The 56688-nt window shown below is 65.5% G+C and carries 53 protein-coding genes, 2 tRNA genes and 9 pseudogenes (2 of these 64 only partly in view); 32 read left to right on the top strand and 32 right to left on the bottom strand.

Annotation, left to right across the window (positions count from 1 at the left end; translation table 11 throughout):
• The 3 genes from G6N13_RS21100 to G6N13_RS21090 form a co-directional block, all read right to left on the bottom strand.
• Positions 1–681, bottom strand: partial view of a cytochrome ubiquinol oxidase subunit I gene (locus G6N13_RS21100; protein ID WP_163700092.1) — the beginning only. Its footprint begins 768 nt before the window's first position; 681 of the gene's 1449 nt are visible here — the first part of the coding sequence; its start codon is at positions 679–681; its stop codon lies off the left edge, out of view.
• A gap of 98 nt (positions 682–779) precedes the next feature.
• Entirely contained in the window at positions 780–1334 is a 555-nt protein-coding gene (locus tag G6N13_RS21095; RefSeq protein WP_163700090.1) for an HdeD family acid-resistance protein, read from the bottom strand.
• Between the two features lie 72 nt (positions 1335–1406).
• Positions 1407–1730 (bottom strand): hypothetical protein, encoded by a 324-nt coding sequence (locus tag G6N13_RS21090; protein WP_163700089.1) that lies wholly within the window; start codon positions 1728–1730, stop codon positions 1407–1409.
• Between the two features lie 149 nt (positions 1731–1879).
• Here G6N13_RS21090 and G6N13_RS21085 point away from each other — a divergent pair, with 149 nt between their 5' ends.
• From G6N13_RS21085 to G6N13_RS21070, 4 genes and pseudogenes are all read left to right on the top strand, one after another.
• Positions 1880–2806 carry an ABC transporter substrate-binding protein gene (locus tag G6N13_RS21085; RefSeq protein ID WP_163700087.1) on the top strand — a complete coding sequence of 309 codons (927 nt, stop codon included), beginning with the start codon at positions 1880–1882 and terminating at the stop codon, positions 2804–2806.
• Between the two features lie 5 nt (positions 2807–2811).
• The gene (locus tag G6N13_RS21080; protein WP_163700085.1) at positions 2812–3732 is read left to right on the top strand and encodes an amino acid ABC transporter permease; all 921 of its coding nucleotides are present in this window, start codon (positions 2812–2814) and stop codon (positions 3730–3732) included.
• A gap of 11 nt (positions 3733–3743) precedes the next feature.
• Positions 3744–4497, top strand: a pseudogene (locus G6N13_RS21075) (amino acid ABC transporter ATP-binding protein).
• Positions 4498–4548: 51 nt separating this feature from the next.
• A pseudogene (locus G6N13_RS21070) lies at positions 4549–4722 on the top strand (response regulator transcription factor); the annotation flags it as partial.
• A gap of 247 nt (positions 4723–4969) precedes the next feature.
• On the opposite strand, the gene G6N13_RS21065 reads toward G6N13_RS21070, so the two are convergent.
• Together G6N13_RS21065 and speB are read right to left on the bottom strand one after the other, a co-directional pair.
• A complete protein-coding gene (locus G6N13_RS21065) occupies positions 4970–6241 on the bottom strand; it encodes an adenylate/guanylate cyclase domain-containing protein (RefSeq protein WP_170310462.1) in 1272 nt (423 codons plus the stop codon).
• 81 nt (positions 6242–6322) lie between these two features.
• Positions 6323–7270: an agmatinase gene (gene speB, locus G6N13_RS21060; RefSeq protein ID WP_163700081.1), complete on the bottom strand. Its 948-nt coding sequence runs from the start codon at positions 7268–7270 to the stop codon at positions 6323–6325.
• A gap of 44 nt (positions 7271–7314) precedes the next feature.
• Here speB and G6N13_RS21055 point away from each other — a divergent pair, with 44 nt between their 5' ends.
• A complete protein-coding gene (locus G6N13_RS21055) occupies positions 7315–8112 on the top strand; it encodes a nitrilase-related carbon-nitrogen hydrolase (protein ID WP_163700079.1) in 798 nt (265 codons plus the stop codon).
• A gap of 229 nt (positions 8113–8341) precedes the next feature.
• The gene (locus G6N13_RS21050) at positions 8342–8605 is read left to right on the top strand and encodes a hypothetical protein (protein ID WP_163700077.1); all 264 of its coding nucleotides are present in this window, start codon (positions 8342–8344) and stop codon (positions 8603–8605) included.
• A 55-nt stretch (positions 8606–8660) separates the two neighbouring features.
• On the opposite strand, the gene G6N13_RS25960 is transcribed toward G6N13_RS21050, so the two are convergent.
• Entirely contained in the window at positions 8661–8876 is a 216-nt protein-coding gene (locus G6N13_RS25960; RefSeq protein ID WP_322789284.1) for a heme-binding protein, read from the bottom strand.
• Positions 8877–9389: 513 nt separating this feature from the next.
• Between G6N13_RS25960 and G6N13_RS21040 the strand changes: the two genes are divergently transcribed.
• On the top strand, positions 9390–10337 hold the full coding sequence (locus G6N13_RS21040) for a tyrosine-type recombinase/integrase (protein WP_163700074.1): 948 nt from the start codon (positions 9390–9392) through the stop codon (positions 10335–10337).
• A gap of 57 nt (positions 10338–10394) precedes the next feature.
• On the opposite strand, the gene G6N13_RS21035 is transcribed toward G6N13_RS21040, so the two are convergent.
• The 10 genes from G6N13_RS21035 to G6N13_RS20990 all read right to left on the bottom strand — a co-directional run bounded on the left by G6N13_RS21035 (position 10395) and on the right by G6N13_RS20990 (position 17326).
• Positions 10395–10700 carry a hypothetical protein gene (locus G6N13_RS21035; RefSeq protein ID WP_163700072.1) on the bottom strand — a complete coding sequence of 102 codons (306 nt, stop codon included), beginning with the start codon at positions 10698–10700 and terminating at the stop codon, positions 10395–10397.
• 3 nt (positions 10701–10703) lie between these two features.
• Complete coding sequence (locus G6N13_RS21030; protein ID WP_163700070.1) at positions 10704–11579, bottom strand: phage major capsid protein; 876 nt, start codon at positions 11577–11579, stop codon at positions 10704–10706.
• A gap of 90 nt (positions 11580–11669) precedes the next feature.
• Positions 11670–12143 carry a hypothetical protein gene (locus tag G6N13_RS21025; RefSeq protein WP_235677852.1) on the bottom strand — a complete coding sequence of 158 codons (474 nt, stop codon included), beginning with the start codon at positions 12141–12143 and terminating at the stop codon, positions 11670–11672.
• Positions 12144–12173: 30 nt separating this feature from the next.
• Complete coding sequence (locus G6N13_RS21020) at positions 12174–13520, bottom strand: phage portal protein (RefSeq protein WP_235677851.1); 1347 nt, start codon at positions 13518–13520, stop codon at positions 12174–12176.
• A complete protein-coding gene (locus tag G6N13_RS21015; protein ID WP_163700068.1) occupies positions 13517–14992 on the bottom strand; it encodes a terminase large subunit domain-containing protein in 1476 nt (491 codons plus the stop codon). Before G6N13_RS21015 ends, G6N13_RS21020 begins: the two co-directional genes overlap by 4 nt.
• Before the next feature lie 391 nt (positions 14993–15383).
• Positions 15384–15626, bottom strand: a complete 243-nt coding sequence (locus tag G6N13_RS21010) for a hypothetical protein (RefSeq protein ID WP_163700066.1) — start codon at positions 15624–15626, stop codon at positions 15384–15386.
• Entirely contained in the window at positions 15619–16095 is a 477-nt protein-coding gene (locus G6N13_RS21005) for a hypothetical protein (protein WP_163700064.1), read from the bottom strand. The genes G6N13_RS21010 and G6N13_RS21005 overlap by 8 nt, the downstream gene beginning before the upstream one ends.
• Positions 16092–16901 carry a hypothetical protein gene (locus G6N13_RS21000; RefSeq protein ID WP_163700063.1) on the bottom strand — a complete coding sequence of 270 codons (810 nt, stop codon included), beginning with the start codon at positions 16899–16901 and terminating at the stop codon, positions 16092–16094. Before G6N13_RS21000 ends, G6N13_RS21005 begins: the two co-directional genes overlap by 4 nt.
• A 6-nt stretch (positions 16902–16907) precedes the next feature.
• The gene (locus tag G6N13_RS20995; RefSeq protein WP_163700061.1) at positions 16908–17114 is read right to left on the bottom strand and encodes a hypothetical protein; all 207 of its coding nucleotides are present in this window, start codon (positions 17112–17114) and stop codon (positions 16908–16910) included.
• Positions 17111–17326: a helix-turn-helix transcriptional regulator gene (locus G6N13_RS20990; protein WP_163700059.1), complete on the bottom strand. Its 216-nt coding sequence runs from the start codon at positions 17324–17326 to the stop codon at positions 17111–17113. The genes G6N13_RS20995 and G6N13_RS20990 overlap by 4 nt, the downstream gene beginning before the upstream one ends.
• Before the next feature lie 103 nt (positions 17327–17429).
• On the opposite strand from G6N13_RS20990, the gene G6N13_RS20985 reads away from it, so the two are divergent.
• Both G6N13_RS20985 and G6N13_RS20980 read left to right on the top strand, forming a co-directional pair.
• Positions 17430–18107 (top strand): helix-turn-helix transcriptional regulator, encoded by a 678-nt coding sequence (locus G6N13_RS20985; RefSeq protein ID WP_163700057.1) that lies wholly within the window; start codon positions 17430–17432, stop codon positions 18105–18107.
• Positions 18094–19221 carry a site-specific integrase gene (locus tag G6N13_RS20980; protein WP_163700055.1) on the top strand — a complete coding sequence of 376 codons (1128 nt, stop codon included), beginning with the start codon at positions 18094–18096 and terminating at the stop codon, positions 19219–19221. The genes G6N13_RS20985 and G6N13_RS20980 overlap by 14 nt, the downstream gene beginning before the upstream one ends.
• A 40-nt stretch (positions 19222–19261) precedes the next feature.
• Here the strand turns inward: G6N13_RS20980 and G6N13_RS20975 are convergent.
• Positions 19262–19335 (bottom strand) — tRNA-Leu (locus tag G6N13_RS20975).
• 114 nt (positions 19336–19449) lie between these two features.
• Here G6N13_RS20975 and G6N13_RS20970 point away from each other — a divergent pair.
• The 7 genes and pseudogenes from G6N13_RS20970 to G6N13_RS25465 form a co-directional block, all read left to right on the top strand.
• The gene (locus G6N13_RS20970) at positions 19450–20067 is read left to right on the top strand and encodes a two-component system response regulator PdtaR (protein ID WP_163700053.1); all 618 of its coding nucleotides are present in this window, start codon (positions 19450–19452) and stop codon (positions 20065–20067) included.
• 188 nt (positions 20068–20255) lie between these two features.
• Positions 20256–21473 carry a branched-chain amino acid ABC transporter substrate-binding protein gene (locus tag G6N13_RS20965; protein WP_163700051.1) on the top strand — a complete coding sequence of 406 codons (1218 nt, stop codon included), beginning with the start codon at positions 20256–20258 and terminating at the stop codon, positions 21471–21473.
• 76 nt (positions 21474–21549) lie between these two features.
• Positions 21550–22587 carry a branched-chain amino acid ABC transporter permease gene (locus G6N13_RS20960; protein ID WP_163700049.1) on the top strand — a complete coding sequence of 346 codons (1038 nt, stop codon included), beginning with the start codon at positions 21550–21552 and terminating at the stop codon, positions 22585–22587.
• Complete coding sequence (locus tag G6N13_RS20955; protein WP_163700047.1) at positions 22584–23777, top strand: branched-chain amino acid ABC transporter permease; 1194 nt, start codon at positions 22584–22586, stop codon at positions 23775–23777. Before G6N13_RS20960 ends, G6N13_RS20955 begins: the two co-directional genes overlap by 4 nt.
• Positions 23774–24643 (top strand): ABC transporter ATP-binding protein, encoded by an 870-nt coding sequence (locus G6N13_RS20950; protein WP_235677850.1) that lies wholly within the window; start codon positions 23774–23776, stop codon positions 24641–24643. Before G6N13_RS20955 ends, G6N13_RS20950 begins: the two co-directional genes overlap by 4 nt.
• Positions 24630–25367 (top strand): ABC transporter ATP-binding protein, encoded by a 738-nt coding sequence (locus G6N13_RS20945; RefSeq protein ID WP_163700045.1) that lies wholly within the window; start codon positions 24630–24632, stop codon positions 25365–25367. The genes G6N13_RS20950 and G6N13_RS20945 overlap by 14 nt, the downstream gene beginning before the upstream one ends.
• Before the next feature lie 244 nt (positions 25368–25611).
• Positions 25612–25722 (top strand): annotated as a pseudogene (locus G6N13_RS25465) (transcriptional regulator); the annotation flags it as partial.
• 42 nt (positions 25723–25764) lie between these two features.
• On the opposite strand, the pseudogene G6N13_RS20935 reads toward G6N13_RS25465, so the two are convergent.
• The 3 genes and pseudogenes from G6N13_RS20935 to G6N13_RS20925 form a co-directional block, all read right to left on the bottom strand.
• Positions 25765–25878, bottom strand: a pseudogene (locus tag G6N13_RS20935) (DUF167 domain-containing protein); the annotation flags it as partial.
• Entirely contained in the window at positions 25879–27087 is a 1209-nt protein-coding gene (locus G6N13_RS20930) for a lipid-transfer protein (RefSeq protein WP_163700043.1), read from the bottom strand.
• Positions 27084–27536, bottom strand: coding sequence for a Zn-ribbon domain-containing OB-fold protein (locus G6N13_RS20925; protein WP_235677849.1), 453 nt, complete (start codon positions 27534–27536; stop codon positions 27084–27086). The genes G6N13_RS20930 and G6N13_RS20925 overlap by 4 nt, the downstream gene beginning before the upstream one ends.
• A gap of 342 nt (positions 27537–27878) precedes the next feature.
• On the opposite strand from G6N13_RS20925, the gene polA reads away from it, so the two are divergent.
• Positions 27879–30578: a DNA polymerase I gene (polA, locus tag G6N13_RS20920; protein ID WP_163700039.1), complete on the top strand. Its 2700-nt coding sequence runs from the start codon at positions 27879–27881 to the stop codon at positions 30576–30578.
• Here the strand turns inward: polA and G6N13_RS20915 are convergent.
• On the bottom strand, positions 30575–30742 hold the full coding sequence (locus G6N13_RS20915; protein ID WP_163694298.1) for a hypothetical protein: 168 nt from the start codon (positions 30740–30742) through the stop codon (positions 30575–30577). The genes polA and G6N13_RS20915 overlap by 4 nt on opposite strands.
• A gap of 200 nt (positions 30743–30942) precedes the next feature.
• Here G6N13_RS20915 and rpsA point away from each other — a divergent pair, with 200 nt between their 5' ends.
• Positions 30943–32394, top strand: a complete 1452-nt coding sequence (gene rpsA / locus G6N13_RS20910) for a 30S ribosomal protein S1 (protein WP_163700037.1) — start codon at positions 30943–30945, stop codon at positions 32392–32394.
• 94 nt (positions 32395–32488) lie between these two features.
• The gene (gene coaE, locus G6N13_RS20905) at positions 32489–33679 is read left to right on the top strand and encodes a dephospho-CoA kinase (RefSeq protein ID WP_163700035.1); all 1191 of its coding nucleotides are present in this window, start codon (positions 32489–32491) and stop codon (positions 33677–33679) included.
• On the opposite strand, the gene G6N13_RS20900 is transcribed toward coaE, so the two are convergent.
• Genes G6N13_RS20900 through G6N13_RS20890 form a run of 3 tightly spaced genes read right to left on the bottom strand, consistent with a single transcriptional unit; the run spans position 33656 to position 35204 of the window.
• Complete coding sequence (locus G6N13_RS20900; RefSeq protein ID WP_163700033.1) at positions 33656–34096, bottom strand: nitroreductase/quinone reductase family protein; 441 nt, start codon at positions 34094–34096, stop codon at positions 33656–33658. The genes coaE and G6N13_RS20900 overlap by 24 nt on opposite strands.
• Before the next feature lies 1 nt (position 34097).
• On the bottom strand, positions 34098–34637 hold the full coding sequence (locus G6N13_RS20895; protein WP_163700031.1) for a hypothetical protein: 540 nt from the start codon (positions 34635–34637) through the stop codon (positions 34098–34100).
• A gap of 60 nt (positions 34638–34697) precedes the next feature.
• Positions 34698–35204 (bottom strand): ribonuclease FAU-1 family protein, encoded by a 507-nt coding sequence (locus G6N13_RS20890; protein WP_235677848.1) that lies wholly within the window; start codon positions 35202–35204, stop codon positions 34698–34700.
• A 56-nt stretch (positions 35205–35260) separates the two neighbouring features.
• Here G6N13_RS20890 and uvrB point away from each other — a divergent pair, with 56 nt between their 5' ends.
• Positions 35261–37432 carry an excinuclease ABC subunit UvrB gene (gene uvrB, locus G6N13_RS20885; RefSeq protein WP_163700029.1) on the top strand — a complete coding sequence of 724 codons (2172 nt, stop codon included), beginning with the start codon at positions 35261–35263 and terminating at the stop codon, positions 37430–37432.
• 52 nt (positions 37433–37484) lie between these two features.
• Entirely contained in the window at positions 37485–38888 is a 1404-nt protein-coding gene (locus G6N13_RS20880; protein ID WP_163700027.1) for an MFS transporter, read from the top strand.
• Here G6N13_RS20880 and G6N13_RS20875 read toward each other — a convergent pair.
• Positions 38885–39591 (bottom strand): annotated as a pseudogene (locus G6N13_RS20875) (MgtC/SapB family protein). The gene G6N13_RS20880 and the pseudogene G6N13_RS20875 overlap by 4 nt on opposite strands.
• Before the next feature lie 98 nt (positions 39592–39689).
• On the opposite strand from G6N13_RS20875, the gene G6N13_RS20870 reads away from it, so the two are divergent.
• A tRNA-Cys gene (locus tag G6N13_RS20870) sits at positions 39690–39760 on the top strand.
• Positions 39761–40372: 612 nt separating this feature from the next.
• Here G6N13_RS20870 and G6N13_RS20865 read toward each other — a convergent pair.
• The gene (locus tag G6N13_RS20865; RefSeq protein WP_163700024.1) at positions 40373–40561 is read right to left on the bottom strand and encodes a hypothetical protein; all 189 of its coding nucleotides are present in this window, start codon (positions 40559–40561) and stop codon (positions 40373–40375) included.
• A gap of 68 nt (positions 40562–40629) precedes the next feature.
• On the opposite strand from G6N13_RS20865, the gene G6N13_RS20860 reads away from it, so the two are divergent.
• From G6N13_RS20860 to G6N13_RS20850, 3 genes and pseudogenes are all read left to right on the top strand, one after another.
• Complete coding sequence (locus G6N13_RS20860) at positions 40630–41067, top strand: hypothetical protein (RefSeq protein ID WP_163700022.1); 438 nt, start codon at positions 40630–40632, stop codon at positions 41065–41067.
• A gap of 128 nt (positions 41068–41195) precedes the next feature.
• Entirely contained in the window at positions 41196–43433 is a 2238-nt protein-coding gene (locus tag G6N13_RS20855; RefSeq protein ID WP_163700020.1) for a hypothetical protein, read from the top strand.
• 414 nt (positions 43434–43847) lie between these two features.
• Positions 43848–44252: pseudogene (locus tag G6N13_RS20850) on the top strand (HNH endonuclease signature motif containing protein); the annotation flags it as partial.
• Here the strand turns inward: G6N13_RS20850 and G6N13_RS20845 are convergent.
• The gene (locus G6N13_RS20845) at positions 44249–45139 is read right to left on the bottom strand and encodes a PAC2 family protein (RefSeq protein ID WP_163700018.1); all 891 of its coding nucleotides are present in this window, start codon (positions 45137–45139) and stop codon (positions 44249–44251) included. The pseudogene G6N13_RS20850 and the gene G6N13_RS20845 sit on opposite strands and share 4 nt — an antisense overlap.
• A 318-nt stretch (positions 45140–45457) precedes the next feature.
• On the opposite strand from G6N13_RS20845, the gene metH reads away from it, so the two are divergent.
• Entirely contained in the window at positions 45458–49204 is a 3747-nt protein-coding gene (gene metH / locus G6N13_RS20840) for a methionine synthase (RefSeq protein ID WP_163700017.1), read from the top strand.
• Between the two features lie 2 nt (positions 49205–49206).
• Here the strand turns inward: metH and G6N13_RS25460 are convergent, their stop codons facing one another.
• The 3 genes and pseudogenes from G6N13_RS25460 to gnd form a co-directional block, all read right to left on the bottom strand.
• Positions 49207–50019: a hypothetical protein gene (locus G6N13_RS25460; RefSeq protein ID WP_235677847.1), complete on the bottom strand. Its 813-nt coding sequence runs from the start codon at positions 50017–50019 to the stop codon at positions 49207–49209.
• Positions 50020–50418 (bottom strand): annotated as a pseudogene (locus G6N13_RS25455) (hypothetical protein). It lies immediately after the preceding gene.
• A 77-nt stretch (positions 50419–50495) separates the two neighbouring features.
• A pseudogene (gene gnd, locus G6N13_RS20830) lies at positions 50496–51436 on the bottom strand (phosphogluconate dehydrogenase (NAD(+)-dependent, decarboxylating)).
• A 130-nt stretch (positions 51437–51566) separates the two neighbouring features.
• On the opposite strand from gnd, the gene G6N13_RS20825 reads away from it, so the two are divergent.
• Positions 51567–52229: an HAD family hydrolase gene (locus G6N13_RS20825; protein WP_407663946.1), complete on the top strand. Its 663-nt coding sequence runs from the start codon at positions 51567–51569 to the stop codon at positions 52227–52229.
• 89 nt (positions 52230–52318) lie between these two features.
• A complete protein-coding gene (locus G6N13_RS20820; protein WP_163700013.1) occupies positions 52319–53779 on the top strand; it encodes a sugar porter family MFS transporter in 1461 nt (486 codons plus the stop codon).
• Here the strand turns inward: G6N13_RS20820 and G6N13_RS20815 are convergent, their stop codons facing one another.
• Positions 53780–54367, bottom strand: coding sequence for a hypothetical protein (locus G6N13_RS20815; protein WP_163700011.1), 588 nt, complete (start codon positions 54365–54367; stop codon positions 53780–53782).
• Positions 54368–54421: 54 nt separating this feature from the next.
• Between G6N13_RS20815 and G6N13_RS20810 the strand changes: the two genes are divergently transcribed.
• From G6N13_RS20810 to G6N13_RS20800, 3 genes and pseudogenes are all read left to right on the top strand, one after another.
• Positions 54422–54703, top strand: coding sequence for a phosphoribosyl-ATP diphosphatase (locus tag G6N13_RS20810; protein ID WP_163700009.1), 282 nt, complete (start codon positions 54422–54424; stop codon positions 54701–54703).
• A gap of 9 nt (positions 54704–54712) precedes the next feature.
• The gene (gene hisG, locus G6N13_RS20805) at positions 54713–55567 is read left to right on the top strand and encodes an ATP phosphoribosyltransferase (protein WP_163700007.1); all 855 of its coding nucleotides are present in this window, start codon (positions 54713–54715) and stop codon (positions 55565–55567) included.
• A 69-nt stretch (positions 55568–55636) separates the two neighbouring features.
• A pseudogene (locus tag G6N13_RS20800) lies at positions 55637–56013 on the top strand (DUF4126 family protein); the annotation flags it as partial.
• A gap of 89 nt (positions 56014–56102) precedes the next feature.
• Here G6N13_RS20800 and G6N13_RS25750 read toward each other — a convergent pair.
• Positions 56103–56234, bottom strand: a complete 132-nt coding sequence (locus G6N13_RS25750; protein WP_268949065.1) for a hypothetical protein — start codon at positions 56232–56234, stop codon at positions 56103–56105.
• A gap of 221 nt (positions 56235–56455) precedes the next feature.
• Here G6N13_RS25750 and G6N13_RS20795 point away from each other — a divergent pair, with 221 nt between their 5' ends.
• A protein-coding gene (locus G6N13_RS20795; protein ID WP_235677846.1) for a response regulator crosses the window boundary here: on the top strand, positions 56456–56688 show its 5' portion. The gene runs 403 nt beyond the window's last position; the window shows 233 of its 636 coding nt (coding positions 1–233); the start codon lies at positions 56456–56458; the stop codon falls past the right edge of the window.

Below are 56688 nucleotides of genomic sequence, written 5' to 3'. Positions count from 1 at the left end.
CGAACCCAGGATGGCGCCGGGCCGATACAGGGCCGCGGCGTCCGGCGTGCCTTTGGCGCGCACCATCCACCACGCGCAGACTGCCGCCACGAACGTGGCCGCCACGAGGAAGGCCGATGTCACGGCGTGCCAGAAGGCCGCCACGCCGGTGTTATTGGTGAACAACTCGACGATGCTCTCCAGCTCGGCGCGGCGTGTCTCCGGGTTGTACCGGGTGCCGACTGGGTGCTGCATGAACGAGTTGGCGGTGATGATGAAGAACGCGGACAGGTTGACAGCGATCGCCACCAGCCAGATCGACGTCAGGTGCAGCCAGCGGGGCAGTCGGGTCCAGCCGAAGATCCACAGACCGATGAACGTCGACTCCAGGAAGAAGGCGACCAGGCCCTCTAAGGCGAGTGGTGCACCGAACACGTCACCGACGAACCGGGAGTACTCACTCCAGTTCATCCCGAACTGGAACTCCTGCACGATGCCGGTCGCGACGCCGATCGCGAAGTTGATCAGGAAGACCTTCCCGAAGAACTTCGTCATCCGGTACCAGGCCAGGTTGTCGGTGACCACCCAGATCGTCTGCATGACGGCGATCAGCGGGGCCAGCCCGATCGTCAGCGGAACGAAGATGAAGTGGTAGACGGTCGTGATTCCGAATTGCCAGCGGGACACGTCAAGAGCACTCATGTCGGAACTCTCCAAGCACGCGAAAGGCGCGGATCGCCAATCTACGACAGAGTGTAGTAGGAATCCGCGCCCGTCGCGCAAGGGCCTTTAGGCCCCAGCTAGAGGCGCTGGGAGGCCTTACGAACGCCGAACGACGCCACGATCTCGAAAACGCCGATCACGATGAGCCAGATGCCCACCACGACGGTCAGCGTGGCCAGCGACTCGAACGGCGAGCCCAGGACCACCAGGCCCGCGATGAGGCTGATCACACCGATGAAAATCTCCCAGCCGCGCCCCGGGGTATCCGGATCGCTGATCGCTGAGACCGCGGTCGCGACGCCCCGGAAGATGAAGCCGATACCGATCCAGATAGCGAGCAGCAGAATGGAGTTCGAAAGACTGCGAAAGCACAGCACGGCCAGAACCACCGCGGCGGCGCCGCTGATGAACAGCAGCACTCGCCCGCCCGCCGACACGGGCAACGTGAAGGCGTGAAACACCTGTGAGAGACCGGTCACCAGAAGGTAAGCGCCGAAGAAGATCGCCGCGACGACGATTGTCTTTGTCGGCCAGACGAGTACCAACACGCCGAGGGCGAGTGCCAGAACCCCCGACAGCAGGACGGACTTCCACAAATGCGGCAGCAATGACGGGGTAGAAGAAGTTGTCATGGCAGGAAGTCTTGCACAGGGCATCGGCCGGTTGCGGTATTTGGGCAGTTGACCGCGTGCGCCCCGGGGTCGCTACAGAGCGCCGCTGTCCTCGCTGCGGTCGAGCAGCGATAACCGGTAGAGCACGGTGATCAATCCGAAAATGAGCAGGGCGGCGATCAGATCGGACCACTGGAACGGATACACAGCCCCGTCAATGGAGAGCACCATGACGGTCTCTGCCAGAGCGAAGAACAGGAAAAAGATCCCGAGGACCGCGCGGGCCGTCGAAAGGTGCAGTCGGGTGCGGCGCACCTCCACCATGAGGCTCAGCAGCAGGACGGGCAATATTTGTGCCAGTGTTGCGGCCGTAGGGCCGTCCATCACGGCGAAATGAACGCGACTCAAATCAGGCATGCTGGGCCACGCTAGCTGGCGGTACCTGCGGATCTGCTGCCGGATGGTCACACCTCTACTACTGTTCCGTTACCGGCAACACAGAACTTGGACCATGCCACTAGTTTCGGGCAGGACAGCCCGGATGCAGTCGAGAGAAAGAGGCAACCGTGCTCACTGGATGTCAAGATCGTCGGGCAACGCAGAACTGGTGGCGTATCGCTGGCGTCGTCGCCGTGGCTGGTGCGCTGGCACTGTCAGGCTGCAGCAGTAAGAACGACACCAGCGCAGGGCCGTCGACCTCGACCACCGCCGCCAAGGCGCAGAAGGTCGATGAGATCGCGGCGGGTGTCCCCGATGACATCAAAAAGTCGGGCAAGCTGGTCGTCGGGGTCAATATCCCCTACGCGCCAAACGAATTCAAGGATGCCAGCGGCAAGATTGTCGGCTTCGACGTGGACCTGATGAACGCGATCGCCTCCACGCTCGGATTGACCGCCGACTACCGGGAGGCTGACTTCGCCAAGATCATCCCCTCCATCCAGCAGGGCACCTTCAACGTCGGCATGTCGTCCTTCACCGACACCAAGGAACGCCAGGACTCGGTCGACTTCGTCGACTACTTTTCTGCGGGCATTCTGTGGGCGCAGAGGCCTGGCTCGCCGATCGACCCCAGCAACGCGTGCGGCAAGAAGGTGGCCGTGCAGGCGACCACCGCCGAGGAAACTAACGAGCTGCCCAAGAAGAGCAAGGCGTGCACCGACGCCGGCAAACCAGCCATCGAGATCCTGAAGTTCGACGGCCAGGATGCCGCGACCAACGCCGTGGTACTCGGCCAGGCTGACGCGATGTCGGCAGACTCGCCGGTGACCGCCTACGCCATCAAGCAGAGCAACGGCAGGCTCGAGGCTGCCGGCGAGATCTCCGAAGCCGCCCCGTACGGCTGGCCGGTCGCCAAGGGATCGCCGCTGGCGGCGTCGCTGCAGAAAGCCTTGCAGCACCTCATCGACACCGGCGACTACAAGACCATAGCCAGCAACTGGGGCGTCGAGGCGGGCATGGTCACCAAGCCGGTCATCAACGGAGCGACCAGCTAAGCGCTATGACTGTCGACGAATCGGCCCCACCTGCCATCGACGCGGTACCACTTCGTCATCCCTGGCGGTGGGTGGGGGCGGTCGTCATCGTCGTCCTCGTCGGGCTGTTCCTGTATGGCGCGGCGACCAACCCGGCGTACGGCTGGTCGACCTATGGCGACTATCTGTTCAACGATCGGATCATGCTCGGTGTGTTCAACACGCTGCAGCTGACGATCTACGCGATGGTGATCGGCGTCGTGCTCGGGGTGTTGCTCTCGGTGATGCGACTGTCGCCAAACCCGGTATTCGGTTCAGTGGCATGGGTTTTCCTGTGGATCTTCCGAGGGACGCCGGTGTACGTGCAGCTGGTGTTCTGGGGGCTGATCCCGACGATCTACCAGAAGATCCAGCTCGGCATTCCGTTCGGCCCGTCGTTCTTTCACCTTGATCTGCGGGATCTGTCGATCCCGTTCCTGCTCGCGGTCATCGGTCTCGGCCTGAACGAGGCCGCGTATATGGCCGAGATCATCCGGGCCGGAATCACCTCCGTACCCGAGGGCCAGTCGGAGGCGTCGACCGCACTGGGCATGTCGTGGGGAATGACGATGCGCCGCACCGTTCTTCCGCAGGCGATGCGGGTCATCATTCCGCCGACCGGTAACGAGGTCATCAGCATGCTGAAGACCACGTCGCTGGTAACCGCCGTGCCGTACTCCTACGACCTCTACAGCATCGCCTCCCGGGAGATCGCCGCCAGGACATTCGAACCGGTCCCCATGCTGCTGGTCGCAGCTACCTGGTACCTGGTGATCACCAGCATCCTGATGGTGGGGCAGTACTACCTCGAGAAATACTTCTCCCGCGGCATTTCCAGGAAGCTGACCACCAAACAGCTTGAGGCCTTGGCGAAGGCGCAGACCACCACGGAGGCCGGACACGTATGACAGGTGAACCCATGGTCCGCGCCGAACGGGTGTGCAAGGACTTCGGTGCGCTGTCGGTGCTGAAGGGGGTCACGCTTTCGGTGGACCCCGGCAAAGTACTGGTGCTTGTCGGTCCGTCGGGGTCCGGCAAATCGACGTTCCTGCGGTGCATCAACCATCTCGAGACTGTCACTGCCGGACGGCTTTACGTGGACGGCGATCTCGTCGGATACCGTGAGCGCGGCGGCAAGCTGCTGGAGATGCCGCCGCGGGAGGCGGCCAAGCAACGTCGTGACATCGGAATGGTGTTCCAGCACTTCAACCTGTTCCCACACCGCACCGCACTGGCCAACGTCATTGAATCACCGGTCCACGTCAAGCGGATCAAGAAGGCTGCCGCCACCGAGCGGGCGCGTGAGCTACTCGCCCAAGTTGGCTTGTCGGACAAGGCCGATGCCTACCCGGCACAGCTGTCCGGCGGTCAGCAACAGCGGGTGGCGATTGCCCGTGCGCTGGCGATGGACCCGAAGCTGATGCTGTTCGACGAGCCGACCTCGGCCCTGGACCCCGAACTCGTCGGCGAAGTTCTGGGCGTGATGAAAACGCTGGCTAGCCAGGGCATGACGATGATCGTGGTGACCCACGAGATGGGTTTCGCCCGCGAGGTCGCCGACGAGCTGGTGTTCATGGACGGGGGGGGTGATCGTCGAAAGCGGCCTGCCCCGGGAGGTCCTGAGCAATCCGCAGCACGACCGCACCAAAGCCTTTCTGTCGAAAGTCATGTAGCCGAGCGTGCAGGCCAGCGCGGACCCCAGGATGGCGAATGGCCCCGGCGGGCCTGCCGCGAGCCTGACCGACCGGGAGACCGAAACTCGGCGTGACGTGGCAAAAGGATTGACCGCCAAGCAGGTTGCGGCCAAGCTCTCGCTAAGTCACCGCACGGTGGAGAACCACGTGCAGGCGACCTTCGGGAAACTTCAGGTCGCCAACCGGGTCGAACTGGCCCGCTAACGATCCGCAGCGCGCTGTGCTGGCGCAGCTGGTCCAGGAATTCGCTGCGATGTCGGCGCAGGTGGCCCGCATGTCGGCGGACTGACTCTGGCCCGGCGCTGGGACTCCGAACGGCTGTCCGCACTGGTTCTGGTGCCACTGGTGGTGCGGGCCCCGGTCATCACCGGTGGGGACGGTGGAAGCCCGGCTGCCCGGCGGCAGCGGTGACGACGCTGATCGGGAGCATTGTGCTGGCCACGCGTGAGGCCTAGCGGGTTGGACTTTCGACCCGCCCAGCTTCTTCCTGGGCGGGGCGATCGGGATCGGGCGCCCGCGCGGGCCGGCGGCTCACCAGATACCAGGTGCGCATGATGCCCTTGCCCTTGACCTCGATATCGCCGCGTTTCTCGAGGACGAAGCGGTCACGGAGACGTTCGTAAAGATCTTGGGGCACTTGGATGTGTCCCGCGAGGTCGGTGGTCTCCATGCGGGAAGCGACGTTGACGGCGTCGCCCCACACGTCGTAGAAGAACCGGCGCGCTCCGACCACCCCGGCCACCACCGGGCCGGCGGCCATCCCCATCCGCAGCGGAACCGGCTGCCCGTTGGGGTCACGCAGGTCGCGGACCGCCTTGGCCATGTCCAGGGCCAGGTTCGCCAGCCCCTCGGCGTGGTCATCCCTGGGCTCGGGAACGCCGCTGACGACCATGTATGAGTCGCCGGTGGTCTTGATCTTCTCCAAGCCGTGCTTGTCGACCAGGCGGTCGAAGGTGGTGTACAGCCGATCGAGGAATCGCACGAGTTCCGCCGGCGGGATCTGGCTGGCCCGCTCGGTGAACCCAGCGATATCGGCAAACAGAATCGAGGCGTCGTCGAACCTATCGACGATCACACCGCGGTCCGGATCCTTGAGTCGGGCCGCGATGCTGGCGGGCAGGATGTTGGCCAGCAGCGCCTCGGAGCGCAGATATTCGAATTCCATTGCCGCCTCGGCCCGGGACACCTCCCGCATCGCGTACCAGACCGTCGCGAAGATCATCACGCATGCCGACACTGTGGTGATCACGAAGCCGGTATTGACCAGCCAGCGCGGCTGGACACCGGTGTCGCCGGGTACCAGGAACTGCGACGCGATCGTCAGCCCGGCGCCGATCGCGACGACCACCGACGCCAACACCCAGTGCTCCACGCCGAGCACCAGCACCGCCAGCGACGCCGACACCAGGTAGTAGAACTGGATGCCGGAATCCGTCCCGATCTGCCAGCCGACGACCGTCAGCGACACGAAGGCGAAGAAGACGAACGCCAGAGCCGCGAGAATCTCGCCGAAACGGTGCAGGACGGGGATGATCCCGAAGATCGCAGCGGTGCCGAGGTTGATCAAACCGATGACGACCAGGTGCTCGCCGGTGACGAACTGCAGGATCCCCACCAGGGAGGTGACGACCGCAGCCAGGGCTGCCGCGATGTTGAGTACCCGCTGCCGCCGCGAGATGGACTCAGCCCAGTGCTGGTTGCGGGCCGGGGCCCGGCGCTGCATGCGCTCACAGTCAGCGCGCTGGTTCGGCCCGTCCGATGGCACCGAACAAGCGCGTTTCCGCAGGCTGCCCACATTCCCAGCCTATCGGTTGGCCGCCAGCACCGAGAGAAGTTCGAATCCGACGTGGGCAGCGGCGATGCCGGTGATCTCCGCGTGGTCGTAGGCCGGTGCCACCTCCACGATGTCGGCGCCGACGATGTCTAGGCCCACCAGCCCGCGCAGGGTGTTCAGTAGTTCGCGGGAGGTGAGCCCGCCGGCCTCCGGGGTTCCGGTGCCGGGTGCGTGGGCTGGGTCGAGTACGTCGATATCGATGGAGACGTACACCGGGCCGCCCTCGAGGCGCCTGCGCATTCGCTCGACAATGCTTGTGACACCGTCGAATTCGTAGTCATCGGAGCGGATGACCTGAAAGCCCAACACGGAATCCTGCTCCAGGTCGGTTTTGCTGTACAGCGGGCCGCGGATGCCCATGTGCAGCGAGCGCTCCATATCGATGAGCCCCTCTTCGCTGGCCCGCCGGAACGGGGTGCCGTGCGTGTATGGAGCGCCGAAGTAGGTGTCCCAGGTGTCCAGGTGGGCATCGAAATGCAGGACGGCCAGCGGGCCGTGGTCGCGGGCCAGCGAGCGCAGGATCGGCAGCGCGATCGTGTGATCGCCCCCGATCGTCAGCACCGTCGACCCGTCTTTGCGCAGGCCGGTCATCGCGGTGTCGATCGTCGCGATCGCCTCCTCGATGTTGAACGGGTTGACCGCGATATCGCCGCAATCGGCCACCTGCTGGACGGCGAACGGTTCGACACCGAGTGCGGGGTTGAACGGTCGCAACAGTTTGGAGGCCGCGCGCACATGCGAGGGACCGAACCGCGCGCCAGGCCGGTAGGACACCCCGCTGTCGAAGGGCACGCCGACGATCCGGACGTCGGCGGCCGGGGCCTCAGCGATCCGCGGCAGCCGGGCAAATGTTGACGGTTCGGTGTAGCGCGGGTATGCGGTCGCATCGATCGGGCCCACGATCTTCTCGGATGCCATGTTTCTCCTCTGCCGAGCCGTTGCGGCGAGGCTAGCCTGCAGGGGTGACCCGCATCGCCTGCGCACAAATTGCGCCCACCCTCGGGGCGGTGGCCGCGAACGTCGAGCTATCCGCGAGCGCCATTGCCGACGCTGTCGCGCAGGGTGCCGATGTCGTGGTGCTGCCCGAACTGGCGACCTCCGGCTACATGTTCGCCGATGCGGACGAAGCCCGCTCGGCGGCGCTGCGCCCCACCGATCCCGCATTCGACGCCTGGCGGTCGGCGGCCGTTGAGGCGGTCGTCGTCGGCGGCTTCTGCGAGCTCGGGGATGACGGGCTGCTCTACAACAGTGCGGTGGCGCTGGACGGTGACGGGGTGATCGCCACCTACCGCAAGACACATCTGTGGGACCGGGAGAAGCTGATCTTCACCCGGGGTTCAGAACTGCCGTCAGTACTACGGACCCGCCATGGCGCGATCGCGGTGATGATCTGTTACGACCTCGAATTCGGTGAGGTGACCAGGCGAGTCGCGGTCGAGGGCGCGGAGCTGATCGCCGCGCCGGTCAACTGGCCGGCGTTCCCGCGGCCCGAGGGCGAACACGCCGGTGAGGTGATCACCGCGATGTCAACAGCCCGGCTCAACCGCATCGCCGTCGCGGTGTGTGACCGCGCCGGAGAGGAGCGTGGGCAGCTGTGGACCGAGGGCACCGCGATCATTGATCCCGACGGCTGGGTGATCGCCGACGCCGGCCCGGGGCCTGGGCTGGTGATCGCCGATGTCGACCTGTCGCGCACGCACGACAAGATGTTGACTGAGTATGTCGACCTGTTGTCCGATCGCCGTGTCGATTTGTACTGAGCGGGTTTGCCTGGGTGGTCGGATGGGTGGCCTGCGGTGTGGATCTCCTCCGGGCTGGATGAGGATTGGACGGCTAACGTCCCTCCCGAGCCCTTTTGTCGTATGATCTGGGCAAAATACCAGCTAAGTACTAACAGCGATCGTCCAGCCTCTCGGGGCCGTTGGTAAATCAGCCGAACCAGCAAACTAGGATGATCCGAGCATTCGGCCCACACAGATAGGAAACGCCATGAGCTATGGTCGCCTGACTCGCCAGATCGCACTCTTTGCTGGCGGTGCCGCGATCGTCGGGACGGGGGCGCTGACCGCCTGTAGTTCCAGTGCCAAGGACAGCCCGTCGACCACCACCACCACTCCCTCGTCGGCCGTGGCACCGTCGCCGACCGAGAAGGCAGTGACGCCGGGTGGCGCGAACTCGTTTTCGCCGTCGGTCAACCCCGCACCTCCCGGAGCGGTGTGCAAGGAAATCGTCGGTGACAACTGCATTCGTTGACCTACGGAGCTGAGCCGCTCAGCCATGGGCTGGGCGGCCCAGCTGACGGTCAGGACTACGGCGCGACGGGCAGGCCCGCGGGCTTACCCGAGAAGCCGCGCCGGTCGCGAAAATCGTTGTTGGGCTGGCGAATTGCCGTGATGTCGTCGCGCACCTGCGGGTTGGCGGCCAGGTAGGCCTGGACCTTGGTGCGGATCTGCTCCCTGGGCAGGCCCTGCAGGCTGGTGAAGAACGCGTTGACGTCGGGGTGGGTGAAGAGATAGCCCGACATCGAGAAGCCGACGCCTGCGCTGATCCCGGCCAGATCGGCCTGTGTTCAATTCGGTGCCGGATCGGCCGCGGCCGGACCGGCCGCGCCGATAGCAAGGGCCCCGGCGGCCAAAGTGATTGCTACTGCGTGACATACAGAATGTGAAATGGTCATGACCTTTCAGATCCTGGTGACCTCGGTGAGATTCGCAGAATCACTGTACGCAGTCGGGCTTAATTCTTGTGGGCACCGACCGAGGCGATCGCGGTTCGGATGTCGGGGGCGAGCACGCTTCACCCCCGATTCGCGGCAACGCTAGCAGAGCACGCTGGGTGCTGCGTCAGGGTGTTTTCTGGTGCCCTCGGTGAGATTCGAACTGTTTTCGAGGTGCTGGCCAGAGGGCTGGACCAGCCCTCAGCTGCGAAAACACATAACGGTGATTCTCTACATTTATCTGTAACTGTGGGCAAAGTGTGGGCACGGTGTGGGCGGCTGGTCAAACAGAAACTCGACCGAGAGGACCAAATCACCACCATGCCCACCACAACCACCTGCGCCTCGTCCTACAAGCCCGCGTCTGACGCGCTGGCGGACCACACTGACACCTCTGTGAGCCCGATCGCTGTCGTCGGCCTTGACGAATGGGAGCTGTGGCAGCACGCCCAACGGTTGTCACCGAAGACCATCTCCGAGCGTGTCCGGGTGTTGCGTCAGTTCTACATCGAAACGCACGTGCAGCCGATGCACGCGGACTCTCTCGGCATCGTCCGCTGGACGGCCAGCCACGACGATTGGTCGGACTCGACGGCCGCGGCGTACAACTCGTATCTGGTCGCGTGGTTCAAGTGGCTCCAGATCACTGATCGCCGGCTTGATAACCCGATGGTGAAGGTCGGGACGGTGAAGGTGCCCGATCGGGCTCCGCGGCCGATCGCCGACACCGATGTGCCGAAGCTGCTGCAGACCCGCATGTGGACGTCGACGCGGCGGATGATCCTGCTCGCGCTGCTCGCCGGGCTGCGGGTGCATGAGATCGCCAAGATCCGCGGCCAGGACGTCGATATGGCCAGCCAACTGTTGTGGGTGAAGGGCAAAGGGAAGCGCCTGCGGTCGATACCGTTGCATCCGATCCTGATCGAGATGGCCTCCGAGATGCCCGAGCGCGGGTGGTGGTTCCCGATGCGCGGCTACGAAGCCGAGCACATGCTGTCGAAGTCGGTGTCCGACGTGATCGGTCGCACCATGCGCCGCGCCGGGGTGTTGGGTACTCCGCACAGTCTGCGCCACTGGTATGCGACCAGCTTGCTCGACGACGGCCACGATATCCGTCTTGTCCAGGAGTTGATGCGGCACAAATCGATCCAGTCGACGCAGATCTACACCAAAGTGTCGGACCGGCGCCAACGGGAAGCGATCGCCAGCTTGAGCTTGGCCCGCCACCAACGTCCAAGCGTGAACCCGCGCCGAGCCGTGCTCGACTGAACGCGCGAGAGAGCGGGCCACCGAGCGAGGAGGTCTCGGTGGCCCGCTCTCGGCTTTTCACATGGCGCGCTTGCGGTACCGGTTGAGCACGGCTTGCTCGGCGAGGGTCCATCCGGTGAACGATCCTCGGATGCTCTTGGTGAACGGGCCGGTGGTCTCGTCGGTGGGCAGCTGGGCTCCGTTGGCGGCCAGGCGGGCGGCGGCGGTGGTGATGACCGCGGCGATCTCGTCGTTGGGTTCGCCGCCCTCGAATCCGTTGCCGCGGGTGTAGGCCTTGGCCATGACGGTGACTTGGGCGATGGCGGCCGGGATGGCGGCGCTGCCGTTGTCGAGCAGCGCCGCCACGTCCTCGCTGATGGTCACCGGTTACGCCTCGGTGAGCAGGGTGACGGCCTTGGCCTGCAAAAGCGCGGTGTCCCAGCGGGATACGACGCGGATGCCGACGCTGTCGTAGTCGCCCCACGTCTGGTCGAGGATCTTCACCTCGGCGTTGACGTCACGTGCGACGACCACCTTGGAGAAGTCGACCAGGGCGACGCGGGCCTTGGTGGACACCTTCGGGATGTTGTCGGTGATGATCACCGGCAGACCGAACAGATGGAAAGCGGTGCCCCCCGAGATGCCGGTGGGGTCGAACAGGTACTGGCGGAAGTCCTGATCCGACGTCTCGCCGGGGTTGGCGATCTTGAGCTTGCGTAGTGCGGCGAAGCTATCCGAGGTCATCGCCCAGTGAGTCGGGTTGACCTTGTTGCCCTGGGCGGCCGCGATGCCGTCGATGAGGCTGTCGGCGTCGGTCAGGTCCAGCGTGCCGGTCTGGATGCCGGTCTGGCGGAGGATGCCCTTGATCGTGTTGCTGGTGCCCGCGCCGTCCCACAGGGCGGCGTCGAGGGCGTTGGCGACGTCGGTGACCAGGCGGGTCCGCAGGACGGCGTCCAGGCCGATGACCGCGGTACGGATCAGCTCGTTGGAGAGCTTCACGAGCACCTTGAGGCTCTTGAGGGTGGACGGCAGCAGCGTGACTTCGTCGAACGCAACGTCGCCATCGGAGATCTGCGCGCCTTCGGCGACGAATCCCGCGGTGACGCCGTTGACGATGCGCGGCACCCGGACCGGCTGGGATGAGTCCAGCACGACCGGGCCGGCAGCCAGGAACGTCGAGGCTTGTTCGAGCGGCTGAACGAGCAGGTTCGCGACCTGCGACTGAATGAGGGTGGAGTTACCCGAGGTGACTTCAATGGCCACGATTGAGTCCTAACGTGAGTGTCTGATTGGTGGTCGACACGTCGCCAGGACGTCAATCGTGTTGGGCGCCAGGCCCGCTACCACGTGAGTCTACGTCCGCTCCTTGAGTAATCCCAGTAGCGAGAACGGTTCGGACGCGCCGCCGCGGTTCCCTTGCCCGATATCGCCGGTCGGTCGACGCGACGCCAGGTGCGGTTTGGCGGCGAGCAGATCGTCCACCGCGGCGGCCATCGCGTCGGGGTCGTCGAGGTGGTCCTCGTCGAACTCGAGGTCGCTGGGATCGGCCAGTCGGCCGGTGGCGCGGACCAGCTCGGCGTGCAGCCGTTGGGCGTAGGTGTCAGCGACCTTGGCGCGATCGCGGTACTTCGCGTTCTGCCCGCGCAGCTTCTCGACGTAGGCCCGAGGGAACGTCTCGGCGGTGTCGTCGTCCTGGTGCCCATCGGCGTTGGCGTCGCTGTCGGTGGTGTCCTCTGTCGCACCTTCGGAGGCCACCTCGTCGGCGGTAGTCTCGGTGCCGGCCGTGGTGTCCTCGGCCGTGATGTCGGCGGTGCCGGTGTCGGTCATTGTGGTTGTGTCCCTTCGCTGTTGGTGTGATTAGGCCCCGACCCCGACGCCGGTCGTCGAGGTAGGGGAGTCTTGGGTGCGGGCGGTGCGGATCTCGGCGATCTGGTCGTCGGAGTAGCCGAGCTTGCCTAGTGCGTAGGAGGCGGGCAGCAGGCCGGCGCTATAGAGCTTGACCACGGCGTCGGCCTCCTGGGCGACCGAGCGGGTGGCGGCGTCAGCCCATTGCACCCGAATGTCGTCGATCAGGTTGGGGTCGCGGCCATCCCGCACCGCGACGATGAGGCGGGCGACCTGTTCCCATGCCCGCCCGAACGTCGCTTGCCGTGCCTCCGCGCGGGCGGTCAGGCTGGCCTCAGCGGCCCGCAGCGCGTCGGCCGAGGCCGGATTATCGGTGAAGACACCGACGTAGTGCGCTGGCAGGGTGCTCACGGCCATGATCTGGCCGAGGATGACCCGCACGCTGGCCTCGTATCCGGCGAGGTCGGCGGCGGCGAGCTGCCCGAACTTGGCGGCATCGTTCTCCGAGATCATGGCCCGGTTGCCCTCGGGGATCGGGTTGACCTCGGTCATCACCGGCTGGTCGTCCTCATCGAGGACGGGGTTGCCGTCGTCGTCGAGCACGGGTTCCTCGGTCAGCTCGATGCCGGTGGCCCAGCGCCGGGGCCGGCCGACGTACTCGCTGGTGACCATCATGTCGGCCAGGGACTTGTTCAGGGCATCGACGAGCGGTTTGAGGTCGTCGATCTCGGAACTACCCCAGTCGCCGATGATCCGGTCGGTGTTGCGCAGGTTCACCACCGGGACCACACCGAGCGGATTGGCGATCTCATCGACGGTCTGAAATCCCGTCGAGGTTGCGCCGGCCTGGTTGGCGCGTAGCCGAATGATGCGGTCGGGCAGGTACATGACGGCTTCGGTGGTTTTGGCGCGGGTGTCCTCCCACCGCTTCACCGCGGCGACGGTCTGGCGGGTGCCCGGATCGGTCAGCACGGCAACCTGTTTCGCTGACTCGACGGTGACGTTGGGATTGCCGAACTGGTCGGCCCACACGATCACGTAGGAGTCGCCGAGCAACAGGGCCTCGCGGTGGGCGACGCCAGAGGTTTGGTCGAGGTCGTTGCGCACCCAGTCGGCCCACAACTCCGCGTCGCCCGAGAAGCCGGTGATGCGCAGGCGCTCAGCGAGCGCAGTCACACTCAATCGCGGGATATTGCTGGCCATCACGCCGAACCTGTTGCCCAGCGCAGTCTTTGCTTCTGGGCTCAAGAATGCCAAGGGCTGTTTGCCTGTGTAGTAGCGGTCCAGGTCGGCGTAGCGGGCGGCCGGTGCATCGAGCCGCTGCATGAGATCGGTCAGTAGTTCGGTTTGGGTGGTCATGATGCAAAACTCCTTGCTCTCTTACGGTTTCGGTGAGTTGCACGCCAGGTGGCGCGACTGTGAGCCATGACCAGGCAGGCGGCCAGGTCAATCTTGGGTGCGGTACGGGACCGGGATCGTTTGGCCAGTCGCAGGCCGCGGGCGTCCTCGACGATCACCGCGGCCCCGACATGCGCGGCCAGGCGCGGGTCGCCGGAGTGCGACATCCGGCCGTTGACCGCGGCGCTGTAGAGGTCGGTGGTGGCCGCGGTGAGCCGCGCCGGCGAGTGCGGGAACTCAACCACGGGCAGCTTCTCAGCCTCCAGGGCTTGCAGGGTGCGCGTCCAGCGAAACGGGTCGGCGATGATCTCCACGACCTGCCAGCGCCGGCACGCCTGCCGGATCGTGTCTTCCACGTCGGCGACCGGCACCCGGTAGTCAGTGTCCTTGCGGTGCGGACGTTCCCAGACCGCAAGAACATCGAAATGCGGTTCCGGTGAGACAGTCCCGACCAGCAGGGCGGTGGTGTCATCCGAGAACGACCCGTCGAGGGCAATCACGATTTCGGCGCGATCCGGGACACCGACGCCCGTACCCAGATCCGCCCAGACCTCGGCGGGCAGGAACTTGCCCTCGGTGTCCGACGCAATCTGACACAACCGGGCACGCCGGAACGTCGCCTCACGAATCTTGGGCGGCAGCAGCGCCACCATCGCGTCCTCGTGCAGGAAATCGCCCAGCGCAGGGTTCGCCAGCTTCCAGCAGTGCCGGCAGTCCACCGGGTGGTCCTCGAATCCGGCGGCCGAGTACTCCCGCCACACCAAGCTCGGATCGTCTGGGTGCTCTGCGGCGCTGTTGCGAAGGTCGAGAAGCACCTGATCGTCGAGGTTCGGCCCCGGCGTGCCGATGCATACGAGGGTGGACCGCACCCGTTTGCCTTGCGCCGCAGTGAGAACCTCGTACGAGTCGCGGCTGGCCACGCCGGCCTCGTCGAGTACCGCCAAGCTGTAGTTCAGGCCCTCCAGACGCTTCGGTTCCGCCGGCAACACAACCAGTTCGGCGTTGCGTGACGGGATCACCAGCTTGTCCTTGAAGAACTGGACCCTTGATGCGAGGTCGGGGTGTAGCTCGCACATGCGCCGAGCGATCCCGAACACGATGCCGGCCTGTCGCTCGTCGACCGCCACGATGTCGATGACGGCCGCCTCACCGCCCAGGAACAACTCGTAGACGCCCCAGGCCGCCATCAGACTGGATTTTCCTTGGCCCCGTGGGAGCATCCACCCGGCCGTGCGGGGCTGCACCGGGACGTCCAGCACCGAGCCAACCAACTCACGCTGCCAGCCGCGCAACCGCATGGGTGACAGGGCGCCGGTGCCGGACGGTACCCGGATATAGCGCTGACAGAACCGGGCGAACCGCACCGAGCCGGCCGACCTCGGCCGCCACGACAACGGACTCTCGTCGACCGCGCCCTTCGGACCCGCCTTCACCGCGTAGCACCTCCCACGGGTGTGTAATGCGCACCGCGGCTACCGTCGGAGTCTGGCTGGAGGCTGACCGGGGCGTCCCCCCTGGTGGCTGACGGTCCGCGTGCGGCACCGGCAGCGCGGTTGCAGGGTCCGCACAGGACTCGGACGTCTTGGAGCCGTATGGGCTTGCCAGCGGCCTTGCGTGCCCACGCTTGAGGTGTGTGGTCGGTCTGCAAGTCCTCGGTGCTGCCGCAGTCGGTGCAGAACGGTTGCAATCGTCTGGCGCGCTTGGACAGTCGGGTCCAGGCGGCGTCGTAGCCGCGCGCGTGGGCGGTGGGCTTGGTGTCGATGGTGTGCTCGGTGCAGCGTGGCCCGCTCGTGGGTTCGCCGCAGTCGAGGCAGGGTCGCAGGGTCACTGGTCGTCGTTACCTTCACCGATGTCCGCGGCGTCACGCATCACGCCGAGCAAGTGCTCGAAGTCGATGTTCTGCTTACGGACGACCCACAGGAGCGTGTCGGTCAGCGCATCCACCAGTTGGGTGGGGTCGCAGTTCACGGCGATAGCGTGTCGACCCTTGGTGTCGCTGTTCTTGTTGGCTTGCAACCATGCTGCGGCATCGCGCATGCCTTCGCTGCGAGGGTTGAGTTCAGTCATCAGTGTCCTCCTGGGCGGCAAAGTCAAGGACTGTCTGCTGCAACGTCTTCAGGCCGAGGGGCGAGTACAGCGGTGGGAGCAGGGTCTCGTAGAGGTTCAGGATGGCGAGGACCAGTTCGGTCACTCGGTCTGCTTCGTCGGCGTCGGCCAGGACTGCGGTTAAGGCTTCGCTGTTGTCGTTGCCGTGGTGGGCGATGAGCTGGGCGGCTCGGCGGATGTCGGGGTCGCCGTCTGTGGTGTTGGCCATGTCGACGACGAGCCCGGAAAGGCAGGCCATGCCGAGTTGGGTCACGAGGGCCGGGACGATGTGTTGGAACAAGTCGCAGAGCGCCATGATTAGTTCGGTGATTCGGGCGGCCTGGACGGCTTCGGCGAGGACCTCGTTGCATCCGTCGGTTCGGCGGTGGGAGTAGTGCAAGATAAGCGCTGCTGCGCGCCGGCTGTCGGCTGCGGCTTCGTGGTTGGTCATGCGGTGGTCCTCTCGGGGTCAACGGGGTCGACGTTCCCGAAGGCGTCATCGAGGAGTCGTTGCCGCGCTTCGGGGGTCCGGCATTCCGGGCAGCGAGCGACGGCGTTGTCGCTGATGTCGATCTGGCCGGTGCCGCGGCACGTGGCGCAGTCGCGTTGTGCGCGGGCGAAGAGGTCTCGTGTGGCTTGCTCACGTTCGGTTCGCATCTGGTCGTCCTGCTCTCGTTGAGCTCGGACTTCTTTGCAGCCGTTGCAATTGGGCGGCAGGGGATATCGGCGGGGGTCGGCGTGCTTCGAGCAGCGGGCAGTCCCCAACGAAGTCCCTATAGAAGTCCCTAAGGAGTGCTGTTGTTGCAGTTCATGATTGGTTTTTGGTTCCGCTGCTGGTGCGGGTTTGAACCGCTGCTGGTGCGGGTTTGAACCGCTGGCGGTGCGGGTTTCGTCTAAACCTGCACTGTTGGCGGTGCAGGTTTCGTCGGAAACTTGAACCGCTGCTGGTGCGGGTTTTCGAAGGTCATGCGACCGTCGCGCCGTAACGCCTCGGCCACCAATCGTGCGGGCGGTCTCGGTCAGGTAGCCAGTTGCCACGAGCTTCTGGAGCAACGCCTTCACGCGGTTTCGGGACATGCCGCCGGGCACGCATCCGGCCAAGGCGTCGAGCTCGACCGCCCACCCTGTGCCATCACGGCGTGTGAAGTCGATGCATACGCCCATTGCTAGCCTCACCTCTTTGTCGGTGAATCTGGCATCGGTTCGCAATGACCGCAGCCATGCAAACTTGTCGAATCGGTTCACGAGCTGGCTCACGGGTGGTCATACCCTCGCCGTCTCCGCGACGAGTTGGACCACTGCCCGGTATTCGCGCTTGGCGCGGCCGAGGTGGTCGGTGACCACGATGGTGATCGCGTCGCCTTCGGCGGTGGCGTCGGCGCGGGAGTCCCAGTCGTCGGGTTTTCGGATGGGGAACACTTCACTCGCCGCCGCTAGGCGGGCCGCGATCTGGTGCGCTTCGGCGGTCACGCGCTGACTCCCCGCGGGTCGTCAGTGCGCTGCACAGTGTTCGCGTCGAGGTACGCGCGGACATCGGACCAGCGGTACAGCACGCGGTGACCGACCTTGACGAACTTGGGTCCGGTACCGCGGTAACGCATTTGGGCCAGTCCGGACTCGGTGGTGAACAGCGCTTTGGCGACTTCCCGCGGTAGTGCTGTGTCGGGCTGATCGGATGCCATGAGTTCTCCTGTTTCTCAAGCCTTGTAATTACAAGGCTGGGACTAGTGAACATCGAGAGCGATGCGCTGTCAACCCTTGAGAAAACGAGGTACAGTCCCGAGCGTGACCGAATCCGAACCGCTGGCAGTGCCGCTTGCCGAGGTCGTGGGCCTCAACGCCCGACGTCTGCGCGGTGACTCGACTGCGGACGAGCTCGCCAAGGCGGCCCGTCGGCAGGGGTTGAACTGGGGGACTGGCCGGATATCCGATCTTGAGCACGGCCGCGTTTCTCCGACGCTGTCCACGTTGGTCGCGCTGGCCTATGCGCTCCACACTTTGCGGGATCAGCCGGTGACGTTGGGGGATCTCGTCGAGCATGACGGGTTCATTGAGGTTACTGACAAGCTGAAGGTGAAAAGTGCTGCGCTACAACGGTTTATGAATGGTGAGGACGTTGCTTTCAATGTCGGCGACATGGCCAATAGCGCAGAGATGTTAGATATCGTGAAGGCAGGCTTGGCCCAGATGACCGAGTGGGCCAAGAAGCTCCATTATCTCGATGTCGATATAGACACTGTCGTCGAGCTGGAGCGTCAAGCTGGCGAGACTGAGGCGCGAATCGCGAAGGCATTGGGGGTGCCACCGAGCGCTGTGGCCGTCGCGTCGGCGCACTTGTGGGGCCGCACTCTCTCTGCTGAGCGTGACCGGCGCGCCGGTAAGGGCGCGAATGCTCAGGACCGTGGGCGGATCACTCGTCAGTTGAAGGCAGAGATACAGGCGGCGCTGAATGGCAACGATTAGCAAGTACCAAACCTCAAGCGGTGCAACACTTTACCGTGTCCGATACCGGACACCGGATCGTGGGCAGACCGACAAGCGTGGGTTCAAAACCAAACGCGACGCGGAGGCGTGGGCATCGAAGAATGAGGTTGCCAAGGCACGCGGCGAGTATGTCGCACCGTCGCTCGGGAGGGTCACGGTGGGGGAGCTGGGGCCGACCTGGATGCTGCGCCAGAAGGGGCACATGAAGCCGAGCGGATACCGGTCCTATGAGTCGGCATGGCGGGTACACGTCGAGCCGCGCTGGCACCGGGCGAAGCTCGCGGACATCCGCTACACCGACGTGCAGGCGTGGGTTACCGAGCTGTCGGTCAAGCTCAGCCCGTCGATGGTGGCGACGGTCTATTCGGTGCTGGCGCGGATCTTGGATGACGCGGTGCGCGATCGGTTGCTCGCCGCTAATCCGGCGCGTGGGGTCAAGCTGCCGTCGCGGGCCAAACGACAGAACGTGTATCTGAGGGCCGACCAGCTCCACATGCTCTCGGTCGAGGCGGGCCGGTACGGGTCGTTGGTGTTGTTGCTGGGGACGGCGGGCCTGCGCTGGGGTGAGGCGGCGGCGCTGCGCGTCTCCGATGTTGATTTCCTGCGTCGGCGGATCGTGCTGCACGAGAACGCGGTGAGCGTTGGCGGCCATATTCACGTTGGCACGCTCAAGTCAGGTCATCACCGAGCGGTCCCGCTGGCGGGGTTCGTCGTCGAGGCCCTGGCCGCCACATGCGAAGGCAAGGCTCGCGACGAGCTGCTGTGGCCGTCCGCCAGCGGCCGACACCTCGGGCCGCCGGCCGGAATCCGGTCGTGGCTATCAGGCGCGGTGGAGCGGTGCCAGAAGGCGGACGAGAAGTTCCCGCGGATCACAGCACACGACCTGCGGCACACCGCAGCGTCTTTGGCCATCTCGTCGGGGGCGAACGTGAAGGTCGTTCAGCGGATGCTCGGGCACGCTTCGGCGGCCATGACGCTGGACGTTTATGCGGATCTTTTCGACGACGATCTCTCCGCAGTTGCCGACAAGTTATCTGAGACTGTGGGCAAAATGTGGGCACGGGAGGTGAAACTGGACAGCCAGCAAACATAGAAACCGCCTGCTAGCTGCAACAACGTGTCTGTAGAACTTGTGCCCTCGGTGAGATTCGAACTCACACTGCACGGGTTTTGAATCCGTTTCCTCTGCCAGTTGGGATACGAGGGCAAGCCGCTCCGCGGCGGTATTCCACCATAGTTGATCGCCCACGCCGCACCGCAAACCGGTGGGTCACGTCGCCCCGAGGTGGCTGTTTGCGGCCGACCACGTAACAATGTGGCCATGACCGACGCCCCAGAACGTATTGCCCGCCGGGTGCTGATTGCCGAGGACGAGGCGCTGATCCGGCTGGATCTTGCCGAGATGCTTCGTGAAGAGGGCTATGACGTGGTCGGCGAGGCGGGCGACGGGCAGGAGGCTGTCGAGCTGGCCGAGCAGTTGCAGCCGGACCTCGTGATCATGGACGTGAAGATGCCGCGCCGCGACGGGATCGATGCGGCCGCCGAGATCGCCAGCAAGCGCATCGCCCCGATCGTAGTGCTGACCGCGTTCAGCCAGCGTGATCTGGTAGAGAAGGCACGCGATGCCGGGGCGATGGCCTATCTGGTCAAGCCGTTCTCGATCACCGATCTGATCCCGGCGATCGAGGTTGCGGTCAGCCGGTTCAGTGAGATCGCCGAACTTGAGCGTGAGGTGGCCAACCTGTCCGACCGGCTGGAGACGCGCAAGCTGGTGGAACGGGCGAAGGGTCTGCTGCAAACCAACCAGGGCATGACCGAGCCTGAGGCGTTCAAGTGGATTCAGCGGGCCGCGATGGACCGCCGGACGACGATGAAACGGGTCGCCGAGGTCGTGTTGGAGACCCTCGACACACCGAACGACGATTCAGCGTCGAATTGATCCGTTAACTTTGTGCTTCCTTTGACCGCGCCGTTTGTCGCGATCCGGAATATGCTCACCGCCAGGCGTTGGCCAAGACCACGCGCTGGAGCCACGGGTTGACTATGTTCAACCGCAGTGTCGAGGGGCGGGCCCAGAGCGTGGCTTGCGATGTCGGCGCCGAGAAACAACTGACCCGGAGGTGAAACGTGCGCGGACACGCGACACGCAGTGCAATCGCCGCAAGCTCGGCGCTGCTGGCGGTGTTCGGCATCGCCGGCTGCAATCAGCAGTCCCCGTCGAATGGCGGGAACTCCGCACAATCCGACCTGAAGATCGTCGAACAGGTCCAGATCGACCAGAACGGTGCCGAGGTCAAGGTCGATTCGGGCGTGACACCGGCCGACCCCGCGGGTGATGGCAAGGCCACCTGCCCGCCGGTGTCCATCGCGATGGCCGGTGCGCTCAATGGGCCGGACGCCGCACTGGGCATCAACATCAAGTACGGGGTGCAACTGGCCATCGACAAGCACAACGCGGCCAACCCGGGCTGCCAGGTGCAGTTGAAGCCGTTCGACACCGAGGGTGATCCGCAGAAAGCCACCGCGATCGCACCGCAGATCATCAACGACGCGTTCACCATCGGCCTGGTCGGCCCGGCATTCTCCGGCGAAACCAAGGCCACCGGCGCGGTGTTCGATCAGGCCGGCCTGGTCGCGGCCACGGCGTCGGCCACCAACGTCACGCTGTCCGAGCAGGGCTGGACGACCTTCTTCCGCGGCCTGGCCAACGACGGTGTGCAAGGACCGTCGGTCGCCAACTACCTGAAGAACACGCTGGGTCAGAAGAAGGTCTGCGTCGTCGACGACAGCACCGACTACGGCACCGGCCTGGCCCGGGCGGTCCGGGAGACCCTCGGCCCGGTCGCGGTTTCGGCCTGCAACATCTCAGTCAAGAAGGGTGACAAGGACTTTTCGGCCGCGGTGACGCAGGTCAAGGGCCAGTCGCCGGACTCGGTGTTCTACAGCGGTTACTACGCCGAAGCCGCTCCGTTCGTGCAGCAGCTGCGCGACGGTGGGTACACCGGCAAGTTCGTCAGCGCCGATGGCACCAAGGATCCGGAATTCGTCAAGGCGGCCGGCCAGGCCTCCAAGGACGCCATCCTGTCCTGCCCGTGCGGCCCGGCCACCGGCAGCTTCGCCGACGAATACACCAAGAAGTTCGGTCAGCCCCCCGGCACCTACAGCACCGAGGGCTACGACCTCGGGACCGTACTGCTGAAGGGCATCGACGCGGGCAAGATCACCCGTCCGGACCTGCTCGAGTGGGTCAAGAACTACAACGGACAGGGCGTTGCCCGGAAGTACCAGTGGACCGATAAGGGTGAGCTCACCACCACCTTGATCTGGATCTACAAGGTCCAGTAGCCGATTCGCGAGACGCGTCCGGGACCGTAAGGCTCGGGTGCCTTCTCGTTTCAGACACCAAGGAGGCCGCCCCTAGATGGTCTATCAGTGCCTCGGCCAGATCACCTGTCTTGCCAGTGATATCGGTTTCAATATCGACAACCTGCGAGACGGCTTCTGGCAGTTGACTATCGATGGGTTGTCCTGGGGCGCCATCTATGCCCTAGTTGCCGTCGGCTACACCCTGGTATTCGGCGTTCTGCGGCTGATCAACTTCGCGCATTCCGAGATCTTCATGCTGGGGATGTTCGGCGCGTACTTCTGCCTGGACATGATCCTGGGGTTCTCGCCGAGCGGTAACGCCTATAACAAGGGCGTGCTGCTGACGGTGCTCTACCTCGCTATCGCGATGTTGTTCGCCATGCTGATATCCGGCACGGCCGCAATGGGTTTGGAGGCAGTGGCGTATCGGCCGCTGCGGCGTCGCAACGCACGACCGTTGACTTTTCTGATCACCGCGATCGGGATGTCGTTCGTGCTTCAGGAATTCGTGCATTTCGTGCTGCCCAAGATCATCAAGGGCTACGGCGGCAGTAACGCCCAGCAGCCGATCATCCTGGTACAGCCCAAGACCCAATTCGAGGTGTTCGGCGCGACGGTATCCAACGTCACGATCGTGGTGGTGGCCGCCGCCCTGTTGCTGGCTGCGCTGACCGATATCGCGATCAACCGGACGAAGTTCGGTCGCGGCATCCGCGCGGTGGCCCAGGACCCGACTACCGCGACGCTGATGGGGGTGTCCCGGGAACGAATCATCATGACGACATTCCTGATCGGTGGTCTGCTGGCCGGTGCGGCAGCGCTGCTCTACACGCTGAAGGTGCCCCAGGGCATCATCTACTCGGGTGGATTCCTGTTGGGTATCAAGGCGTTTTCAGCGGCGGTGCTCGGCGGGATCGGCAACCTGCGGGGCGCGTTACTCGGCGGCCTGATCCTGGGTGTCATGGAGAACTACGGCCAGGCGGTGTTCGGCACCCAGTGGCGTGACGTCGTCGCCTTCGTGTTGCTGGTTCTCGTGCTGCTGATCCGGCCCACCGGAATACTCGGGGAAAGCCTTGGAAAGGCGCGCGCATGACGCACCAGGCACCGGCGGAGAAGTGGAGCGTCAGACTGCTGGCGCCCGGAGACCGGCTGCGAGAGTGGTGGTCGGGCCTGAGTCGGGTGCAGAAGTGGGGCTTCGGCGTCGGGGGCTTCGGTCTGCTGGCACTGACGCCGCTGTTTCCGCCACCGTTCTTCGACACCCCGGGAATCAGCTTCGGCGGCACCATGGCTCAGTTCGCGATGGTCGCGATCATCGCCATCGGCCTCAACGTCGTCGTCGGCCAGGCCGGCCTGCTCGACCTAGGCTATGTCGGCTTCTACGCGGTCGGCGCTTACACCGTCGCCTTGCTCACCAGCCCCGACAGCCCATGGAATCAGGTGGGTCCGGGCGGGATGTTCGACGATAAATGGGCCTGGCTGGCGTGTGTGCCGCTCGCCATGGCGGCCACCGCGCTCGCGGGGCTGATCCTGGGCATCCCCACCTTGCGGTTGCGCGGGGACTATCTGGCCATCGTCACACTGGGATTCGGTGAGATCATCCGGCTGCTCGCCGACAATCTGTCCAACGTCACCAACGGATCCCGCGGCCTCAACAAGGTGGCCTATCCGCGGGTGGGGGAGGGCGAACACCTACGCGACGGCGTGTTCTCCAGCGGCAACTCGTCGGGCCACGCGAACTACGGAACGTGGTGGTTCTGGCTGGGCTTGATTCTCATGGTGGGCATCCTGCTGTTGGTCGGCAATCTCGAACGCAGCCGGGCCGGCCGTGCCTGGGTGGCCATCCGGGAGGACGAAGACGCCGCGGAAGTCATGGGTGTCAACACCTTCCGGTTCAAGCTCTGGGCCTTCGTCATCGGTGCCGCGATCGGCGGGCTATCCGGCGCGCTCTATGCCGGCCAGGTGCAGTACGTCGCGCCCCCGACCTTCAACATCATCAATTCGATGCTGTTCCTGTGCGCGGTGGTGCTCGGCGGGCAGGGCAACAAACTCGGCGTGATCTTCGGTGCGTTCATCATCGTCTATCTGCCCAACCGGCTGCTCGGGGTGCATCTGCTGGGCATCAACCTCGGTGACTTGAAGTACCTGTTCTTCGGTCTCGCACTGGTGGTGCTGATGATCTTCCGCCCGCAGGGCCTGTTCCCGGTGCGCCAGCAGCTGCTGACCTACGGCAAACGGGCGCGCGACCTGTTGCGCAGCGCCGACGACGAGAAGGCCGCCGTATGACCCGACCTGCTGGGGGGCACACCCAGGACGACCCGAACACCCCGATCGACGAGAGCCTGGCCGTCTTCGACCGCGAGGTCGAGGTCGCCGAGGGCGAAACGCTCTTGGAGACCGAGGATCTCACCGTCAAGTTCGGCGGGTTGACGGCGTTGGATTCGGTGAGCTTCGGCATCAAGCGCGGTGAGATCCTCGGGTTGATCGGGCCCAACGGTGCCGGCAAGACCACCTGCTTCAACGCGATCACCGGGGTGTACCGGCCCAGTTCGGGTTCGGTGACCTTCGACGGGGCCCCGCTGGGGCGGATCAAGCGGCACCAGATCACCCGGCGGGGTATCGCCAGGACCTTCCAGAACATCCGGCTGTGGGGCGAGATGACGGCGCTGGAGAATGTGGTGGTCGGCACCGATGCGCGGCACAAGACGTCGGTGCCCGGGGCGCTGCTGCGCACACCGCGGCATCGCCGGGAGGAGCGCACGGCCATCGAAAAGGCCGCCGCACTGCTGCAGTTCGTTGGTATCGCGCACCGCGGCGACGAGAAGGCCAAGAACCTGCCTTACGGGGATCAACGCCGGCTCGAGATCGCCCGTGCCCTGGCCACCGAGCCGAAACTGTTATGCCTGGACGAGCCGGCCGCCGGCTTCAACCCGAGTGAGAAGGCCGCGCTGATCGAGCTGATCCGAGCCATCCGCGACGACGGGTACACGGTGCTGTTGATCGAGCACGACATGCGTCTGGTCATGGGTGTGACCGACCGGATCGTGGTGTTGGAATTCGGCCGCAAGATTGCCGACGGTCTGCCCGCCGAGATTCGCGACGATCCGGCCGTGATCGCGGCCTATCTGGGGGTGCCCGATGACGAGCTCTGAGGCGCAGGTGCTGCTCGAGATTCGCGATGCCGTCGTGCATTACGGCAGGATCGAAGCGCTGCACGGGGTTTCGCTTGAAGTGCGCCAGGGTGAGTTGGTGACGCTGCTCGGGTCCAACGGCGCGGGCAAGACGACGATGATGCGGGCCATCTCCGGTCTGCGGCCGCTGACCTCGGGATCGATCTGGTTCGAGGGCCGTGACATCAGCCGGGTCAAGGCTCACCAGCGCGCCATCGACGGCCTGATCCAGGCACCCGAGGGCCGTGGGGTTTTTCCCGGTATGAGCGTCGTGGAGAACCTCGAAATGGGTTGTTACGGGCGCAAGTTCGATACCAAGGCGGCCCGCGTCGAGCGGCTGAATTGGGTGTTCGAGACGTTCCCTCGGCTGGCCGAGCGGCGCTCACAGGTCGGCGGCACACTATCGGGCGGTGAACAGCAGATGCTGGCCATCGGGCGTGCCTTGATGGCACGCCCAAGGGTGCTGTTGCTCGACGAACCGTCGATGGGGCTGGCGCCGATGATCATCTCGCAGATCTTCAAGATCATCTCCGAGATCAACGCGCAGGGCACCACGGTGCTCCTTGTGGAGCAGAACGCTCAGCAGGCGCTGAGCCGATCTGATCGGGCCTACATTCTGGAGACCGGTTCGGTGACCCGCAGCGGCCCGGCCCGAGAATTGTTGGCCGACGACAGTATTCGTGCGGCCTACCTCGGTGTGGCCTGACTTACTCCGCGAGTTTGGTCAGTAGGAGGTGCGCGCTGGCCTAGCCGCCTCGGGTTGACCTGCTTGAGGATTCGCCCAGTGAATTGTCGGTGCCGCTGTCGCCGGCCTTGCGGTCGAGATAGATCATCAGGATCGACGGTCAGTCGATGGGAACCGCGTCCCCACCATGGTTCCAGGGCCCGTCGGGTCCGCGTTCTCGCCGACGATGACCGTGCGTCGCGAGCACATGTGCCACGAATTCACCGGTGACAGCCCGGAGACCCTGCGCACGATCGAAGTCGGCAGGCTGCCCAGTCCGAGCTTCGGCACCGTGGTAAGCCTGTGCGATGCAGTGGGTTTGGCGCTGGAGGACGCCGAGATGCTGGGCCAGCAGCCGAGCTGCGGACTCGGTGGCCGTGCCCTCGATTGCGGGCTCCCGCACGTAGATCATGAGGGATCCGTCGTCGGCCGTCTCGACCAGCGTACCCTTGCCGCTGCCGGGCTTGACGGTGACAACGACGGTCTGCTCCACCTACCGGGCGACGACCACCGAGGAGCCGTGGCCGAACAGACCCTGGTTGGCGGTGACGCCGACCTTGGCCCCCTCGACCTGACGGCCGGTGGCCTGGCCCTTGAGCTGCCAGCTCAATTCGCAGACCTGAGCGATCGCCTGGGCCGGAATTGCCTCACCGAAGCTCGCCAGACCGCCCGAGGCGTTGACCGGAATCCGGCCGCCGATGGTGGTGGCCCCGCTGCGCAGCAGTTGCTCGGCCTCGCCCCTGGCGCACAACCCGAGGTGCTCGTACCAGTCGAGTTCCAGAGCCGTGGACAGGTCATAGACTTCGGCCAGCGACAGATCCTCGGGGCCGATACCGGCTTCGGCGTAGGCGGCGTCCAGGATCTGGTCCTTGAACACTCGATCCGGGCCGGGTACCACCGCGGTGGAATCCGTTGCTATATCCGGCAATTCGGGCAGATGCTGCGGATACTGCGGGCTCTGCAAGCTCACCGCGCGCACCGACGGCACACCCTCGACAGAGCCGAGGTGCTTCTCGGCGAAGGACTTGCTGGCCACGATCACTGCGGCCGCGCCGTCGGAGGTCGCGCAAATGTCCAGCAGCCGAAGCGGATCCGATACCACCGGGCTGGCCAGCACGTCCTCGACGCTGGCTTCCTTGCGGTAGCGGGCATACGGGTTGTTCAACCCGTGCCGCGCGTTCTTGACCTTCACCTGCGCGAAGTCCTCGAGCGTGGCGCCGTAGAGATCCATCCGGCGGCGCGCCAGCAGTGCGAAGTACACCGTGTTGGTGGCGCCGATCAGGTGGAAGCGCTGCCAGTCTGGATCGTCGCGGCGCTCGCCGCCGACCGGGGCGAAGAAGCCCTTCGGCGTGGTGTCGGCACCGATCACCAGTGCGACGTCACAGAAGCCGGCGAGGATTTGCGCGCGCGCACTCTGCAGAGCCTGCGAGCCGCTTGCGCAGGCCGCGTAGCTCGAGGTGACCGGAATGCCGTTCCAGCCGAGCTTCTGCGCGAATGTCGCGCCCGCGACGAAGCCGGGGTAGCCGTTACGGATGGTGTCGGCGCCGGCGACCAACTGGATCTGGCGCCAGTCCAAGCCGGCCTCGGCCAGTGCGGCGTGGGCGGCCACCACGCCATACTCGGTGAAGTCGCGGCCCCATTTGCCCCACGGGTGCATACCCGCGCCGAGGATGTAGACCGGGTCTGGAGTTCCAGCGCTCATTTCGCAATCTCCCAGGCGTAGGTGATGCGCTCGATGCCTTCGTCGTCGGTGTAGAGCGGCATCGTGGTCAGCTGGACCTCCATGCCGACCTTGAGGTCGGCGGCGAGCGTGCCCTCGGCGACCTTGCCCAGCACGATCAAGCCCTCGTCGGCCAGCTCGACGGCGGCGACGGCGAATGGCTCGAACTCATCGGGTGAGGGGTAGGGCGGCGGCGGCTTGTACCGGTTCTCGGTGTAGCTCCATACCTTGCCGCGGCGCGATAGCGCGACTGCCTCGAGCACATCGCTGGCGCAGGCCGGGTTGGGACAGTTGTTGGCCCGCGGCGGAAAAACGTACGTGCCGCACTGCGGGCACTTGCTGCCGGTCAGATGCGGTACACCGGCATCGTCGTGGTCCCACCATCCGTCGATCGCCGGTAGTTGGGTGGGGGCGTCTGGAGAAGCTGGCACGAGGCCCATCGTATGCGATGAGCGTCGTCGAATTGAAACGTGTTCCAGTTTGATGGCGCGACACGATGTTGGGATCGGTAGCCGATCACGGAGGGAACTTCTGGCATGGGACTTTTCAAGAAAATCAGCGATCCTCTCTTCCCGGCGGGCCGTCAAATCGAGACGTAGCGGCCGATGACCCGATCTGGCGCGGAGGTGGGATGTCGCAGACGGGAAGGCCGCGCTCGAGGGGTGGGTGCAGCCGATGGGCCAGTCGATGGCTGTCGGACAGCGGTTCCGTAAGCTCCTCGGGTACTGACCCGCAGCCGGCCGCGTGTCGGACGCGGCGCCTAGAGTGAGGGCGTGACCGCGAGCGCTCCTGACCAGAAGCCCACACTGCTGCTCTTGGACGGCAACTCGCTGGCATTTCGGGCCTTCTACGCGCTGCCGGCCGAGAACTTCAAGACCAAGAACGGGCTGACCACCAACGCGGTCTACGGATTCACCGCCATGCTGATCAACCTGTTGCGTGATGAACAGCCCAGCCACGTGGCGGCGGCGTTCGACGTATCTCGGCAGACCTTCCGCAAGGATAAGTACCCCGAGTACAAAGAAGGGCGCTCGGCGACGCCAGATGAGTTCCGCGGCCAGATCGACATCACCAAGGAAGTGCTGGCCGCGCTCGGCATCACCGTGCTTGCCGAACCCGGGTTCGAGGCCGACGACATCATCGCCACCCTGGCCACGCAGGCTGAGCAGGCGGACTTCCGGGTGTTGATCGTCACCGGCGACCGGGATGCATTGCAACTCGTCAGCCCGGACGTCACCGTGCTCTACCCCCGCAAGGGCGTCAGCGACCTGACCAGGTTCACCCCGGATGCGGTGGTGGAAAAGTACGGTTTGACCCCGACGCAGTACCCCGATTTCGCCGCCCTGCGCGGCGACCCGAGCGACAACCTGCCTGGCATTCCGGGTGTGGGGGAGAAGACCGCGGCCAAATGGATCGTGGAATACGGCTCGCTGCAGGGACTGGTCGACAACGTCGACGGGGTGCGCGGCAAGGTCGGAGACTCGTTGCGCGCCAACCTGTCCAGCGTCGTGTTGAATCGGGAGCTCACCGACCTGGTCAAGGACGTCCCGCTACCTCAGACTCCGGACACCCTGCGAATGCAGCCGTGGGATCGCGACCAGATCCACCGCCTGTTCGACGACCTTGAATTCCGCGTGTTGCGTGATCGCCTGTTCGACACACTGTCGGCCGTCGAGCCCGAGGTGGACGAGGGGTTCGACGTCCGCGGCGGTGCACTGGAACCGGGAGCGGTGGCAGCCTGGTTGGCCGAGCACGCCCGCGACGGCCGCCGCTCCGGTGTTGCGGTGGTCGGTACCCATCAGGTCTATGACGGTGATGCGACCGCGCTGGCGATTGCGACCGCCGACGGAGACGGCGCCTACATCGAGACTGCCAGCCTGACACCCGATGATGAGGCCGTGCTGGGAGCCTGGCTGGCCGATACGAACGCTCCGAAGGTGTTGCACGAGGCCAAGATCGCCATGCACGACCTCACCGGCCGGGGCTGGGAGCTGGGTGGTGTCACCTCTGATACCGCATTGGCTGCCTACCTGGTGCGCCCCGGGCAGCGCAGCTTCGCCCTCGATGACCTGTCTCTGCGCTACCTGCGCCGCGAACTGCGCGCCGATAACCCTGAACAGCAACAACTTTCGCTGCTTGACGACAGTGAAGGCGTGGACGATCAGGCCGTGCAGACCCTCATCCTGCGGGCGCGCGCGGTTGCCGACCTGGCAGACGCGCTGGACGTGGAACTGGACCGCATCGACTCATCGTCGCTGTTGGGCCAAATGGAGCTGCCGGTGCAGGCGACCCTGGCGGCCATGGAAACCGCGGGCATCGCGGTCGACCTGGGCAAGCTCGACACCCTGCAGCGTGAATTCGGTGAGCAGATCCGGGTGGCCGCCGACGCCGCCTACGAGGTGATCGGCAAGCAGATCAACCTGGGCTCGCCCAAACAACTGCAGGTTGTGTTGTTCGACGACCTCGGTATGCCGAAGACCAAGCGCACCAAGACGGGCTACACCACGGATGCCGATGCGTTGCAGTCGCTGTTCGATAAGACCGCTCACCCATTCCTCGAACACCTGCTGGCCCACCGGGACGCCACCCGGCTCAAGGTGACGGTGGACGGGCTGCTGAAGTCCGCGGCCGCCGACGGGCGGATCCACACCACGTTCAACCAGACCATCGCGGCGACCGGCAGGCTCTCGTCCACGGAGCCGAACCTGCAGAACATCCCGATCCGCACCGACGCGGGCCGCGAGATCCGCGACGCATTCATCGTGGGCGACGGATATGCCGAGCTGATGACCGCGGACTACAGCCAGATCGAGATGCGGATCATGGCTCACCTGTCCAAGGATGAGGGGCTCATCGAAGCGTTCAATACCGGCGAGGATCTGCACTCCTTTGTCGCCTCGCGGGCGTTCGACGTCCCGATCGACGAAGTGACCCCTGAGCTCCGGCGACGGGTCAAGGCCATGTCGTACGGGTTGGCCTACGGGTTGAGCGCCTATGGTCTGTCGTCCCAGTTGAAGATCAGCACCGAAGAGGCCAAGGTCCAGATGGACCAGTACTTCGCGCGATTCGGCGGCATTCGCGACTATCTCCGCGACATCGTCGACCAAGCCCGCAAGGACGGCTACACGTCCACGGTGCTGGGCCGCCGACGCTACCTGCCCGAATTGGACAGCAGCAATCGCCAGTTGCGTGAATCCGCCGAGCGTGCCGCACTCAACGCCCCGATCCAGGGCAGTGCGGCCGACATCATCAAGGTCGCCATGATCCGGGTCGACGAGGCGCTGCGGACTTCCGGCCTGAACTCCCGGATGCTGCTGCAGGTACACGACGAGTTGCTGCTCGAGGTCGCCGAGGGGGAGCGAGACGTCGTCGAGGAGCTGGTGCGCGACAAGATGGGCGGCGCCTATCCGCTCGATGTCGCTCTCGAGGTGTCAGTCGGCTACGGCCGCAGCTGGGACACGGCGGCGCACTAGAGGCGCGAGTGTGCATCTCGTGCGCCGCCGATGCGCCCCACAGGAAGGCCGATATCAGCAGCCGGGATCAGCCCAGCGATGGTGCCGAGGATGATGATGACGGCCAGCGGAGCATCGACTTTGCGGATCGCTCGGGGCAGCGGCTGGGCGTTTACATAAGTCACGTGAGCAGGTTAGTTGGGGCTGGCGAGGTCGAGCGTGTGCCGCGGGCTCCCAGACCCGGGTTTGTCCAGCGTGCGCCTAGTCGAGTAAGCTCGGCCGGTACTTGTGTGCACTTCGCGGGTACATCACCACAGGATCTTCTCTGGTACACCCATACGAGCACTATCCCTACGACTAAAGCTGTCCGGAGCAACCCAACAATATGCCCAGTCCCACCGTCACCTCGCCGCAAGTAGCCGTTAACGACATCGGCTCGGCTGAGGATTTCCTCGCTGCTATCGACAAGACCATCAAATACTTCAACGATGGTGACATCGTCGAAGGCACCATCGTCAAGGTTGACCGGGACGAGGTTCTCCTCGATATCGGCTACAAGACCGAAGGTGTCATTCCTTCCCGCGAACTCTCCATCAAGCACGATGTCGACCCCAATGAGGTCGTTTCCGTGGGCGATGAGGTTGAGGCCCTGGTTCTCACCAAAGAGGACAAGGAAGGCCGCCTGATCCTGTCCAAGAAGCGCGCTCAGTACGAGCGCGCTTGGGGCACCATCGAGGCACTCAAGGAGAAGGACGAGGCCGTCAAGGGCACCGTCATCGAGGTCGTCAAGGGCGGCCTGATCCTCGACATCGGCCTGCGCGGCTTCCTGCCCGCATCGCTGGTCGAGATGCGCCGGGTCCGCGATCTGCAGCCGTACATCGGCAAGGAGATCGAGGCCAAGATCATCGAACTGGACAAGAACCGCAACAACGTGGTGCTGTCCCGTCGCGCGTGGCTGGAGCAGACCCAGTCCGAGGTGCGCAGCGAGTTCCTCAACCAACTGCAGAAGGGTGCCATCCGCAAGGGTGTCGTGTCCTCGATCGTCAACTTCGGTGCGTTCGTCGACCTCGGTGGGGTCGACGGCCTGGTGCACGTCTCCGAGCTGTCCTGGAAGCACATCGACCACCCATCCGAGGTCGTTCAGGTGGGCGACGAGGTCACCGTCGAGGTGCTGGACGTCGACATGGACCGCGAGCGCGTGTCGCTGTCGCTGAAGGCCACCCAGGAAGACCCGTGGCGGCACTTCGCCCGCACCCACGCGATCGGCCAGATCGTGCCGGGCAAAGTCACCAAGCTGGTGCCGTTCGGTGCGTTCGTCCGCGTCGAAGAGGGCATCGAGGGTCTGGTGCACATCTCCGAGCTGGCAGAGCGCCACGTCGAGGTGCCCGATCAGGTCGTGCAGGTCGGCGACGACGCGATGGTCAAGGTCATCGACATCGACCTGGAGCGTCGCCGGATCTCGCTGAGCCTCAAGCAGGCCAACGAGGACTACACCGAGGAATTCGACCCCTCGAAGTACGGCATGGCCGACAGCTACGACGAGGCGGGGAACTACATCTTCCCCGAGGGCTTCGACGCCGACACCAACGAATGGCTCGAGGGCTTCGACAAGCAGCGCACCGAGTGGGAGGCCCGCTACGCGGAGGCCGAGCGCCGGCACAAGATGCACACCACGCAGATGGAGAAGTTCGCCGCTGCCGAGGCCGAAGCGGCCAGTCGGCCGGCAACGGCCAACGGCTCGTCATCGTCGTCGAGCTCGGGTGAGTCTGCTGGCGGATCGCTGGCCAGCGATGCCCAGCTCGCGGCTCTGCGCGAGAAGCTCGCAGGAAACGCGTAACACAAGACACTCATTCGCCGAGTGAAGCCGCGCAGCACGTCTCAGACGTGCTGCGCGGTTCTTTTTCACCACGTGTTCACGTAAGGACAGGGCATTGCTGCGAATCGGTTTGACCGGCGGTATCGGCGCCGGAAAGTCCACCGTGTCAGCCACTTTCAGTGAATGTGGTGGCATCGTCGTCGATGGAGACGTCATCTCCCGTCAGGTCGTCGAGCCCGGCACCGACGGTCTTGCGAAGCTCGTCGACGTGTTCGGATCACAGATCCTGCTGCCCGACGGCGCCCTGGATCGTCCGGCGCTGGCCGCGATCGCGTTCAGTGACGAAGCGAAGCGCCAGACCCTGAACGGCATCGTGCACCCGCTGGTGGCGACGCGGCGTTCGGAGCTGATCGCCGCGGCGGGCGAGGACGCGGTGATCGTCGAGGACATCCCGCTGCTGGTGGAATCACAGATGGCACCGATGTTCCCGCTGGTCATCATCGTCAACGCGGATCCCGCGGTGCGGGTGAAGCGGCTCATCGAATACCGCGGATTCAGCGAGGCCGACGCCAGGGCCCGCATCGGTATGCAGGCCACTGACGAGCAGAGAAGACTGGTCGCCGACGTCTGGCTGGACAATTCCGGCACCTCGGGGCAGCTCATCGAACAGGCCCGCGCACTCTGGTATCAACGGATCCTGCCGTTCGCGCACAACCTGACCACCCGCACACCGGTATCCGATGCGCCCCAACTGGTTCCGGCCGATCCGACCTGGGCCGAGCAGGCCCGGCGGATCCGGGCTCGGCTCAACACCACGTGCGGGCATCGGGCCGTGCGGATTGATCACATCGGGTCGACGGCGGTGCCCGGTATGGACGCTAAGGACGTCATCGACGTGCAGGTGACAGTCGCCTCCCTCGAGGCCGCGGACGAACTCGCCGAGGATCTACTGCGGGCCGGCTACCCCCGGGTCGAGTCGATCACCTCTGATGTGCCCAAGCCTGGCTCCGATCCGGCCTTGTGGCACAAGCGGTTTCATGCCTCTGGCGATCCGGGGCGGCCCACCAACGTGCACATCCGAGTGGATGGCTGGCCGAATCAGCGGTTCGCGCTGCTGTTCGTCGACTGGCTCGCCGCCAACCCCGGCGTGCAGGTCGACTATCTCGCGGTCAAGCGCTCGGCTGCCCGGCATTCCGACATCGGCGCCTACGCAAACGCCAAGGAGCCGTGGTTCCTGGATGCCTATCAGCGTGCCTGGACGTGGGCCGATGCGACCGGCTGGTCAGCGGCGCTCAAGAATCAGTAACGGGATTTCCCGGGACGTATTGCGCTGATATGCCTCATATCCTTTGTAGGCCTTGACCACTCGCGGCCACAACTCTGCTCGTTCTTCGGCACTGGCACTGCGGGCGAGCATCGGAACCGTCGTACCGTAAACCGTGACCGTGACATCGGGGGTGGCTATCGCGTTCTTGTACCAGTCGGGGTGATGTTCGTGCCCGCCCTTAGACGCGACGACGACGATGCGGTCGTCGTCGTGGACCGGGGACGTCAACAGGTTGGCGAACGGTTTCCCGGATTTGCGGCCGACGGTGTGCAACTCGATCGGCAACATCCCCATCACGGTGCGCGGGAAGCGGCCGCCGGTGAGCGTGAGCAGCAGCCGGTGACCGTTTTCCAGCAGCCAGGCCCCGGCCGAGGCGACGCGATTGGATTTGTGCATGTCATACACCTGCCTGTGCTGGGGCTGATGCCGGCGTGGGCGCAGCGTCGGGTGCGGGCGCGTCCAGGGGTGCGCCGCATTGGATCGTGCCGTAGAGCGGATCGTCTTTGGGGCGGAACAGCCGTGGGGCGATGAACTGATCTGCCTGTGCCACGATTTCGTCGTCCACCAGAATCTCGCAGTGCAGGTTCGATCCGTAGGGCCACTGGACGGAGATCTCCATGCCGGCCTTCTTCGGATCGCGCAGAACGGTGTTGACCTCGAAGGTCATTCCCGGCAGCAGTGTTGGCTGCTCGCTGTTGACGTTGTTGTCGTCGATCTTGTACGCCACCACGGCACCGCGCGAGGTGCCGGTCGCGGAGGCCCGGTAGGTGATGTTGTGCAGCAGCTGGGGGTCGGGATCGCCGTTGGCCGCGGGTGTTGGAGCCGGCGGCGGCTCCGGTGCGGGATCGGCCAGCGCTGTCGCCGCGGTTAACTGAGAACCCACGACCAGGGCGGCCGCAGCAGTCATCCTCAGCCATCCGCTCTTGGTGGGACTCATAGTTAGCGAGACTACTCGTTCGGTACGGGGGAGCCGATTAGTTGCCCCGTCGGCAACTGTCTAGCGCCAGGTCAGGTTCATTCCGTCGCTGGCGAGCCAGGCGTTGAGGTCGTGGTGATGGCGGGCCAGGCCGTCAATGGCGACGACGACGCGCTGCAGCGCCGACTCGGCAGTCTCGGTGGTTAGGAGGCCATCGCGGTGGGCGGCGAACAGTTCGTCGGTGTCGATGAGGTCGGTGCGGTCCCCGGTGTAGACCACCAGGTCGAGGTAGTGGTCCTCGGCGTGCCAGCCGGTATCGCTCACCTCGATGTGCCCGATGTCGAGGTAGTAGTCCTGCGGACGCTCGTAACCGGGGTTGAAATGGAAGACATTGGCCCGAAGCCCCAGTGACGGCAGCAGCCAGGACTCGAGATAGTGGAACTGGGCCCGGCCGGGGGTTGGGCGGGCCATGTAGAGCCCCCACGGTGTGAGCCGGTATTCGTCGACCGCCCGTACGATGCCTTTCGGGTCGGTGTTCGTGTAGCCGACCAGGTCAAACGTCTCCTGCTTGGGTGGATGGACAGCCACGGTCTCAGCGTAACGGTGGAATGAATCTGTCGGTGGGGGCGCTTAACCTGGTCACTATGGCATTCGCAACCGAGCACCCGGTGCTCGCGCACTCGGAATACCGGCCTGCCGCTGATGCCGTTGACGGCCTGGTCCGCAGCGGCGCCGAGTTCAAGGTCGTCAGCGAGTACGACCCGGCCGGCGACCAACCCGGCGCTATCGAGGAGCTGGAACGCCGTATCCGGGCGGGTGAGCGCGACGTGGTGTTGCTCGGCGCGACGGGCACCGGCAAGTCGGCAACCACGGCGTGGCTCATCGAACGGCTGCAGCGGCCCACCCTGGTGATGGCACCCAACAAGACGCTAGCCGCCCAGCTGGCCAATGAGCTGCGGGAGATGTTGCCGCACAACGCTGTTGAATACTTCGTCTCGTATTACGATTATTACCAGCCTGAGGCGTACATCGCCCAGACCGACACCTACATCGAGAAGGACAGCTCGATCAATGATGACGTCGAGCGGTTGCGCCACTCGGCGACGTCGAGCCTGCTGTCGCGCCGCGATGTGGTCGTCGTCGCCTCGGTGTCGTGCATCTACGGCCTGGGCACGCCGCAGTCCTACCTCGACCGGTCGGTGGAGCTGGCGGTCGGCGCCGAGGTGCCTCGGGACGGGCTGCTACGGCTGCTGGTCGACGTGCAGTACTCCCGCAACGACATGTCCTTCACCCGCGGCTCGTTCCGGGTCCGCGGCGACACCGTGGAGATCATCCCGTCCTACGAGGAGCTGGCGGTTCGCATCGAGTTCTTCGGGGACGAGATCGAGGCGCTGTACTACCTGCACCCGCTGACCGGCGATGTCGTGCGCCAGGTCGACTCGCTGCGGATCTTCCCGGCCACACACTACGTCGCGGGCCCGGAGCGGATGGCGCATGCCATCTCGACCATCGAAGAGGAGCTGGCGGCGCGGTTGGCCGAGCTCGAAGGCCAGGGCAAGCTATTGGAGGCCCAGCGGCTGCGGATGCGCACCAATTACGACGTCGAGATGATGCGTCAGGTCGGGTTCTGCTCAGGGATCGAGAACTATTCCCGGCATATCGACGGTCGTGAGGCCGGCTCGGCGCCGGCGACCCTGCTGGATTACTTCCCCGAGGACTTCCTGCTGGTCATCGACGAGTCGCATGTGACCGTGCCGCAGATCGGCGGCATGTACGAGGGTGACATGTCGCGGAAGCGCAACCTGGTGGAGTTCGGGTTCCGGCTGCCCTCGGCGGTCGACAATCGCCCGCTGACCTGGGAAGAGTTCGCAGACCGGATTGGGCAGACGGTGTACCTGTCAGCCACGCCGGGGCCCTACGAACTCAGCCAGACCAGCGGCGAATTCGTCGAACAGGTGATTCGCCCGACCGGTCTCATTGACCCGAAGATCGTGGTCAAGCCGACGAAGGGGCAGATCGACGACCTGATCGGGGAGATTCGGGCGCGCGCCGAGCGTGACGAGCGGGTGCTGGTCACGACGCTGACCAAGAAGATGGCTGAGGACCTCACCGACTACCTGCTGGAGATGGGCATCCGGGTCCGTTACCTGCACTCCGAGGTCGATACCCTGCGCCGGGTGGAGCTGCTCCGGCAGCTGCGGCTGGGCGATTACGACGTGCTGATCGGCATCAATCTTTTGCGGGAGGGGCTCGACCTACCGGAAGTCTCGCTGGTATCGATCCTCGACGCCGACAAGGAAGGGTTCCTGCGCTCTGCTCGCAGCCTCATCCAGACCATCGGCCGCGCGGCACGCAACGTCTCCGGCGAGGTGCACATGTACGCCGACAAGCTCACCGATTCGATGATCCAGGCCATTGATGAGACCGAGCGTCGACGGGCCAAGCAGGTCGCCTACAACGAAGAGCATGGGATCGACCCGCAGCCGCTACGCAAGAAGATTGCCGACATCCTCGATCAGGTGTACCGCGAAGCCGACGATACGGAGTCGGTGGAGATCGGCGGCTCAGGGCGCAACGCGTCGCGCGGCCGGCGCGCGCAGGGCGAGCCCGGTCGAGCGGTGAGTGCTGGCATCATTGAGGGCCGCGATACCGCGAATATGCCGCGGGCTGAATTGGCCGACCTGATCAAGGATTTGACCGCACAGATGATGGCGGCGGCGCGCGATCTGCAGTTCGAATTGGCTGCGCGGATCCGCGACGAGGTGGCCGACTTGAAGAAGGAATTGCGCGGGATGGACGCCGCCGGCCTGAAGTAGGTCGGGCGGCCCATTTGATCTGAAGGGCGGTTGAGGTCCTAACCTCACACCTGTGAATACCGCGAGTGCCACCGGTAGTTGGCGTGAGTTATTGGGCCCGAAGAACGTTGGGGCCGTGGCGGTGCTCGCCGGCGGGGTGGCGATCTATGCCACCAATGAGTTCATCACAATCAGCCTGCTGCCCAGTGCGGTCGCCGATATCGGCGGCGAACGGCTCTATGCGTGGGTGACTACGGTGTATCTGGTCGCGTCGGTGATGGCGGCGGCGACGGTCGGGCCGGTGCTGACCCGGTTCGGACCGCGCGCAGCGTATCTGGCTGCGCTGTTGTCCTTCGCCGCCGGTAGCGCGCTATGCACCCTGGCCCCCACGATGCAGCTGCTGCTGGTCGGGCGGGTGGTGCAGGGCCTGGCCGGCGGTGTGCTGTCCGGCCTAGGGTATGCGGTGATCAGCGCGGCGCTACCGGATCGGTTATGGACCCGGGCGTCGGCGGTCGTGTCGGCGATGTGGGGGATCGGCACGCTGGTGGGGCCGGCGACCGGGGGATTGTTCGCCCAATTCGGTTTCTGGCGTGGCGGATTCGGTCTGCTCGCGATTCTGCCGGTGGCGATGAGCCTGCTGGTTCCGCTGGCATTGCCGGCGCGGGTGTCCTCGGATCAGGAACCGACTCGAACGCGAATACCATTGCGGTCGTTGTTTTCGCTCGGATTGGCGGCGCTGGCGGTCAGCGGCGCGGTGATCCCGCACAGCACGGCGGCGATCGCGGGGCTGCTGGCCCTTGGTGTGGCACTGGTGCTGGTGTTCATCGTTGTCGACCGGCGAGCGTCGGCAGCGGTATTGCCGCGCATGGCTTTTGGGCCCGGGCCACTGAAGTGGATCTACCTGACCCTAGGCTTGCTGATGGCGGCCACGATGGTGGACATGTACGTCCCGCTGTTCGGGCAGCGGTTGGCGGCGCTGCCGCCAGTCGTGGCGGGATTCCTCGGTGCGGCATTATCGGTCGGCTGGACGGTCGGGGAGATCGCGAGTGCATCGATCACGAACGTGCGGGCTACGATGCGGGCGGTGGCGATCTCTCCGGTGGTGATGGCCACGGGCTTGGCGCTGGCGGCATTCACCCAAACTGATTCCGCTTCAACCACAATCGTCGCCCTGTGGGCGCTTGCCCTGGTCATCACAGGTGCGGGCATCGGAATGGCGTGGCCGCATCTTTCGGCGTGGGCGATGGGCGCGATCGTCGACGACCCGGCGCAACAAGCGGTCGCCGCGGCCGCGATCAACACCGTCCAGCTGATGTGCGGGGCATTCGGCGCGGGACTGGCCGGGGTGGTGGTGAACCTGCGGGCGACACCCGACGCGGCGGCGAGTTCACTGATGTTCGGGTTGTTCGCGGCGCTGGCCGCCGTCGGGGTGGTGGCGTCCTACCGGTCCGGCCGGGGCCAGGTGCAGTTGGGCTAGTCGCGACTGTCGTCGAGTCTGCGCACGCCGGTGACACCGGCGACGCAGGCAATAGTGTTCGGCGCGTTGCGAATCCCTGAACCTCCGAGGGTCAACAAGACGCCGCGGTCTGGGGCGCTGCCGAGCACGCTGAGGCTCCACTGATGTTTGTCGCAGGCGGCCAGAATGCGGCTGAGCACGCCGCTGGCGGAATCGTAGGTGACGCGCAGACGTACCGAGCCGGCCAGCCTGCCGGTGAGGTGTCTGCTCAGTGGGTTGAAGGCGAGAATGATCACGAAATGCAGGATCGTGACGATGATGGCGAGCTTGACCAGACCGGCCGCGGCGGCCATGCCGATGGCCGCGCATTCCCAGATCGCAGCAGCGGTGGTCAGTCCGTGTACCGCGCCCTGGCGGGTGATGATCAGGCCGGCACCCAGGAAGCCGATCCCGGAGACGATCTGGGCGGCGACCCGAGATGGGTCGACCTCGACGGTGCCCGCGGTCAGCACCTCGAAGAAGCCGTACTTGCTGACGATCAGGATCAGTGCTGACGCGGTGCCGACGATCGCCTGGGTGCGCAGGCCGGCGCTCTTGCCGTGGATTTCGCGTTCCCGGCCGATCAGGGGCGTCAGGCCGAAGGCGATCAGCAGTTCGAGGATCTCTGCCGGGTGCCCTGTCCGGGACCGCCGAGCAGCGAGGGGTCAGCCAACCAAGTCTGCATGCCGCAACCGTAGTGCCGCAGCGAGGTCCGGTCAGCAATCATGCTGAGTGAAACGGTGGGCGCGTCGGTTCCGTGTTGGAAGAGTAGCTATCTGACACGCGGGTGTGGCTGAGTGGCTAGGCACCGGCCTGCAAAGCCGTTTACACGGGTTCGAATCCCGTCACTCGCTCGTATGTTTGGGTTAGCTACTGTTGCCCGCCGTGGCCAAAGCGCGAGATCTGTCCGGCACGCCGCCGAAGAAGAAGTGCTGCCGCAGCAAGCCGCGATGCAAGCGCTGCCCGCTCCTGCTCCACAGGGTCCAGAAGGCCGAACGCTCGGGTATGAGCGGTAAGGACTTGGACAAGGTCTTCAAACGAGCGCGAAGAGCCTGACTAGCGTCAGACCCGGACTGATGGCTATCCCCAGGCCGATGAAGGCGACCGGAGCGGCTACCCGACGGATGGCTCTGTGCACGATGTCGGATCCCGACCCAGATGTACCCATGCGTCCCTTTCTCGGTGTAACCGCCACAACACTGCTTCGCAACAGTTCGATAACCCCCAGAATGGCCCGGCGCTGCGCTACTTACACGTCTGTAGTTTCCCCTTCAGGCCTCTCACAGAAACGGGGAAATGATGTCTCGGACCAGCTCTCGCATGGCGGCGGTCACCGCCATGGCGACTGCGGGGTTTTTCTGGACTGCACCACTGTTCAGCCCCCGTGCGGTTGCCGATATCGGCAGCCCCGGTATTCCGTGCATAGGGATCCTCCATCAAGGCCTGACGTCTCCGCCTGACCTGTCTCAAGGCATCCCGGGTACGTCGAACTCGATTTTCACCAACAATCCGCCCAATGTCGGCGGCCCGATTCCGCCCGCCACCGTGCCGGGCAGCGTTCGGGTCCCGCCGGCAAGCGTCCCCGGCTCGCCGGGAGCGCCAGGTACCGGCGGGGTGACCGTCCCGCCGGCGTCTGTTCCTGGCGCTCCCGGCACTTCCTTGACTCATAACATTCCGACACCTCCCGCCGGCGTCCCCGGTACTCCGCCTGGTGGTGGCGGTGGTGGTGTTCCGACTCCGCCTGCTGGTGTGCCTGGTACTCCGCCTGGTGGTGGCGGTGGTGGTGTTCCGATTCCGCCTGCTGGTGTGCCTGGTACTCCGCCTGGTGGTGGCGGTGGTGGTGTTCCGATTCCGCCTGCTGGTGTGCCTGGTACTCCGCCTGGTGGTGGCGGTGGTGGTGTTCCGATTCCGCCTGCTGGTGTGCCTGGTACTCCGCCTGGTGGTGGCGGTGGTGGTGTTCCGACTCCGCCAGGGGGATTGCCCCCTGCCCCCATCAACGACGGTGCTGGCCTGCCCGCCGGACCTATCGGCGCCCCGGTTGCCGACGCGGCCGGCGGCCTGCCGGGCGCAGGTGGCGGCGAGGGCGGAGTTCCCGGCGCAGCCGGTCTGCCCGGCGGCGCCGGTGCTGGTGGTGGCGCTGTCGCATCTGGCGCGCCGGTAGCCGACGCTTCCGGTCTGGCGCCCGCGCCGCCGGCCGCGGCTCCTCCTGTTCCGGTCCCCGGTGGGGGTGCCTTCCCGCCAGGCCCGCCGGCTGCGGTGCCCCCGGGTGGGATCCCTGGTGGCGGTGGTGTGCCCGGTACTCCGCCGGCTGCGGTGCCTCCGGGTGGAATCCCTGGTGGCGGTGGTGTGCCCGGTACTCCGCCGGCTGCGGTGCCTCCGGGTGGGATCCCTGGTGGCGGTGGTGTGCCCGGTACTCCGCCGGCTGCGGTGCCTCCGGGTGGGATCCCTGGTGGCGGTGGTGTCCCCGGTACTCCGCCGGCCGCGGTGCCCGGTGAGAATGTGCCGGAAACCGTTGTGACCCCCCCTGTTCCGCCTGCCGCGGTCCCCGGTGGCGAGATCCCCGGCGGCGGCGGAACTCCGCCGGCACCGCCGGCCGCCGTTCCCGGTGGCGAGATCCCCAGCGAGGTGTCGACGCCACCGGCGGCGGTTCCCGGCGGCCCGGGCAATGGGAACAACCTGATCCTCAACACGCCAGGGATCCCGCCTGCCGCAACCCTGGGCAATGTGGTCAATGATTCGTCGGGAACCCTTCCCCCTCCTGGCGCGTCGATTCCGGGTGTCCCCACGCCCGGCGGCATGATCAACGTCCCCGGTACCCCGTCGGTCACCCTGCCGGGTATCCCGAGCGCGGCCTCAACTCCCGGCATCGTCACGCCACCCGCCGCGGTGCCGGGCGGCCCCGGAGTCCCGCTGAACGTGAACGTGCCCGGTGCTCCTGTCGAGGTTCCCGGCACGCCGGGGACGCCCGGCATGATGACCCCGCCGACTCCGGACACGGTGATCCCCGGCACGCCGGGAACCACTGGAGTTCAAGAGTTTCCGACCCCACCTGCCGCGGTCCCGGGTGCGCCCGGTGGCGGTACCGGCGGCGGTGTTCCCACCCCGCCAGCCGCGGTCCCGGGTACACCCGGCACCAACGTCGCGGAGACCGGATCGACCCCGCCTGCCGGCATTCCGGGTACGCCGGGTGAGGCTGGTGGCGGTGGTGTGCCGACGCCTCCGGGTGCGGTTCCGGGTACGCCGGGTCAGGGTGGTGGCGGTGGTGTGCCGACGCCTCCGGGTGCGGTTCCGGGTACGCCGGGTGAGGGTGGTGGCGGTGGTGTGCCGACGCCTCCGGGTGCGGTTCCGGGTACGCCGGGTGAGGGTGGTGGCGGTGGTGTGCCGACGCCTCCGGGTGGTGTGCCTGGCGTGCCGGTCGGTGACGGCGGCGGCGTCCCGGGTGCCGGCGGAGTCCCTGCTGCGCCGATCGCCGATAACGCGGGAGTCGTTCCCGCCGCGCCGATCACGGACAACGCCGGCGCAGCCGGCGGACCGGCCACAGCCGCACTGTCTGATAGCGCCGGCGTCGCGGGCGCTGGTATCCCCGGAGCGGCTGGCGGTGTTGCTGGCGCCGTCGGTGCACCCGTGGCCGATGCCTCGGGCGTAATCGCACCGTCGGCCGGTGTACCCGCGGAAGCAATCGCCTCGGCGGCCGCCGGTCTCCCCGCAGACGCCGGTGCGGCAGTGCCCGCCGCGGCTGCCGGCGGCGGCGGTGCCGGCCTGCCGACCCCGCCGGCTGCCGTTCCACCTGGTTTGGTTCCTGGTGGCGGTGGTGTGCCCGGTACTCCGCCGGCTGCGGTGCCTCCTGGTTTGGTTCCTGGTGGCGGTGGTGTGCCCGGTACTCCGCCGGCTGCGGTGCCTCCGGGTGGGATCCCTGGTGGCGGTGGTGTGCCCGGTACTCCGCCGGCTGCTGTTCCTCCTGGTTTGGTTCCAGGTGGCGGTGGCGTCCCCGGTACTCCGCCAGCCGCGGTCCCGGGTGCTCCGTTCACCAACGAGATCAACACTCCGGGCATCCCACCGGCCGCGGTCCCCGGTGGTCCCGGCGGCGGCGGTGGCGGGGGAGTTCCGACTCCTCCGGCAGCGACCCCCGGCACGCCCGGCGCCAACCACGGGGCGACTCCGCCGACTCCGCCGCGAGTCATTCCCGGTGGTCCCGGCAACTACGTCGGGCCGACGCCCGGTGGCCTGGGAACGCTGATCCCCTCCGCGCCGATCTCAGACGCCGTAGGCACGCTGCCGACCCCGCCCGCGCAGTTGTTCGGGACGATGGCACAGGGTGTTGCCACACTGCTCACCCCGCCGCAGATCACGATCCCGGGTATCCCGGGCTTCGGGATTCCGCTGCCGTCAACGATCTCGAGCCCCCGAGACCTGTTGTGCATGGGGACCGGATGGTCAGCGACCACATCGGGCAGCGAAACCGGAGCACCGGCCGGCGCGATCCTTGGCACTGAGCAGCCGCCGGCGAACCGCTGGTTCGACCACTGACGAACTAGCGCAAGCGCGCGAGGATCTCTGGGTAATGCAGGTGGGCCAGGAAGTGACCGCCGGGCCGTTCGTGAAGCGTCGCACCGGGTATGCGCCGCGAGACCTCGCGCGGCTAGGCAGGGGCATCGATGCTCGATAGTCCTCGACGACACCACCGCGGTGTCGCAGGGCCTCGGCGGTCATCCTCGCGAACGAGCCGGGCTCGGTCAGTGGCAGCGCCCACGCCAGGGCGGCGGCGTACTGGCAGCCACAGGCCGTGGTGGGCGCTGACGACGACTGCGTCATCACGAGTTCCGCACTTCGCGTATGACACCGAGCGCCCGTCGCGCAGTTGGACGCTACGGTTCTCGGAAGAGTTGGGCATCCCACTGGTTTCCTGTTGCGCCGGATACTAGCCCCGGTCATTCATTGGTCCACTACCTCGCGTTGTTCGACGGGGTGAAGGGGCGAGCGTTGTGGCTGGGCCGCACCAAACGGAACGCCTGCGCCGATCAGCGAATCATCCTGCACGCCAAGGACCGTGGCTGTACCCGACCGGGTTGCGACGCCCCCGGCCACCACAGCGGCGTCCACCGCGCTGCCCAGGACTGGAAAAACGGCGGCAACACCGATATCGACGACCTCGGCCTGGCCTGCCCACCCGACAGCAACCTCGTCGAAACCGGCGGCTGGAACACCCGCACACTCGCCAACGGCGACACCCAATGGATCCCACCAACTGGACTACCCATGCTCACCGGCGGCGTCAACGACTACCACCACCCCGAACGGCTGTTGGAGAACGACAGCGGCCCGCCGGCCGACGACCCAGCGGCCTAGCCCCGGAAGCCGGGCCCGCGTCTGCGCAGGTAGCGCTCGAATTCGGCCGCCAGCGCATCGCCGTCGACCTTCGACAACGCCTCATTCATGTCCACGTCGGCGTCACCGCGCTGCTCGAGGGAGGCCACGTACTCGGCGATCTCCTCGTCCTCGGCGGTCATCTCGGTGACCGCCTGCTCCCATTCCTCGGCCTGTATAGGCAGGTCCGCCAGCGGCACCTCGATGTCGAGTACGTCTTCGACGCGACGCAGCAGCGCAACGGTGGCCTTCGGATTGGGTGGCTGCGATACGTAGTGCGGCACCGCGGCCCAGAACGTCACCGCGGGGATGCCGGCCGCCACGCAGGCGTCCTGGAACACCCCGGCGATACCGGTCGGACCCTCGTAGCGGGTCTCCTCGAGGCCGAAGAACTTCGCCGACTCGGGGGAGTAGGCCGCACCCGACACCGGGACGGGCCGGGTGTGCGGCGTGTCGGCCAGCAGCGCCCCGAGAATCACGACGGTGTCCACATTCAGCTTATCGGCGATCGCCAGCAGCTCGGCGCAGAACGTGCGCCAGCGCATATTGGGCTCCACCCCGTGCATGAGCACGATGTCGCGATCCGAGCCTGGCGGCCGGCAGTGTGATATCCGCATCGACGGCCACACCAGCTCGCGGGTCACCCCGTCGACCTGCCGGATGACCGGGCGATTCACCTGGTAGTCGTAGTAGGCCTCGTCATCGATCTCGATGAGCGTGTCGGCTTCCCAGATCGCGTCCAGGTGCTCGAGCGCATCACTGGCAGCGTCACCGGCGTCATTCCATCCCTCGAAGGCCGCGACAATGATCGTGTTCTGCAGTTCGGGCAGGTCCGGGCCTTTCGTGCCGCTGAAGTTCGACGGGGTCACGAGTTCAGCGTAAGGGTTGATCGGCTGCGATGAGCCTTCTCGGACCGACTACCCCGGCGTGGTGAATGGCGCCAATGATGACGGCCAAGGCGCTGACGACGAAATACGTTCGGCTGCAAACTGGTTAACCTGGGTAACTATGGCGAAGCCGACACGATGCGCGACCCAGTGCGGATCGAGTTGAGCTGGGCGTCCAGCCGCCGGGTGACGACGTAGACTTTTCACTGTCGAGAGGCGTTGCAACGGTTCTCCGGCCCATGCCGGTGACCGCCACGCTCGGCAGAGTCAAGGACGCCTTCCGTAACGGAAGGAGCGCACGTGACTGTCGAGTTCAGGACCTTTGCGCCGAATATCCGCCCAGACTGCACCGATGAGCTGGCGGCGACTCTGGGCCGGCGGATCATGGTGATCGACGGCGCGATGGGCACGGCAATCCAGCGGGACCGCCCCGACGAGGCCGGTTACCGCGGCGAACGGTTCGCCGAGTGGCCGACCGCCCTTCAGGGCAACAACGACCTGCTCACGTTGACGCAGCCGCAGATCATCTCCGGCATCCACCGCGAATACCTCGCGGCGGGCGCCGACATCCTGGAGACCAACACGTTCAATGCGAACGCGGTCTCACTCGCCGACTATGACATGCATGAGCTGGCCTACGAGCTCAACTACGCCGGCGCCGCCCTGGCACGCAAGGCCGCCGACGAGTTCAGCACCCCCGACAAGCCCCGCTATGTCGCCGGGGCGATCGGGCCGACGACGCGGACCGCGTCGATATCACCGGACGTCAACGACCCCGGCGCCCGCAATGTCTCCTACGACCAACTGGTCGCCGCCTACCTCGAAGCTGCCAACGGCCTGGTCGACGGCGGTTCCGACATCCTCATCATCGAGACGATCTTCGACTCGCTGAACGCCAAGGCGGCGGTGTATGCCGTCGAGACGCTGTTCGAGGAGCGCGGCCGCCGCTGGCCGCTGATCATCTCGGGCACCATTACCGACGCGTCCGGCCGGACGCTCTCCGGTCAGGTCACCGAAGCGTTCTGGAACGCGATCCGGCACGCCAAGCCGATCGCGGTCGGGCTCAACTGCGCACTGGGTGCTCCGGAGATGAGGCCGTACATCTCCGAGGTCTCGCGGATCGCGGACACCTTCGTGTCCTGCTATCCGAATGCGGGGCTGCCCAACGCTTTCGGCGAGTACGACGAGTCCCCGGAGGCTCAGGCCGGTTACATCGCCGAGTTCGCCGAGGCCGGTCTGGTGAACCTGGTCGGCGGCTGCTGCGGCACGGCGCCGCCGCATATCGCCGAGATCGCCAAGGTCGTGGAGGGCGTGAGCCCGAGGGAAGTGCCACAGATTTCCGTGGCCACCCGGCTCTCGGGCCTCGAGCCGCTCAACATCTCCGACGACTCCCTCTTCGTGAATATCGGTGAGCGCACCAACATCACCGGCTCGGCTCGGTTCCGCAACCTGATCAAGGCCGAGGACTACGACACCGCGCTGTCGGTGGCCCTGCAGCAGGTCGAGGTCGGTGCGCAAGTCATCGACATCAACATGGACGAAGGCATGATCGACGGCGTCGCCGCGATGGACCGGTTCACCAAGCTGATCGCGGCCGAACCGGATATCAGCCGCGTCCCGGTGATGATCGACTCCTCCAAATGGGAGGTCATCGAGGCCGGCCTGAAGAACGTCCAGGGCAAGCCGATCGTCAACTCGATCTCCATGAAGGAGGGCGAGGAGAAGTTCATCCGCGAGGCACGGCTGTGCCGCAAGTACGGCGCCGCCGTTGTCGTGATGGCCTTCGACGAACAGGGCCAGGCCGACAACCTGGAGCGCCGCAAGGAGATCTGCGGGCGCGCCTACCGGATTCTGACCGAAGAGGTCGGCTTCCCGGCCGAGGACATCATCTTCGACCCGAACTGCTTCGCGCTGGCGACCGGGATCGAGGAGCACGCGACCTACGGGATCGACTTCATCGAGGCCTGCGCCTGGATCAAGGAGAACCTGCCAGGGGTGCACATCTCCGGCGGTATCTCCAACGTGTCGTTCTCGTTCCGCGGCAACAACCCTGTGCGCGAGGCGATTCACGCGGTGTTCCTGTTCCACGCCATCAAGGCCGGCCTGGACATGGGCATCGTCAACGCCGGTGCGCTGGTGCCCTATGACTCGATCGATCCCGAGCTGCGCGATCGGATCGAGGACGTAGTGCTGAACCGTCGCGAGGATGCGGCCGAACGACTGCTGGAGATCGCGGAACGGTTCAACAGCTCCGAGAAAGCTGACGATCCGGTGGCCGCCGAATGGCGTAGTTTGCCGGTCCGCGAACGGATCACGCACGCTCTGGTCAAGGGCATCGACGCCCATGTCGACGACGACACCGAGGAACTGCGGGCCGAGATCGCCACAGCGGGCGGTCGCCCGATCGAGGTGATCGAGGGCCCCCTGATGGACGGGATGAACGTCGTCGGTGACCTTTTCGGCTCGGGTAAGATGTTCCTGCCTCAGGTCGTGAAGTCTGCTCGGGTGATGAAAAAGGCTGTCGCGTACCTACTCCCGTTCATCGAGGCGGAGAAGGCTGAGTCCGGTGCCACCTCTGCGAAGGACACCAACGGCACAATCATCATGGCGACGGTCAAGGGTGACGTCCACGATATCGGAAAGAACATCGTCGGAGTTGTACTGCAGTGCAACAACTTCGAAGTGATCGACCTCGGCGTGATGGTGCCCGCCGACAAAATTCTGGCCGCGGCCAAGGAGCACGACGCCGACATCATCGGGCTATCCGGTCTGATCACCCCGTCCTTGGACGAGATGGTCAACTTCGCGGTCGAGATGGAACGCCAAGGGCTGCAGATCCCGCTGCTGATCGGTGGCGCGACCACCTCGCGCGCCCACACGGCGGTGAAGGTGTCGCCGCGACGTAGCGGTCCGGTCGTCTGGGTCAAGGACGCGTCGCGCTCGGTACCCGTCGCCGCCGCGCTGCTTGACGACAAGCAGCGGCCGGCGTTACTGGAAGCCACCGAAAAGGATTACGCGTCCCTGCGCGAACGGCACGCCCAGAAGAACGAGCGGCCGATGCTGACGCTGGAGAAGGCCCGCGCGAACCGGACGCCAATCAAATGGGACGGCTACACACCGCCGGTGCCCGCGATCGGCCTCGGCGTGCGGGAGTTCGCGGACTACGACCTCGCCGAGCTTCGTGAGTACATCGACTGGCAGCCCTTCTTCAACGCCTGGGAGATGAAGGGCCGCTTCCCCGACATCCTCAACAACCCGGTCGCGGGCGAGTCGGCCCGCAAGCTGTACGACGACGCCCAGGAGATGCTCGACACCGCGATCAAGGAGAAGTGGCTGACCGCCAACGGGGTGATCGGCTTCTTCCCGGCGAACGCGGTCGGCGACGATTTCCAGGTCTACACCGACGAGACCCGCACGGAGGTGCTGACCACGTTGCACAATCTGCGTCAGCAGGGCGAGCACCGCGACGGCATCCCGAACCGCAGCCTCGGCGACTTCATCGCCCCCAAAGAGACGGGCCTGCCGGACTACATCGGTGCCTTCGCTGTCACCACTGGGCTCGGTAGCCACGAGAAGATCGCGGAGTTCAAGGCAGGCCTCGACGACTACAGCGCGATCCTGTTGGAGTCGATCGCCGACCGGCTGGCCGAGGCGTTCGCCGAACGGATGCATCAACGAGTCCGCAAAGAGTTCTGGGGATTTCAGCCAGATGAGCAGCTCGACAACGAGGCACTCATCGCGGAGAAGTATCGGGGAATCCGCCCGGCCCCCGGTTACCCGGCCTGCCCGGAGCACACCGAGAAGGCGACGCTGTGGACGTTAATGGACGTCAAGGAGCGCACCGGTATCGAGCTGACCGAATCGATGGCGATGTGGCCCGGTGCCGCGGTAAGCGGCTGGTACTTCTCGCACCCGCAGTCGCAGTACTTCGTCGTCGGCCGGATGGCCCAGGACCAGGTGGCCGACTACGCCAAGCGCAAGGGTTGGACGCTGCAGGAGGCCGAACGCTGGCTGGCCCCGAACCTCGGTTATAACCCCGAGGACTGAGCTCAGCCCGCGCTCCCGTCGGAGCCATGGCCGCCGGTCTGTCCGCCGGGGACGCCCCCGGTACCGCCTGACGCACCGCGGTTGGCGCGGGCCACGTCACCCAGTTCCCGGCGCTGGACTTCGGTCATTTCGTCGCTGAACACCAGGCAGAGATTGACGGTGCGAGTGGCGTCGGCGCCGGATTCTTTGGCCTGCAGCACGAAATCCACGCCGGGGCTAGGATCGATCCGGACGATGAACTCGTTCTGCTCATTGATCTTCGGCAGGAACGGCAATGCCGGCGGTCGCTTGAAGATGACCCGAATCTCGGTGGCCCGTAGCGGAAGGGTCTTGCCTGCCCGAATGAAGAACGGCACACCCGACCAGCGCCAGTTGTCGACATACAGCTTCAGCGCGGTGAAGGTCTCGGTTTGAGAGTCTGGCGCCACACCCTCGACGTCCAAGTGGTCGGCGTACTGGCCGCGCACATAGTGCTTGGGGTCGACGGGGCGGATCGACTTGAACAACTCAACCCGCTTGTCCCGGAAGCCATCCGGTCCGCCGCTGGACGGTTCGGCCGCAATCAGCCCGATCAGTTGAAGCAGATGATTCTGCACGACATCGCGCAACGCGCCGACCGGGTCGTAGAAATGGCCGCGATCCTCGACTCCGAAATTCTCGGCCATCGTGATCTGCACTGCTTCGACACGGTCGCGATTCCATATGGGCTCGATGATCGAGTTGGAGAACCGGATGTAGCGGATGTCCATCGCCGGTTCCTTGCCAAGGAAGTGATCGATGCGGTAGATCTGCCGCTCCTGCAGGTGCGCACTCAACTAATTGTTGAGCGCCTTGGCCGACGAAAGGTCATGCCCGAACGGCTTTTCCACCACCACCCGCGCGTTGGTGGTCAGGCCGGCACCGGCAAGACCGTCCACTACCCGGCCGAACAGGAACGGCGGGATCTCCAGATAGAAAACCGGATTCGATCGTCCGCTGATGGCCGCGGCCACCGTGTCGTAGGTCGCCGTGTCACCGAAATCGCCGGTCACCATCGACAGCCGGGCCGCGAATCAGGCGAACACGTGCTTGTCCACCGGTTCGCCGGTGGCCTCGATCGCGGCCCGCGCGTGCTCCCGCAGCGTGTCGGACGACCAATCATCCAGTGCCACGCCGACGATCGGGCAGTTGAGCAGCCCGCGCCGCTCCAGGCGGTACAGCGACCGGAAGGTCATCCTGCGCGCCAGGTCGCCGGTGATGCCGAAAATTACCAGAACATCTGCAGCCGTGGGACTTTGGGCGCTCACCGGCATCACTTCTTCTCCGCGTGGCCGCCGAATTCGCTGCGCATCGCCGAGCAGATCTGGTCGGCGAACTCGCCGAGCTGGCGGGACTGGAAGCGCTCGTAAAGGGATGTGGTGATCACCGGGGCGGGGACACCTTCATCGACGGCGGCGAGCACCGTCCAGCGTCCTTCGCCGGAATCGGACACTCGCCCGGAGAACTGGTCGAGATTGGGCGAGGCGGCGAACGCGTCGGCGATGAGGTCCACCAGCCAGGAGCCCACCACCGATCCACGGCGCCAGACCTCGGCGACCTCGCCGACGTTGATGTCGTACTGGTAGGCCCATGGATCGCGCAGCGGGGTGGTCTCGGCGTCGACCACTCGATCGACCGTGCCGGCATCGGCGTGCTTAATGATGCTCAGGCCTTCGGCAATGGCCGCCATCATCCCGTACTCGACACCGTTGTGGACCATCTTCACGAAGTGCCCGGCACCGTTGGGGCCGCAGTGCAGGCGATGGTCTTGAAGATCGGATCGAGGCGAGTGACGACATCGGTCTCTCCGCCGATCATCAGACAGTAGCCGCGGTCCAGCCCCCACACGCCGCCACTGGTGCCGCAATCGACGTAGTGCAGACCCTTCTCGGCGAGCTTGGCCGCCCGGGTGATGTCATCGCGGTAGTACGAGTTGCCGCCGTCGATCACGGTGTCCCCGGCCGCCAGCAGCGGCACGAGCGCATCGAGGGTCGAGTCGACGATGGCCGCGGGCAGCATCAGCCAGATTGCGCGCGGGCCGTCGAGCTTGCCGACGAACTCGTCGAGGGTGGCGGCACCGGTGGAGCCTTCGGCCGCCAATTCGCTGAATGCTGCGGCGTTCACGTCGTAGACGACGCAGTGGTGTCCGTCCCGCATCAACCGTCGAACGAGGTTGGCCCCCATCCGTCCCAAGCCGACCATGCCCAGCTGCATCGGTGTCGCAGTGACCACGTTGCCTCCCCTCGTGTTGTGGTCGTCGCCCTAGTCCAGCAAACTGGGTTGGATTCGAAGTCAGCGCATGTTGCGTGGCACAATCGTGGGCGTGCGAGCGGTCTTGTGGGACATGGACGGCACCCTCGTCGACTCTGAAAAGCTTTGGGATGTCGCGATCAACAAGCTGTACGCTCGACACGGACGGGTGCTGGCACCCGAGGTCCGCGACGCCACCGTGGGCGGTTCGGCCGAGGGCGTGATCCGCATCGTGTTCGACGACCTGGGCCTGGACCCGGACCCGCAAGAGATGGCCGAGGTGGCCGACTGGATGCACGACTATGTCGGCGAGCTGTTCGCCACCGGATTGCCGTGGTGTGACGGCGCTCGCGAACTGCTCGACGCGCTGTCGGCCGCCGGCGTTCCGATGGCCTTGGTGACCAACACCCGTCGGCAACTCACCGAGAACGCACTGAACAGTATTGGCAGAGAGTACTTTTCGGTGACCGTCTGCGGTGATGAGGTGCCTGAGGGCAAGCCCGCACCTGATGTCTACCTACGTGCGGCGGAGCTGCTCGGCCTCAGCGCGGGGGAGTGCCTCGCGGTCGAGGATTCGGTCACCGGCGCCGCTGCGGCCGAAGCGGCCGGATGCGCGGTTTTGGTGGTACCCAATGAAGTCGCCGTACCCGGCAGTCCCCGTCGGCATCACATCTCGTCGCTCATTGATCTGGATATCGCCCAGCTGCGGCAGATCCACGCTGGCCTGCATCTCGGACGTGGTGAGCGCTCGGCCTGAACCGCTGGCCGATATCGCCCTCTTGCGGCGCTGACTGTGCAATCGTAGGTTCACCAGGTTTTTCGCAGCGCTGCGTGAAAGGACGCGTCATGGCTGGCCAAGGCCCCATCGACCAAACACCATCCGTGATCACGGATGACGACTTCTCCTCCGGTGGTACGGCAATCCGGATCGCGTCGGTAGCCGCGCTGGGCGGCTTGCTCTTCGGCTACGACAGCGCCGTCATCAACGGGGCGGTCGACTCCATCCAGGCAGACTTCGGTATCGGGGACGCCGAACTCGGCTTCGCGGTCGCATCGGCGTTGCTGGGCGCGGCCGCCGGGGCGATGTCCGCCGGCCGGATCGCCGACCGGATCGGGCGTATCTCGGTCATGAAGATCGCCGCGGTGTTCTTCTTCGTGAGTGCGATCGGAACGGCCCTGGCGCCGAATGTCACGACGGTCGTCATCTTCCGGATCGTCGGCGGTATCGGCGTGGGTATCGCGTCGGTTATCGCCCCGGCGTACATCGCTGAGACATCGCCACCGCGTATCCGAGGCAGGCTGGGCTCGTTGCAGCAGCTGGCCATCGTCTGCGGCATCTTCTTGTCGTTCGTGATCAACTGGTTACTGCAGCATGCCGCCGGCGGCCCGAACAAGGAGCTGTGGCTTGGCCTCGACGCGTGGCGCTGGATGTTCCTGGCGATGGCGATTCCCGCGGTTTTCTACGGCGTGCTGTCGTTCACGATTCCGGAGTCGCCCCGGTATCTGGTTGCCTCACATAAGATTCCGGAGGCACGCAAGGTCCTGACGATGCTGCTGGGCGAGAAGAATCTCGAAATCACCATCAGCCGCATCCAGCAGACGCTGGAGCGTGAAGACAAGCCGTCCTGGCGGGATCTGGGCAAGCCGACCGGCGGGCTCTACGGCATCGTCTGGGTCGGCCTGGGCCTGTCGGTCTTCCAGCAGTTCGTCGGCATCAACGTGATCTTCTACTACTCCAACGTGCTGTGGCAGGCGGTCGGATTCAGCGCCGATGAGTCCGCGGTGTACACCGTGATCACGTCGGTGATCAACGTGTTGACCACGCTGATCGCCATCGCACTGATCGACAAGATCGGCCGAAAGCCGCTGCTGCTGATCGGGTCCGCCGGCATGGCCGTCACGTTGATCACGATGGCGATCATCTTCGCCAACGCGACGCTGGTCGACGGCAAGCCGAGCTTGCCCGGTGCCTCCGGAGTCATCGCGCTGATCGCCGCCAACCTGTTCGTGGTGGCGTTCGGCATGTCCTGGGGCCCGGTGGTCTGGGTGCTGCTGGGCGAGATGTTCCCCAACCGCATCCGCGCTGCCGCACTCGGTCTGGCTGCAGCCGGGCAGTGGGCGGCCAACTGGTTGATCACCGTGACGTTCCCGGGGCTGCGCGAGCACCTGGGTCTGGCCTATGGCTTCTATGGGTTGTGCGCGATCCTGTCGGGGTTGTTCGTGTGGAAATGGGTCATGGAGACCAAGGGCGTCTCGTTGGAGGACATGCACGCCGAGCTGTTGCGCGAGGACAAGTCCACGGACTGACTACGGGACGTCGGTGTATTGCCAGCTCACCCCGGTACTGGAGAACGTGAAGCCCTTACCGGTCTGCTCGCTCACGCACGAGATGCCGGCTTCCTGCTGAATGTTGCAGCGGAATCCCCCGGCCGCGAGGATCTTGTTGAACGGCAAGGTCTTCGTCGTCCCGGACGGTGGTGTGAACTGCTCGGCCGGCACCGCGGCGAACTGGGGGTCGTCTTGGGTGCGCACCACGATCGAGTTGGGGACGACGTTCTGCCCGACACTGTCGGTCACGGTCTGCGGCGCACCGGCCACGCCGATGCGCCCCGTGCCGGTTTTCGACTGGCAGCCGGTCCAGGTGCGGGGCACGATCACACACCGCCAGCTGCCGCTCGGGCTGGTGAAGAAGTAGCCAGCGTGGACGTCATTGATCCTGGTGTAGTAGTCGAATGCATTGACCAGTTTGTCATTGCTGGGCCGCGCCGAACTCGTCGCAGATTCTGGTGGAGATGTTTGCTGGCTGGTGTCGTTCGTGGTGACGATCGGGTTCGAGCAGGCGGTGAGCGCGAGGACGGCGAGACCGACTGCCGTGGTCGCCCGGGATCGTCGCATGAGACGCCAGAGTAGTCCCCGACCGGAAACCGCCGTGACGGAGCGTCGGCCCGCATGGAACAATCGCAGGCCGTGAAGACCTTCGAGGAGTTGTTCGCTGAACTGGGGGAGCGTGCCCGCACCCGCCCCGCAGGCAGCGCCACCGTCGCCGCCCTGGATGCCGGCGTCCACACCCTCGGCAAAAAGATCCTCGAAGAGGCCGGCGAAGTGTGGCTGGCCGCCGAGCACGAACCCAACGAGGCACTGGCGGGGGAGATCAGCCAGCTGCTGTATTGGACGCAGGTGCTGATGGTCGCTCGCGGCCTGACCCTCGACGACATCTACCGGAAGCTCTAGGTGACTGCCATGTTGCGCGTTGCCGTCCCCAACAAGGGGGCACTGTCTGAATCGGCTGCCGAGATCCTGTCGGAGGCCGGCTACCGTCGGCGCACCGACCCCAAGGACCTCACGGTCATCGACCCGGTCAACGGTGTCGAGTTCTTCTTCCTGCGGCCCAAGGACATCGCGATCTACGTCGGCTCCGGTCAGCTCGACTTCGGCATCACCGGCCGGGACCTGGCCGCCGAAGCCGACGCCCCGGTCGACGAACGGCTGGCCCTTGGCTTCGGATCCTCGACGTTCCGCTACGCCGCACCGGCCGGCCGGGATTGGACCATCGCGGATCTGGCCGGCAAGCGGATCGCCACCGCCTACCCGAACCTGGTCCGAAAAGACTTGGCCAGCAGGGGAATCGAGGCGACCGTCATCCGGCTCGACGGTGCTGTCGAAATCTCGATCCAGCTCGGTGTCGCCGACGCCATCGCCGACGTGGTGGGGTCGGGACGGACTCTGAGGCTGCATGATCTGGTGGCTTTCGGTGAGTCACTTTGCGACTCGGAAGCGGTGCTGATCGAGCGAGCCGGTAACGGCGACGATCCCAACCGGGCTGCGCGCGACCAACTGGCGGCCCGCGTGCAGGGCGTGGTGTTCGGCCAGCAGTACCTGATGCTCGACTATGACTGCCCGCGTTCGGTACTCGATCGCGCCACCATGATCACGCCGGGGCTTGAGTCGCCGACCATCGCGCCGCTGGCCGATCCGGACTGGGTTGCGGTGCGCGCACTGGTGCCGCGCCGTGCGGTCAACGCGATCATGGACGACCTCGCGGCCATTGGCGCCAAGGCGATTCTGGCCTCCGATATCAGGTTCTGCCGCTTCTGAAGTTGGCCCGATCTGCGACGCGACTGCGTGTTAGCGTCCCTCCGGCTGCCGCCGGCAAGCAGGACCGCTATGACGCACGTTCTTGTTCTGTCACTGGCTCTGCTGATCGGTGCGATCGCCGGTCTGCGCGCCCTGACTGCCCCCGCGGTGGTCGCCTGGGGAGCGTAGTTCGGCTGGATCGATGTCACCAACAAATGGTCGGAGTGGGTGGCCCACCCGATCGCCGTGACGGTGCTGACCGTGCTGTTGTTCGTGGAGTTTGTCACCGACCAGCTGCCGAAAACCCCGAGCCGCAAAAGCACACCTCAGCTCTCCGCTCGCCTTCTGACCGGTGCGGCTACGGAGCACGCTCGCGGCTGGTGGCCGCCAACGGCGGCCGTGACCTGCCGGTGGCGCTGGCTGAGGACGTGATCGCGGTGGGTGGTGGCTTCCTGGTGGTCTACCTGCCGGGCCTGGCCGATATCGATTACCTGATCAATGTCGGCATCCTCGAACTCGACACACTGCCTGATCATCTGGTGATCATCGGCGGCAGTTAGCCGATGGGTTGCAATTCGCCGAGCGGGACAAGGGATTCGAAGTCGTTCCAGCCGATGGTGTGCAGCCCGTCGCCGGCGCGCACCATGCACATCCACTCGACGGTCCCGGTCCGTGAGGCAGTGGGCATGCGCCGTTGGCGTCGGGGTGATCGCGGCCGGGCCTGTCCAGATCCTGGGTCCGAGCGACTATTCTCATAGCCGCAGTCGTCCGTTGGCTTGGTTTCGGTTTTCCGCTGTCACCGTCGGCTTCCGATGGATGCGATACCGACCGACCCAACGGAACGCGGTTGAGGTAGGGCCTCTACCGCCCTTGCAGGTAAGGAGGAGCTCAGTGCCAAGAGTGGTGATCGTGGACGACGAGGCGCTGATTCGCTCAGGTTTCGAGCTGATCCTTTCCAACGCGGAGGGCATCGACGTGGTGGCAACCACTGACGGCATCCACGCTGTCGAAGTGATCACTGAGCATGAGCCTGACGTAGTCCTCCTGGACATCCGGATGCCGGGCAAGGACGGGTTAGCCGTCCTTGCTGCGGTACAACAGCTCCCGTCGCCGCCAGCCGTTGCGATGCTGACGACCTTCGA

It is taken from the genome of Mycolicibacterium sarraceniae (assembly GCF_010731875.1).
In the GTDB taxonomy this organism is placed as follows: domain Bacteria; phylum Actinomycetota; class Actinomycetes; order Mycobacteriales; family Mycobacteriaceae; genus Mycobacterium; species Mycobacterium sarraceniae.
The sequence above is the reverse complement of the archived record's forward strand: the minus strand, read 5'-3'. Positions and strand labels throughout refer to the sequence as shown.

Excerpts from the sequence above, each read along its gene's own strand:
- G6N13_RS21095 (WP_163700090.1), bottom strand. The coding sequence starts at position 1,334 with ATGACAACTTCTTCTACCCCGTCATTGCTGCCGCATTTGTGGAAGTCC.
- G6N13_RS21090 (WP_163700089.1), bottom strand. The coding sequence starts at position 1,730 with ATGCCTGATTTGAGTCGCGTTCATTTCGCCGTGATGGACGGCCCTACG.
- G6N13_RS21080 (WP_163700085.1), top strand. The coding sequence starts at position 2,812 with ATGACTGTCGACGAATCGGCCCCACCTGCCATCGACGCGGTACCACTT.
- G6N13_RS21065 (WP_170310462.1), bottom strand. The coding sequence starts at position 6,241 with ATGCAGCGCCGGGCCCCGGCCCGCAACCAGCACTGGGCTGAGTCCATC.
- speB (WP_163700081.1), bottom strand. The coding sequence starts at position 7,270 with ATGGCATCCGAGAAGATCGTGGGCCCGATCGATGCGACCGCATACCCG.
- G6N13_RS21050 (WP_163700077.1), top strand. The coding sequence starts at position 8,342 with ATGAGCTATGGTCGCCTGACTCGCCAGATCGCACTCTTTGCTGGCGGT.
- G6N13_RS25960 (WP_322789284.1), bottom strand. The coding sequence starts at position 8,876 with ATGTCGGGCTATCTCTTCACCCACCCCGACGTCAACGCGTTCTTCACC.
- G6N13_RS21040 (WP_163700074.1), top strand. The coding sequence starts at position 9,390 with ATGCCCACCACAACCACCTGCGCCTCGTCCTACAAGCCCGCGTCTGAC.
- G6N13_RS21025 (WP_235677852.1), bottom strand. The coding sequence starts at position 12,143 with ATGACCGACACCGGCACCGCCGACATCACGGCCGAGGACACCACGGCC.
- G6N13_RS21020 (WP_235677851.1), bottom strand. The coding sequence starts at position 13,520 with ATGACCACCCAAACCGAACTACTGACCGATCTCATGCAGCGGCTCGAT.
- G6N13_RS21010 (WP_163700066.1), bottom strand. The coding sequence starts at position 15,626 with ATGACTGAACTCAACCCTCGCAGCGAAGGCATGCGCGATGCCGCAGCA.
- G6N13_RS21005 (WP_163700064.1), bottom strand. The coding sequence starts at position 16,095 with ATGACCAACCACGAAGCCGCAGCCGACAGCCGGCGCGCAGCAGCGCTT.
- G6N13_RS20990 (WP_163700059.1), bottom strand. The coding sequence starts at position 17,326 with ATGGCATCCGATCAGCCCGACACAGCACTACCGCGGGAAGTCGCCAAA.
- G6N13_RS20980 (WP_163700055.1), top strand. The coding sequence starts at position 18,094 with ATGGCAACGATTAGCAAGTACCAAACCTCAAGCGGTGCAACACTTTAC.
- G6N13_RS20970 (WP_163700053.1), top strand. The coding sequence starts at position 19,450 with ATGACCGACGCCCCAGAACGTATTGCCCGCCGGGTGCTGATTGCCGAG.
- G6N13_RS20960 (WP_163700049.1), top strand. The coding sequence starts at position 21,550 with ATGGTCTATCAGTGCCTCGGCCAGATCACCTGTCTTGCCAGTGATATC.
- G6N13_RS20955 (WP_163700047.1), top strand. The coding sequence starts at position 22,584 with ATGACGCACCAGGCACCGGCGGAGAAGTGGAGCGTCAGACTGCTGGCG.
- G6N13_RS20950 (WP_235677850.1), top strand. The coding sequence starts at position 23,774 with ATGACCCGACCTGCTGGGGGGCACACCCAGGACGACCCGAACACCCCG.
- G6N13_RS20945 (WP_163700045.1), top strand. The coding sequence starts at position 24,630 with ATGACGAGCTCTGAGGCGCAGGTGCTGCTCGAGATTCGCGATGCCGTC.
- G6N13_RS20930 (WP_163700043.1), bottom strand. The coding sequence starts at position 27,087 with ATGAGCGCTGGAACTCCAGACCCGGTCTACATCCTCGGCGCGGGTATG.
- rpsA (WP_163700037.1), top strand. The coding sequence starts at position 30,943 with ATGCCCAGTCCCACCGTCACCTCGCCGCAAGTAGCCGTTAACGACATC.
- G6N13_RS20900 (WP_163700033.1), bottom strand. The coding sequence starts at position 34,096 with ATGCACAAATCCAATCGCGTCGCCTCGGCCGGGGCCTGGCTGCTGGAA.
- G6N13_RS20895 (WP_163700031.1), bottom strand. The coding sequence starts at position 34,637 with ATGAGTCCCACCAAGAGCGGATGGCTGAGGATGACTGCTGCGGCCGCC.
- uvrB (WP_163700029.1), top strand. The coding sequence starts at position 35,261 with ATGGCATTCGCAACCGAGCACCCGGTGCTCGCGCACTCGGAATACCGG.
- G6N13_RS20825 (WP_407663946.1), top strand. The coding sequence starts at position 51,567 with ATGGACGGCACCCTCGTCGACTCTGAAAAGCTTTGGGATGTCGCGATC.
- G6N13_RS20820 (WP_163700013.1), top strand. The coding sequence starts at position 52,319 with ATGGCTGGCCAAGGCCCCATCGACCAAACACCATCCGTGATCACGGAT.
- G6N13_RS20815 (WP_163700011.1), bottom strand. The coding sequence starts at position 54,367 with ATGCGACGATCCCGGGCGACCACGGCAGTCGGTCTCGCCGTCCTCGCG.
- G6N13_RS20810 (WP_163700009.1), top strand. The coding sequence starts at position 54,422 with ATGGAACAATCGCAGGCCGTGAAGACCTTCGAGGAGTTGTTCGCTGAA.
- hisG (WP_163700007.1), top strand. The coding sequence starts at position 54,713 with ATGTTGCGCGTTGCCGTCCCCAACAAGGGGGCACTGTCTGAATCGGCT.
- G6N13_RS25750 (WP_268949065.1), bottom strand. The coding sequence starts at position 56,234 with ATGCCCACTGCCTCACGGACCGGGACCGTCGAGTGGATGTGCATGGTG.